At 65.7% G+C, this 41,932-nt stretch carries 33 protein-coding genes, 1 tRNA gene and 2 pseudogenes; 13 read left to right on the plus strand and 23 right to left on the minus strand.

The window, feature by feature from the left end; all coding sequences use genetic code 11:
- The first annotated feature begins 181 nt into the window (after positions 1 to 181).
- Both B4N44_RS02570 and B4N44_RS02575 read left to right on the plus strand, forming a co-directional pair.
- The gene (locus B4N44_RS02570; RefSeq protein WP_296696652.1) at positions 182 to 1,150 is read left to right on the plus strand and encodes a polyprenyl synthetase family protein; all 969 of its coding nucleotides are present in this window, start codon (positions 182 to 184) and stop codon (positions 1,148 to 1,150) included.
- Between the two features lie 9 nt (positions 1,151 to 1,159).
- Positions 1,160 to 1,236 (plus strand) — tRNA-Pro (locus B4N44_RS02575).
- A gap of 93 nt (positions 1,237 to 1,329) precedes the next feature.
- Here B4N44_RS02575 and B4N44_RS02580 read toward each other — a convergent pair.
- Positions 1,330 to 2,652 carry an MFS transporter gene (locus B4N44_RS02580; RefSeq protein ID WP_296696653.1) on the minus strand — a complete coding sequence of 441 codons (1,323 nt, stop codon included), beginning with the start codon at positions 2,650 to 2,652 and terminating at the stop codon, positions 1,330 to 1,332.
- Positions 2,653 to 2,905: 253 nt separating this feature from the next.
- Here B4N44_RS02580 and B4N44_RS02585 point away from each other — a divergent pair, with 253 nt between their 5' ends.
- Positions 2,906 to 5,731, plus strand: coding sequence for a bifunctional diguanylate cyclase/phosphodiesterase (locus B4N44_RS02585; protein ID WP_296696654.1), 2,826 nt, complete (start codon positions 2,906 to 2,908; stop codon positions 5,729 to 5,731).
- Between the two features lie 143 nt (positions 5,732 to 5,874).
- Here B4N44_RS02585 and serB read toward each other — a convergent pair whose 3' ends face one another.
- From serB to rlmH, 12 genes are all read right to left on the minus strand, one after another.
- Positions 5,875 to 7,143, minus strand: a complete 1,269-nt coding sequence (gene serB, locus B4N44_RS02590) for a phosphoserine phosphatase SerB (RefSeq protein WP_296696656.1) — start codon at positions 7,141 to 7,143, stop codon at positions 5,875 to 5,877.
- A gap of 128 nt (positions 7,144 to 7,271) precedes the next feature.
- A complete protein-coding gene (locus B4N44_RS02595; protein ID WP_296696659.1) occupies positions 7,272 to 8,498 on the minus strand; it encodes an SAM-dependent methyltransferase in 1,227 nt (408 codons plus the stop codon).
- Positions 8,498 to 9,265 carry a DUF1365 domain-containing protein gene (locus tag B4N44_RS02600; RefSeq protein ID WP_296696661.1) on the minus strand — a complete coding sequence of 256 codons (768 nt, stop codon included), beginning with the start codon at positions 9,263 to 9,265 and terminating at the stop codon, positions 8,498 to 8,500. Before B4N44_RS02600 ends, B4N44_RS02595 begins: the two co-directional genes overlap by 1 nt.
- Entirely contained in the window at positions 9,262 to 10,596 is a 1,335-nt protein-coding gene (locus tag B4N44_RS02605; RefSeq protein WP_296696663.1) for an NAD(P)/FAD-dependent oxidoreductase, read from the minus strand. Before B4N44_RS02605 ends, B4N44_RS02600 begins: the two co-directional genes overlap by 4 nt.
- Positions 10,597 to 10,747: 151 nt before the next feature.
- Complete coding sequence (locus B4N44_RS02610) at positions 10,748 to 11,032, minus strand: hypothetical protein (protein WP_296696665.1); 285 nt, start codon at positions 11,030 to 11,032, stop codon at positions 10,748 to 10,750.
- A 108-nt stretch (positions 11,033 to 11,140) separates the two neighbouring features.
- A complete protein-coding gene (gene pmbA, locus B4N44_RS02615) occupies positions 11,141 to 12,490 on the minus strand; it encodes a metalloprotease PmbA (RefSeq protein WP_296696667.1) in 1,350 nt (449 codons plus the stop codon).
- A 75-nt stretch (positions 12,491 to 12,565) separates the two neighbouring features.
- Positions 12,566 to 14,008, minus strand: a complete 1,443-nt coding sequence (gene tldD, locus B4N44_RS02620) for a metalloprotease TldD (RefSeq protein WP_296696712.1) — start codon at positions 14,006 to 14,008, stop codon at positions 12,566 to 12,568.
- A gap of 87 nt (positions 14,009 to 14,095) precedes the next feature.
- Entirely contained in the window at positions 14,096 to 14,926 is an 831-nt protein-coding gene (locus tag B4N44_RS02625; RefSeq protein ID WP_296696669.1) for a carbon-nitrogen hydrolase family protein, read from the minus strand.
- Between the two features lie 407 nt (positions 14,927 to 15,333).
- Positions 15,334 to 19,389, minus strand: coding sequence for a YhdP family protein (locus B4N44_RS02630; protein ID WP_296696671.1), 4,056 nt, complete (start codon positions 19,387 to 19,389; stop codon positions 15,334 to 15,336).
- 22 nt (positions 19,390 to 19,411) lie between these two features.
- Positions 19,412 to 20,866 carry a ribonuclease G gene (gene rng, locus B4N44_RS02635; RefSeq protein ID WP_093032695.1) on the minus strand — a complete coding sequence of 485 codons (1,455 nt, stop codon included), beginning with the start codon at positions 20,864 to 20,866 and terminating at the stop codon, positions 19,412 to 19,414.
- A gap of 81 nt (positions 20,867 to 20,947) precedes the next feature.
- On the minus strand, positions 20,948 to 21,589 hold the full coding sequence (locus B4N44_RS02640) for a Maf family protein (protein ID WP_296696675.1): 642 nt from the start codon (positions 21,587 to 21,589) through the stop codon (positions 20,948 to 20,950).
- Positions 21,590 to 21,724: 135 nt separating this feature from the next.
- Positions 21,725 to 22,198 carry a 23S rRNA (pseudouridine(1915)-N(3))-methyltransferase RlmH gene (gene rlmH / locus B4N44_RS02645; RefSeq protein ID WP_296696677.1) on the minus strand — a complete coding sequence of 158 codons (474 nt, stop codon included), beginning with the start codon at positions 22,196 to 22,198 and terminating at the stop codon, positions 21,725 to 21,727.
- A gap of 76 nt (positions 22,199 to 22,274) precedes the next feature.
- Here rlmH and B4N44_RS02650 point away from each other — a divergent pair.
- Positions 22,275 to 23,321 (plus strand): annotated as a pseudogene (locus B4N44_RS02650) (homocysteine S-methyltransferase family protein); the annotation flags it as partial.
- A gap of 2 nt (positions 23,322 to 23,323) precedes the next feature.
- Complete coding sequence (locus tag B4N44_RS02655; RefSeq protein ID WP_296696679.1) at positions 23,324 to 24,220, plus strand: sulfurtransferase; 897 nt, start codon at positions 23,324 to 23,326, stop codon at positions 24,218 to 24,220.
- Between the two features lie 100 nt (positions 24,221 to 24,320).
- On the opposite strand, the gene B4N44_RS02660 is transcribed toward B4N44_RS02655, so the two are convergent.
- The 3 genes from B4N44_RS02660 to B4N44_RS02670 form a co-directional block, all read right to left on the minus strand.
- On the minus strand, positions 24,321 to 24,974 hold the full coding sequence (locus B4N44_RS02660) for a peroxiredoxin (RefSeq protein ID WP_296696680.1): 654 nt from the start codon (positions 24,972 to 24,974) through the stop codon (positions 24,321 to 24,323).
- Between the two features lie 446 nt (positions 24,975 to 25,420).
- A complete protein-coding gene (locus tag B4N44_RS02665) occupies positions 25,421 to 25,555 on the minus strand; it encodes a hypothetical protein (RefSeq protein WP_296696682.1) in 135 nt (44 codons plus the stop codon).
- Positions 25,552 to 25,725, minus strand: coding sequence for a hypothetical protein (locus tag B4N44_RS02670; RefSeq protein WP_296696683.1), 174 nt, complete (start codon positions 25,723 to 25,725; stop codon positions 25,552 to 25,554). Before B4N44_RS02670 ends, B4N44_RS02665 begins: the two co-directional genes overlap by 4 nt.
- Positions 25,726 to 26,194: 469 nt before the next feature.
- Between B4N44_RS02670 and B4N44_RS02675 the strand changes: the two genes are divergently transcribed.
- Complete coding sequence (locus tag B4N44_RS02675) at positions 26,195 to 26,854, plus strand: DUF1826 domain-containing protein (protein WP_296696685.1); 660 nt, start codon at positions 26,195 to 26,197, stop codon at positions 26,852 to 26,854.
- A gap of 27 nt (positions 26,855 to 26,881) precedes the next feature.
- Here B4N44_RS02675 and B4N44_RS02680 read toward each other — a convergent pair whose 3' ends face one another.
- Positions 26,882 to 27,706: a M48 family metallopeptidase gene (locus B4N44_RS02680; protein ID WP_296696686.1), complete on the minus strand. Its 825-nt coding sequence runs from the start codon at positions 27,704 to 27,706 to the stop codon at positions 26,882 to 26,884.
- 248 nt (positions 27,707 to 27,954) lie between these two features.
- Here B4N44_RS02680 and B4N44_RS02685 point away from each other — a divergent pair, with 248 nt between their 5' ends.
- The 3 genes from B4N44_RS02685 to B4N44_RS02695 are packed head-to-tail and all read left to right on the plus strand — an operon-like array spanning position 27,955 to position 28,760.
- A complete protein-coding gene (locus tag B4N44_RS02685) occupies positions 27,955 to 28,122 on the plus strand; it encodes a DUF2237 family protein (protein WP_296696688.1) in 168 nt (55 codons plus the stop codon).
- Positions 28,122 to 28,514, plus strand: coding sequence for a VanZ family protein (locus B4N44_RS02690; RefSeq protein ID WP_296696690.1), 393 nt, complete (start codon positions 28,122 to 28,124; stop codon positions 28,512 to 28,514). The genes B4N44_RS02685 and B4N44_RS02690 overlap by 1 nt, the downstream gene beginning before the upstream one ends.
- 30 nt (positions 28,515 to 28,544) lie before the next feature.
- Positions 28,545 to 28,760 (plus strand): hypothetical protein, encoded by a 216-nt coding sequence (locus tag B4N44_RS02695; protein ID WP_296696692.1) that lies wholly within the window; start codon positions 28,545 to 28,547, stop codon positions 28,758 to 28,760.
- A 90-nt stretch (positions 28,761 to 28,850) separates the two neighbouring features.
- Here the strand turns inward: B4N44_RS02695 and B4N44_RS02700 are convergent, their stop codons facing one another.
- From B4N44_RS02700 to blaOXA, 3 genes and pseudogenes are all read right to left on the minus strand, one after another.
- Positions 28,851 to 29,135 (minus strand): DUF427 domain-containing protein, encoded by a 285-nt coding sequence (locus B4N44_RS02700; RefSeq protein WP_296696693.1) that lies wholly within the window; start codon positions 29,133 to 29,135, stop codon positions 28,851 to 28,853.
- Between the two features lie 136 nt (positions 29,136 to 29,271).
- Positions 29,272 to 29,868 (minus strand): SAM-dependent methyltransferase, encoded by a 597-nt coding sequence (locus B4N44_RS02705; protein ID WP_296696695.1) that lies wholly within the window; start codon positions 29,866 to 29,868, stop codon positions 29,272 to 29,274.
- 118 nt (positions 29,869 to 29,986) lie between these two features.
- Positions 29,987 to 30,751, minus strand: a pseudogene (blaOXA, locus tag B4N44_RS02710) (class D beta-lactamase); the annotation flags it as partial.
- Between the two features lie 691 nt (positions 30,752 to 31,442).
- Here blaOXA and B4N44_RS02715 point away from each other — a divergent pair.
- A complete protein-coding gene (locus B4N44_RS02715; RefSeq protein WP_296696699.1) occupies positions 31,443 to 32,435 on the plus strand; it encodes an ABC transporter substrate-binding protein in 993 nt (330 codons plus the stop codon).
- Complete coding sequence (locus B4N44_RS02720) at positions 32,432 to 37,411, plus strand: response regulator (RefSeq protein ID WP_296696701.1); 4,980 nt, start codon at positions 32,432 to 32,434, stop codon at positions 37,409 to 37,411. The genes B4N44_RS02715 and B4N44_RS02720 overlap by 4 nt, the downstream gene beginning before the upstream one ends.
- 125 nt (positions 37,412 to 37,536) lie before the next feature.
- Here the strand turns inward: B4N44_RS02720 and B4N44_RS02725 are convergent, their stop codons facing one another.
- On the minus strand, positions 37,537 to 37,938 hold the full coding sequence (locus B4N44_RS02725) for a hypothetical protein (RefSeq protein WP_296696703.1): 402 nt from the start codon (positions 37,936 to 37,938) through the stop codon (positions 37,537 to 37,539).
- Between the two features lie 341 nt (positions 37,939 to 38,279).
- Here B4N44_RS02725 and B4N44_RS02730 point away from each other — a divergent pair, with 341 nt between their 5' ends.
- Positions 38,280 to 39,440, plus strand: coding sequence for a hypothetical protein (locus tag B4N44_RS02730; protein WP_296696705.1), 1,161 nt, complete (start codon positions 38,280 to 38,282; stop codon positions 39,438 to 39,440).
- Between the two features lie 348 nt (positions 39,441 to 39,788).
- Positions 39,789 to 40,214, plus strand: coding sequence for a rhodanese-like domain-containing protein (locus tag B4N44_RS02735; protein ID WP_296696707.1), 426 nt, complete (start codon positions 39,789 to 39,791; stop codon positions 40,212 to 40,214).
- 60 nt (positions 40,215 to 40,274) lie between these two features.
- On the opposite strand, the gene B4N44_RS02740 is transcribed toward B4N44_RS02735, so the two are convergent.
- Together B4N44_RS02740 and B4N44_RS02745 are read right to left on the minus strand one after the other, a co-directional pair.
- Positions 40,275 to 40,559 (minus strand): hypothetical protein, encoded by a 285-nt coding sequence (locus B4N44_RS02740; protein WP_296696709.1) that lies wholly within the window; start codon positions 40,557 to 40,559, stop codon positions 40,275 to 40,277.
- Positions 40,556 to 41,905 carry a GGDEF domain-containing response regulator gene (locus tag B4N44_RS02745; protein WP_296696711.1) on the minus strand — a complete coding sequence of 450 codons (1,350 nt, stop codon included), beginning with the start codon at positions 41,903 to 41,905 and terminating at the stop codon, positions 40,556 to 40,558. Before B4N44_RS02745 ends, B4N44_RS02740 begins: the two co-directional genes overlap by 4 nt.
- Between the last annotated feature and the right edge of the window lie 27 nt (positions 41,906 to 41,932).

Below are 41,932 nucleotides of genomic sequence, written 5' to 3' on the forward strand. Positions count from 1 at the left end.
TCAGTTTCGGTCACACCCGGCGCAGGCGGGTGCGAAGAGCGACGCCGGGCCGTGTCCCCCGGCGGGCAAACCCCGCTAGACAGCCTGGTATACAGGGACCTCGCAGCCCGCCTCCGACTTGACAGACCCCCATCCCACACCTAGCATCCGCGGCCACGATCAGACAGTCCATCGACACCTCATGGATATTACCGCGCTCCGACAACCCGTCGCCGAAGACGTTAAGGCCGTTGACGCCTTGATCCTGCGTCGACTCCGGTCAGACGTGGCGCTCATCAACCAAATCGGCAGCTACATCGTCAACAGCGGCGGCAAGCGCTTAAGACCGCTCTCGGTACTCCTCGCATCCCGGGCTTGCGGATACACCGGCGACCGTCACATCGATCTTGCTGCGGTTGTCGAGTTTATCCATACGGCGACGCTGCTGCATGATGACGTCGTGGATGCCTCGGAACTCAGACGCAACCGCGAGACGGCCAACGTCGTCTGGGGCAACGACGCCAGCGTGCTGGTCGGCGATTTCCTCTACTCCCGCGCCTTCGAGATGATGGTCGATGTCGGGAGTATGCGGGTCATGGACATCCTCTCGCACGCGACCAACCGGATCGCCGAAGGCGAGGTGCTCCAGCTCCTGAATACGCACGACCCGGACACGGATCAGACCCGATACATGGAGGTCATCACGCGCAAGACAGCGACGCTGTTCGAAGCGGGCGTGCGCCTTGGCGCCGTGCTCGCCGAATCGAGCCCCGCCGTCGAAGAGGCCGCCGCGAGCTATGGCCTCAACCTCGGGATTGCCTTCCAGCTCATCGACGACGCCTTGGATTACAGCCCGGCAAACGCCGAGCTTGGCAAAAACGTCGGCGATGACCTCGATGAGGGCAAACCGACCCTGCCGGTGATTCGGGCGATGGAGGTCGGAACAGCCGAGCAAAAAGCGCTGCTGCGCAAGGCCATCCAAGAGGGTGGTCGCAAGTACATGGAATCCGTCGTCGAGGTGATTGCGTCGACCGACGCCATTACCTATACTACGCGGCTTGCGGAAGACTACGCGAATAGGGCAAAACGCGCGCTGAGCGCCTTACCGCCATCTTCGGCCACGGACGCCTTGGCGACACTGGCAGATTTTTCGGTCGACCGTAAGCATTGATGACCGTTTCGGGGTGTAGCTCAGCTTGGTAGAGCGCTGTCTTCGGGAGGCAGAAGTCGCTGGTTCGAATCCAGTCACCCCGACCAAAATTCCCGTTAAAAATCAGCCGGCGACAGCCGGCTTTTTTGTGACGTTTATTTTTTGTCCGACGCGGGATGCAGATCAATGCCCAAGGGTTACTAGGCTTGCTCGGAAGCGGATCCGCCAGCCGATTCCGGCGAGTGCCTCATCCGAACATAGATGCTCGCAAAGACCAGCAGGACATTGATCACGCCCACCACGATGAAGGGTGCGCGTGGATCGACCCGATCGAACAGATATCCGCCAACCGGCGTAATCAAGAGAATTCCGATCGCGCCGGCGACGTTGAATGCACCGAGCACCGATCCACGCTGCCCGGCCGGCGCCTCCTGACCGATCAAGGATTGACCGCCGAGGTAGACACTGATCTGACCGATCCCCAGCAGGATAAAGAAGATCGGACCATAGGAGGAGAGCGGGTCCTCGAGCGCCAAGAGGCTCAGATTGCCCAGGGCCGCCAACGCCATGCAGATCGCAAGCCCGGTGACCCTATCGATCCGGTCGAGCAGCGGGCCGAGGACGGGCGCCCAGACGAGTGCCGAGACCTGCGCCATCACGAAGATCAGGGTTCCGCTCATCACCGCCGACGCGGACTCCATGCCGGTCGCCTTGGCCGCCAGGGTGCCCCAGAGGACGAGGAAGATCGCGTTGACCGATTGGTCGCCGCGTGCGATGAATGCAGACGAATAGGCCAAGAGGATGCGCGGATTGCGCCCGTGCGCAAAACCGCCGACCATAAGCTCGCGCACGCTCGGACGATCTTGGAGACTCACGGGCAGGCCCGGCTTGAGTCCCCAGAGGAGCAGCAGGGCGACCGCGACCGCAAGACCCGCGACAATAAAATGGGTCAACCTGCCCGCGGTGACGCCGTCGAAGCCCACGCCGGTAAAGACCTTAGGCATGGCGCCGAGGCCCTGACTGATGAGCACGACACCCAAGCCGCTCATGACGCCGACGATGGCCACCAACTTGCCGCGAGAGCGTTCTGCCGGATAATCGGCAAGGACGGTGGACAACCCGCCCGCGACCGCGACCACGCCGATCGCGTAAAGAACCCGATAGAAATAAAGCGCCTCGACCGATTCCGCGAGCGGATAGAGGACATAGGTGAGGGCGAGGATCAGAAACCCCGCCGCGTAGACCCCGCGACGACCGATCCGGTCCATGAGGACGCCGGCCGGCAGAAACAGCAACAGGGTGACGATCTCGGTCAGGAAGACAAGCTGGCCGCTGATCGCACCCTGCGTCGACTCCGGAACCCCGAGATGCTCGTTGAGGATGTAAGTCTGACCGATCGAGATGAAGATCATCAGCCCGATCGAGAAAAACGCGGCGACCAAAAAGGTCCAGCCATTCCGAGGCAGGACGGACGGCGCCAAGTGGATCGGGCCGATCCGGTAGGTCCGGTCGAGGTCGGGCATCTGCGGATCTCCGGCAATAGGCCATTGCGGTGTTGACGGTCGGGCCGGCATTATCCCATCAGGCGACGGATGCGGATACTCCGGTTGCCGGTCAAGCCTGCAAGGATTCATGAAGCCGGCACGGAGCGGGCTCGAGGACACTGCGACCCGTTCGGGAATCACGCCCCGACAACCACATTCAACCTTAGATGCCCGAATGGACATGAGGCCAAAACCAACGATCGCTTCGCCCCCGTCGACTCGATGGGTATGGTTGCCGCTCTTCTGGATCCCGACGCTGGTCACCGCAGCCGAGCCCGCGGTGTCCTGGTCCGCTTCCGTCGGCGCAGGCACCGGCATCGGTGCAGGCACGGCCGGCGCGCTGGCCCTTTTGGCTGCAGTCGCCGCCGGTGCGGCTTGGCGTGAACGCCAGCTCCGACACGACATCGCCGCACAGGCGCAAGCAGCGCACGCCGGCCTCGAGGGTCGCTTGGCTCGGAGCGAGCGCCTCGTCGAAGAGACACAGCGGCTGGGGCATCTCGGAACCTGGGAGTGGGATGCCGAGAACAACCGGCTCGAGTGCTCTGCCGAGGTCTATCGCATCTTCGCCGTGCCGCCCGAAAGCTTCCCGGGCACCTACAAAGGCTTCCTCGACTTCGTTCACCCGGAAGACCGCACACGCGTCGAGCACTCGGTTCGGGCGGCCATCGCAGGGACCAGGAATTACAACTGCGAGCACAGGATCCTGCTTCCCGACGGCCAGGTGCGCTACCTCCACGAGCGCGCGACGCTGACCCGCGAGCAGGGCCGTCCGGTGTCTATGACCGGCACCGTGCGCGATGTCACCGAGACCCGACGTGCCTGGATGCTCCAGGAAAGCCGCATTCGCATCATGGAGTTGATCGCGGACGGCGCTCCCGTGCAGGAGGCGCTCGACGCGATCGCCGCATCGATCGAGGCGCTCGACCAAAGCCTCATGTGCTCGATTATGCTCATGGACAGCACGACACATCGCCTGCGTGTCGGCACCGCCCCGAGCCTCCCGGATCGACTCGTCGAGGCGATCGACCGCCTGACGGGCGACCCGGCCAAGGGGGCGACTCCGCACCCGATCGGCGAGCCCCTCGTGATCGCCGATGTCCTCTATCATCCCTATTGGCAGTCGCTGGCAGGGATCACGGAGGAGACCGGTGTCCGCGGTTTCTGGTCCGAGCCGATTCGCGATGCCGGCGGGGATATCTTAGGGACCTTCGATATCTATTCGCGAGTCCCCGGCAAACCCGGCGCGGAGCAGCTGATCTATATCGCACAAGGCGCGGCACTGGTGGCCGTCGCCTTGCAGCAAGCGCGTGATCGCACGGCACGCATCGCCGCCGAGGAACGCGCACGGCTCCTTCTCGAGTCGACCAGCGAGGGGGTATTCGGGCTCGACCCGGACGGTCTCACCACCTTCATCAATCCCACGGGCGCACGCCTGTTGGGATACGACCCGGCCGATCTAGTCGGCAAACCCTGCCCGGCCGTCACCCATAACGAACCCGAGGAAGGCGACCGCGATGCAGCCGCCTGTCGCATGCTCTCGGTGATGCATACCGGCAAAGACATCGTGGTCAGCGACGAGGTCCTGCAGCGACGCGACGGCTCGGCGTTTCCCGTGGAGTATCGCGCAACACCGATCCGCGTCGGCAACTCCGCAATGGGTGTCGTCGTCACCTTCCACGACATCACCGAGCGCAAACGCAACGAGGAGCACATCCTTCGGCTCGCCTACTACGACAGCCTCACAGGCCTTCCCAATCGCGCCCTGTTCAAGAGTCAGCTCGCCAAGCGACTGACTTCGGTCCGGAGCGCCGATCGGGGCTTTGCGCTGCATTTTCTCGATCTCGACCGCTTCAAAGAGGTCAACGACACCCTAGGACATCCGATGGGCGATCTGCTTTTGAAGGAGGTTGCCCAGCGCCTGTCGACCCTCGTCCGCGATATGGACACGGTCGCGCGATTCGGCGGCGACGAGTTCGCCGTGATCCAACCCGATGCTCGGAGCAGCTCCGATGCTGCAACCTTGGCCGCAAAGATCGTCGAGCACCTGTCTCGACCCTATTCGATCGACGGCCACGCCATCAACGGCGGGGCGAGCGTCGGTGTCGTCTTCGTCGCCAAGCCGGATATCGACCTGGAAACCCTCCTCGGCCGTGCTGATGTCGCCCTCTACAAGGCCAAGAACAACGGACGCGGCGGCTACGCATTCCATACCGATGCCATGACACGGCAGGTCCACCGCGATGCAGCCCTCACGGATCGGATCGACGAGGCCGTGCGCAGCGGCGAGCTCTTCCTGCACTATCAGCCGCAGGTCGAGCTCGCGAACGGGCAGATCACGGCGGTCGAGGCCCTGGTGCGCTGGCGCCATCCGGTGGAGGGGATCCTGCCGCCGGGAGATTTCGTGCATCTCGCCGAGCGCCGCGGGCTGTTTCATATCCTCGGCAGCTGGGTCCTGGCAACGGCCGCACGCGAGGCGCGCGGCTGGCATAAGCGAGGACTCACCTTCGGTCGGGTCAGCATCAATGTCTCGCCCCAGCAGGTCCGTGCAGGCTGTCTTGCCGATGACGTGCTCGCGACGGCACAGGAGACGGGTCTCGACCCTGCCCTACTCGAGCTTGAGCTCACAGAGACCGCGATGATGGAGTACGGCGAGCATCACCGGACACAGATCGCCATGCTCCGGGATCTCGGGGTTCGACTCGTTCTCGACGACTTCGGCACCGGCTTTTCCTCCTTGACGTATCTGCGTCGCTCCAGGGTCAGCACGCTCAAGATCGATCGCCAATTCGTCCATGCGCTCGACGACGATGCGGAGGCCGTTCGAACCGTCCAGGCCTTGCTTGCCGTCGCCCATGCACTCAATCTCGATACGGTAGCCGAGGGCGTAGAGACCCGCGAGCAGGCCGAACGATTGGCTGTGATGGGCTGTCGGTGCGGGCAGGGCGTGTGGTTCGCGCCTCCGATGGAATCCGAGACAATCGAGCGGTATCTGGTCGCCGGGTTCATTCGGCCCGACTCGGAGGCGCTCGAATCCGACGACGATCGGCTGCCGACTTAAGCCGCGCCCATCGCGGTATGCGATGTTTTTGGATGGGATCGGCCCCGGCAGACGTGACGGCCGCTGGAGCCGGCGAAGCTTAAAATATTAAAAAACATATCATTTTTGATTCGCAACGCCGCGAGGGGATCTCAGGCAGCCAGCTATACGGAAGCGCCCCGGAGCGCCTCGTCGGCCGGAGGCTGCGCCCCTCTGGCGAGCCGCTCGAGGTCGCGGTCGCGCATCCCGAGCAGATAGAGGATCCCGTCGAGCCCGACGTTCGCGATGGCGTGACGCGCCTGCTTGGTGACGATCGGCTTGGCGTGAAAGGCGATCCCGAGGCCCGCAATCGCAAGCATCGGCAGATCGTTCGCGCCGTCGCCTACGGCGATGACCTGCTCCAGACGAATCCCCTCGCGCGCCGCAATCTCGCGCAGAAGCTCGGCCTTGCGTGCCCCGTCGATGATCTCGCTCGAAACCGTACCGGTCAGCTTGCCGTCGCGAAACTCCAGTGTATTGGCATAGACGTCGTCGATCCCGAAACGACGTTTCAGATGCTCGGCAAAATAGGTAAAGCCGCCCGAGAGAATAGCGATGCGATAGCCGAGCTGTTTGAGGCTCGCGATCAGCCGATCGGCGCCCTCGGTGATGGGCAGGCGCTCCGCGATCTCGCCGAGCACCGACTCGTCGAGCCCTTCGAGCAGCGCGATACGACGCCGGAAACTCTCCTTGAAGTCGAGCTCGCCGCGCATCGCGGCCTCGGTGATGGCAGCAACCTCGGATCCGACACCGGCTGCCGCGGCGAGCTCGTCGATCACCTCGGTTTGGATCAAGGTCGAGTCCATATCGAAACAGACCAGACGCCGGTTGCGCCGGAAGATGTCGTCCTCCTGCACCGCGACGTCCACATCCAGGATCTGTCCGAGCGCAAGCAAACCCGCATGCAGCTCGGAGAGATCCGCCACTGCGCCGCGGACCGAAAGCTCGACACAGGCGAGCGGATGGCGCTCCGGCACACGCCGCGATAGACGTCCTGTCAACCGCGAGATCCGATCGACGTTCAGACCGTATTCGGCGACCACGGCGGACACCCGCGCGATGTGCTCCGAATCGATCTCGCGCCCCAGCAGGGTGAGGATATGCCGCGGCTGCCCCTGCTCGGCCACCCAGTCCTCGTAGGCGTCGGGATCGATCGGCGTAAATCGAAGATCCAGCCCCATACCGTGGGCGGTAAACAGCAGATCGCGAAACACCGGGCAGGATGCGCTGTCGGCCGGCAGCTCGACCAGAAGACCCAGCGCCAAGGCGTTGTGAATGGTCGACTGGCCGATATCCAGTATCGGCACCCGATACCGTGCCAGGATTGCGGTCAGGGTCGCGGTGATGCCCGGTCGATCCTCGCCCGAGACGTTGATGAGGACGATCTCGCTCATGCGGTTTCCATTGCGCGTCGATTCTACGGAAGGTTCGGATGGAGTCGCCCGGCGCAGTCCGACGCCGCGCCTCAGGCAAGGGCGCGGGACTCGCTCGACGGCACGCCCGCTGCGCTAAGCTAACGGCCTCAGCTGCGTTGCGGGACCTCGAGGATGGTTTGGGTCAGATCGATGCAGCCCGTCTTGAAGCCGGTCTCGCAATAGGCCAGATAGTAGTCCCACATCCGGCGGAAACGCGCATCGTATCCGAGCCGAGCCACCTCGCGGTCCACCGCGTGGAAGGCCAGGCGCCAACGTCGCAGGGTTTCGGCATAGTCGAGGCCGAACCACGCGGTCTCGCGAATCAGCAGATCCGCATCCTGCGCCTCGTGTGTCATGCGCTCGGGTGTTGGCAGCATCCCGCCCGGGAAGATGTAGAGCTGCACGAAATCCGGTTGCTTGCGATAGACCGGGAAATCGTCCTCGTTGATGGTGATGACCTGCAGGGCGATTCGACCGCCGGGTCGCACCAGCCGCCGCAACGCCCGGTAGTAGGTCGGCCAGAAGGCCTCGCCCACCGCCTCCATCATCTCGATCGAGATCGCGTGGTCGAAGCGACCCTCGACGTCGCGATAATCCTGAAGCCGCAGGTCGACTCGATCGGCAAGACCGGCGGCCTCGAGGCGCTCGCGCGCAAAGGCGAGCTGCTCGCGCGAGAGGGTCACGCCCGTCACGCGCAGGCCACGCCGTGCGGCCAGCTCCGCGAAACCGCCCCATCCGCAGCCGATCTCCAGGATATGCTCGCCGGGCTTGGCGTCCAGCGCATCGAGCAAGCGCAGATATTTACGCTCCTGGGCCGATTCCAGACTGTCTCGCGCCGGGTCGGCAAAAAGCGCCGACGAGTAGGTCATACTCGGATCGAGCCAACGCCTGTAGAAGTCGTTGCCCAGATCGTAGTGGTGGGCAATGTTGCGACGACTGTTGATGGGGTGATTCTCGCGCAGCCGATGGCTCAATCGATCCCACAGCCGCGACCACCGCATCCCGCGCGGCCCCACGCCGAGATGTTCCATGTTGTCGTAGAGGACCTCGAGCAACGCGGCAAGATCGGGCGTCGTCCAATGCCCTTCCACGTAGGATTCGCCGAACCCCACCTCGCCGCGGGTGAGCAGCCGACCCGCCATCTTGAGCGGCGACTGTACCTCCATGACACCGCTCGCGCCCGGGAACCGGCCGCGGTGCAGGGTCGCGCTTCCGTCGGGAAAACGCACCAGAAGCTGGCCGAATGCGAGATGCCGGCAAAACCCGCCGATCAGGCGGCTCGACCAACTCGATCGGCGGGACAGGGGTTCTTGGATCAACTCCTCTGCGGACATCAGGACACCTCTTCTAGGGGCGGAGCCGGCTTGGAATGGTAGCGCCCGCCTTTGAGCCAGATCTTCAAAGCCTGCCAATGGATCATGAGGACGACCTTCAGCGTCAGGAAGGGATAGGCGAAGGCGGCACGCAACAGCTTGGCGTCCGTGATCCTCTCCGCGATCCCCTGCTGGACGGCCACCAACATCAAGGACGCGTCCTGATATTCGCGGATCACGATCGCGTGTCGATTGCCTTGCCGGGTAAATCGGAAGTGATAGTCGGCGTTCATGTCGACAAAGGGCGAGACGTGAAAGTCCTTGCGATGCGCGTGACGGATCGGCCAGTCCATCGGCGCGCCCTTCTCGTGCAACAGATAGCTGTGGGCCTCCCCGAAGGTGTTGTTGACCTCGCACAGCACCGCAACCGGCCTGTCCGAGCGATCGAAACAGGTCCAGACACTCAGCGGATTGAAGACGAATCCGAGCACCCGCGGGAAACACTGCAGCTCGATACGAGCGATCTGCATCTCCTGCCCGCAGGCGCGCAGTTGCTCGAGCAGCCAGGGCTTGAGCCCACGACCGTCGCGCGGACCATGGTCGCGATCGTGGAACGAGAAGAGGTTGAAGCGGTTGTGCGAGAACCAGCGGCAATCGCGCGCGATCTCGCCGACCCGCTCGACATCCAGCAACATGCTGAAAACCCGATAGACGAAGCGATAGCGCACCGGAAAGAGCCGCCGATGCATCACATCGCCGAAGATAATTCGACCGGCTAGGCTACTCACGAGGGCACCGCCAACATGCCGGCAAGCTCACCGGTGCTCGACGCGGTCGAGGGCGCAGCCGTCTCCCAGGGCGGACGGACATCGAGCCCGCGCGCCACGTCCACCGCGGCACGCAGGCCGTCCTCGTGGAATCCGTATCCCAGATAAGCCCCACTGAACCAAATCCGATCGCAGCCTTGGATCTCGCCGATACGGTGCTGGGCCTCGGTGGCGCTCGCGTCGAACATGGGGTGCTCGTAGGTCATCTCGGCCAGGATCGACTCGCTGCGCGGCGCCACGCGCGGGTTCAGACTGACGAAGACATCGCGCTCGGGCGGCAGATCCTGGAGGCTGTTCATCCAGTAGGTCACCGTCACCGGACGATCGGCGCCCTCGCCCGGTTGCTGGATATAGTTCCAAGACGACCAGACCCGGCGGCGTTTCGGCATCAGTGCGGTGTCGGTGTGCAGAAAGACCTGGTTGGTCTGATACCGGAAGTCGCCCAGGATGTCGCGCTCGACCGGCGTCGGGGACTCGATCAACGAGAGCGCCTCGTCGGCATGGCACCCCATCACGACCGCATCGAAGTGCAACCGCTCGCCGTCCGCGGTCTCCACCTCGACACCCCGCTCAAGACGCCGCACCCGTTTGACCGGGGTATCGGCCAGAGCGCGCCCCCGCAAGCGCGCCAGGATCGCCTGCACATAGGCACGACTGCCGCCGCGCACCGTCTCCCAATCCGGACGATCAACCAGATCGAGCAGACCGTGGTTGGCGAAGAATCGGGCAAAGCTCAGGAAGGGAAAGTCCCGCATGTCTTCGGTGGGACAGGACCAGATGGCCGCCGCCATGGGGAGCAAGTAGTGATTGGCGAAGCGTTCCGAGTAACGACCACGCTGCAGGAAATCCCCGACCGTCAGGGTATCGCCGGGGTTGGAGTTGATGAAGTTCTTCGCCGCTGCGTTGAACTGCAGAATCTCCTTGATCATCCACAAAAAGCGCCAATCGAGCAGATTCGAGCGCGCCCCGAACAGCGTATTCAGACTGTCCCCGCCGTACTCGATACGCCCGCCCTCCAGACTGGCCGCGAACGACATACTGGTCGGATAGGTCGCAACACCGAGATGCTTGAACATTGCGGTCAACAACGGATAGTTGCGCCGGTTGAAGACCATGAATCCGGTGTCGACCGGAAAGGCCCCGCGCGGGTCCGTGACCTCGAGCGTGTTGCTGTGACCGCCGATATAGGCGTTGCGCTCGAGCAGGGTCACCTCGTAACGCGAATCCAGCAGCCAGGCCGCGCCCAGTCCACCAATACCGCCACCGACGATCCCGATTGTTTTGACTGACATCCGAATTGATCCTTCCGTTTGATCCCGAGTACAGGGCCAACAACAGCGCGAAGGCTGTTCATGTTTCGTCCAATATTGAAGCGCTGCTCGAACAGGTCAAGAGCCCGATCGACCGGGAGACGAAAACGCTGAATGGCTGGAGCCGCCGAGCTCAGACCGCACGTCGCGGCGTTCCGCGGATCAGGTCGTCCATCTGCGACTTTGCGTCGGTCCAGCGCTGCGTACCGACCTCGCCCGCTGCCAAGAGCTCCATCAGTCCGTAGGCCAGCGGGCGATGATCCCCGGGCAGATCGAAGAGCTTGGTCAGCTTGAACAAACAGCCGGCCTTTTGGTGCTCAAGGGTGCAGGCAAGGGCATAGAGCGTGAGGGCGGAGGCGGACTCGGGCGCCGACGCAATCAGCGCCAAGGTGTCGTCGAGCGGGTCGGGTGTAGCCATCGTACAGGTGTGATCGTTGGCGCGGCGGTCGTTCGAATCCTCGGGATGCCGCCGCGATCGGCGCACCGATTGCCGCGGCAGGGGCGACGAGCCCCTGCACGCGGCGTCCTATTCACCTGCAATCGTCATCTTATCGATCAGCCAAGAGCCAGTACGGGTGCTGCCTGAATAATCGCAATCGTTGCCGACCGCCAGCAGGCCGGCGTACATACGCTTGAGGTTGCCTGCGATGGTGACCTCCTCGACCGGATGTCGAATCTCGCCACCCTCCACCCAGAAGCCCGCGGCACCGCGCGAGTAGTCGCCCGTGACGGGATTGACACCGTGCCCCATCAGCTCGGTGACCATCAGCCCGGTGCCCATCTCACGCAGCAGGGCGGCGCGATCCAGATCACCCATGACGATGCGCAGGTTGCGTACGCCGCCGGCGTTGCCCGTCGTGTGCATGCCCAGCCGACAGCCGGAATAGGCATCCAAAAGATAGGTCTGCAGAACCCCGTCGGTGATCAGATCCTTGGCGCGTGTCGCAACACCATCCCCGTCGAACGGCGCGCTCGAGAGTCCCCGCGGGAGATGCGGCTCTTCGTGGATCCGCACAAACTCCGGGAAGATGCGCTCGCCGAGATGGTCGAGCAGGAAGCTGGTGCGTCGGTAGATACTGCCGCCCTGGATCGCCGACACCAGGCTGCGGATCAGGCCCGTCGCCACCTCGGCACGGAACAGAACCGGGACCTGACAGGTCGGGATGCGGCGCGAGCCGAGCCGCGCGACGGTCCGCTCGGCCGCACGCTCCCCGACCATGCGCGCCGAATCCAGATCGGCCGCTGCCCGAGCACTGGTCCACCAGTGATCGCGTTGCAGGCTCTCGCCCTCCTGACCGATCACGGCGCAGCTCAGCCCGTGCCGACTGGTCGGGTAGCCGGCGACGAATCCGTGGCTGTTGCCGTAGACCTGGATCCCGGTGTGCGTGGAGAGGCTTGCACCCTCCGAGTTGACGATCCGCGGATCGAAGCCGCGGGCCGAATCCTCGCAGGCCGCCGCGATCTCGATCGCGTCCTCGACCCCCAGATGCCAGGGGTGATAGAGATCCAGGTCCGGGATCTCGGCGGCCATCAGGGCCGCGTCGGCAAGATGCGCGCAGGGATCTTCCTGGGTGTGCTCGGCGATGGCACAGGCCGCCTTCACCGCATCGCGCAGCGCGCCGGTACTCAGGTCGGACGTGCTCGCCGAACCCTTGCGGTTGCCGAAATAGACGGTGATCCCGAGGCCGTTGTCGCGTGTGTGCTCGACCGTCTCGACCTCGCCGAGCCGGACCGACACCTCGAGTCCGGCACTGCTGCCGACCGATGCCTCGGCGGCCGTCGCGCCGCGTCGTTTTGCCTCTTTGAGGAGATCCTCGATCGTCTGTTTCAAGCGCGCGAGGCGTTCCGCGGTGTCTTCGGTGGCGGCAATCGACATGGAAAATCCTTGGGTGAGAGAGGTTCCGGGCACGGCGTCGGTGGTCTGGTCGTGTCGAGAGAGCGGACCTCTCCGTCAGGCGTTTGTCCCGCCGACAGTCAGGCCATCGATCCGCAAGGTCGGTTGACCGACCCCGACCGGAACGCTCTGACCCTCCTTTCCGCAGGTCCCGACACCTTGGTCGAGTCGCAGATCGTTGCCGATCATGCTCACGCGGGTCAGGACATCCGGCCCGTTGCCGATGAGGGTCGCACCCTTCACGGGACGTCCGACCTTGCCGTTCTCGATCAGATAGGCCTCGCTTGCGGAGAAGACGAACTTGCCCGAGGTGATGTCCACCTGTCCACCGCCGAAATTGACCGCGTACAAGCCTTTGTCCACCGAGGCGATGATCTCCTCGGGATCACGCTCGCCGGCGAGCATGTAGGTATTGGTCATGCGCGGCATCGGCAGGTGTGCGTAGGATTCGCGGCGACCGTTGCCCGTGGAGTGCGTCCCGGTCAGACGCGCGTTGAGCTTGTCCTGCATGTAGGCACAGAGGATACCGTCTTCGATCAGGACCGTGTTTTGGGTCATGGTCCCTTCGTCGTCGATGTTCAGCGACCCGCGCCGGCCCGGCAAGGTGCCATCGTCCACGACCGTCACACCGGGTGCGGCCACCCGCTCGCCGATCCGACCGGCGAAGGCCGAGCTGCCCTTGCGGTTGAAGTCGCCCTCGAGCCCGTGTCCGATCGCCTCGTGCAGCAGCACGCCCGGCCAGCCGGATCCGAGCACGACCGTCATGGTCCCTGCAGGCGCATCGCCGGCTTCGAGGTTGGTGATGGCCAGACGCACGGCTTCGCGCGCGAAGGACATCGCTCGATCTTCGAGGAGAAAATAATCCAGATCGGCACGGGCACCGCCGCCGCTCGATCCCTGCTCACGACGCCCGCCGTCCTCGGCGACGACGCTTACGTTGAGCCTCACCAATGGACGCACATCGGCGGACAAGGCACCGTCATCCCCCAGCACCAAGACCGTGTCCTGCACGGCAACGACACTGGCGACCACCTCGCGCACACGCGGGTCTGCGCGCCGTGCCTCGGCATCGACCCGTTGCAGCAGCGCGATCTTGTCCGGATCGGGCAGGCTGGCGATCGGATTGGTGGGATCGTAGAGGTTGCGCTTGTTCGCTACCTCGCCGATGCGTACCTGCTCGCCTTGGCCGATCCGCGCGATGGCTCGGGCGGCCTCGGCCGCCTGTGCCAAGGCCGGGAAGCGCAGCTCGTCGGAGTAGGCGAAGCCGGTCTTTTCCCCGCTGATCGCCCTCAGCCCGGCACCTTGCTCGATGCTGAAGTTGCCGTCCTTGATGATCCCGTCCTCGAGCACCCAGGACTCGAGCCGACTGGACTGAAAATAGATATCCGCGGCATCCACCGCTGAGCCGGCCAGAAGACCGAGCAGACGGTCGAGGTCCTGCTCGGTCAATCCCGCGGGCTCGAGAATGCTCGTGCGTGCAATCGCAATCGGGTCGGTCATCATCGGGTGTTGTCGGGCTCCGTCAAGGAGATAGGGTCGTGCGCCTTTGCACACGACGCCCTATCGGAATGCGTCGAAGCTGCGGTCTCAGGCGCGGCATTTCAAACGACGATGATCGATCGTCGGGAAGTTGCGTCTGACCGAATCCTGATAGTCGTCGTCCAGGGCACAGCAGATGAAGCCCGATCCTCTCGGCACCTGCGCAAGCACCGTGCCCCAGGGATCGACGATCATGCTGTGACCGTGCGTCTCGCGGCCGTTGATGTGGAAGCCGCCTTGCGCGGCCGCGATCACGTAGGCCAGATTCTCGATGGCCCGAGCGCGCACTAGGGTTTCCCAATGGGCCTTCCCGGTGATGGCGGTAAAGGACGAGGGGATCGCCAGGATCTCCATGCCGCCGTCGAGCATGCGACGAAACATCTCCGGAAAACGCAGGTCGTAGCAGACCGCGACACCCATGCGGCCGAACGGCGTGTCCAGGACGAGAGTCTCGCCCCCCGGCTCGATCGTTGTCGACTCCTGGTAACGCTCTCCGCCCTCGGGCAAACAGACGTCGAACAGATGGACCTTGTCGTAACGGCCCACCCGCTCGCCGCGATCGTCGAACACCAGACAGGCGGCGCGCACCTTGCCTGCATCGTGGGCGGCCAACGGGATGGTGCCGCCGACGAGCCAGACGCCCTGCTGCTTGGCCACCCGCGCCAGAAACGCCTGCAAGGGGCCGTCGCCGTCCTCTTCGCGCAGCGCCAGTTGATCCTGATCGCGTTTACCCATGAAGGCGAAGTTCTCGGGAAGCACGACGAGACTCGCACCCTTGTCTTTCGCCGCCTTGATCAGGCGTTCCGCCTCGAAGAGGTTGGCATTTACGTTTGGACCGGTCGCCATCTGCACCGCTCCGACCTTCGGTTTTGTCTTCATGGTCTCTACCGCAATCACTGCTGCCCCGGCAGGCGAAGGGGCGGGCCAATCCGATTCGGCCTGCGACGCGATCCGATCGGCGACTCGGGGGAAAGGGTCATGGACGCGATATCAGCTCTTGTATGCCCGAGCGACCCAAGGCGCCGCGCCGTCACCCTATCGATTCGGAACGATACCACCCCTGCCGGTCGGCCGAAACAATCCCGCTCGATCGGGCTTAAACCGCGCCCAGTGCGGTCTGCGATGTTTTCGGATGAGATCGGCCCCGGCGGATTTGACGACCGCTGGAGACGGCGCGGTTTAAGAGATTAAAAATGATAAAATTTTAAACCGCATCTCCGCTAAGGGCCGTGGATGCACCAAACGTCGACCTCGCTCGAAAGTCAGCATCTCGCTCCGGACGCGGTTTAATCCAGGAAGTGATTCGGCGACGTCGGCACATCGACGGGCGTAGACGTGGGCGTGGCCGAGGACTCCGCACCGACCGCCGGATCCCACCCAACGCGGCTCACATCCGGATCACTCCAGGCCCCGGTGACCCGGTACCCATAACGGCCCAGACGATCGATGGCATTGCCGGCAATCCGATCAACCAAATAGACGGCAGCGCCCACGACGGGCCCGCCCGCGACCGCGCTGGCCAGTGCGACACTCGAGCCGATCCTCGGCTCCACGACGACACTCTGGTCGAAACGCTGATTCACCAGATCACTCGAGCCGCTGACCATGACCTTGCCGGCCGGGCCCTCGATGGTAAAGGAATCGAGGGTCGCCTTGCCCTCGGCGAGTCGGATCCCACCCCGCATCTCCTCGAATGAGAAGCCCTCGCCATAGAGATCGGTGAAATCCATCGACAAGCGCCGCTTCAAGGCGCTCAGATTCAGGAACCCCAGCACCCGACCGACACCGGGCTCCACGTCCAGCAGTCGACCCGGGCCCACCTCGACATCCACGAAACCGCGCGCGCGCGCCAGCTTGAAATCACCGAATCCGCCCGACCAGTCGAGCATAATCTGTGCCTGCATCGGTGCGTTCTCGAGCCGGTTCTGCGAATCCATCGCCACGAGCAAGCCCCCCGAATCCCGTGACTCGACGCGCATCGAGAGTTCGCTGCGATCGCCGCTTTCGGATCGTCTCCAAGCCGCCTCGCCCTCGGCGGAGACCAAACCGTCGCCGAGCAACCGGATGCTCGGCAGGCGAAGACCCAGCAGGTCCGGACGCAGGTCGAGCTGCAGCGTTCCCAGCAGGGCATCGCCCCAGCTCAAGCGCGCGATCCGTACGTCCATCGGGGGAAGGCCGCGGAACGGCTCCTCGACAGGCAAGGCCGAAGGTTCGGAGACAACATTGTCGGGCGTATCCTGAAAGGCGAGCAGGTCCAGTCGCTCCAGTGCAACACGCACGGGCACCCCGTCCGCTGTCGGGATCTCGATTTCGCCTGCGAGTTCATTCGCTCGCACAGCAACCTGCCAGCCCTTGCCCGAGGACCCGCCCTCGATCGGCGTGAGGCGCAGATCGACAGCGGTCAGCCGAGGTCCGCCCAACACGAGCCGATCCACCTGTAGATCGGCACCGCGGAACCAGGCGACGGCGCCGGGCACGCGTGGCGATGCGCCTGCCTGTTCGGCGGTCGAGAACGCCTCCAGGCGCACCAGCCAAGCGACCAGGTCGAGATCGGCCAAGCGCCCGTCCAGAAACACCCCTTCGCCCTCGGGAGACGGCACGGACTCGCCCCCGAGACGCACATGGGCGCGCATCGCGGGCAGGGGCGAAGCCCCGAGATCGAGCATCAGATCGCCGGCCACCTCGCCGAGACGACCGGCGACACGCAGAGAGCTGCCCGGCACCAGCGCACCGACGAGCTCGAGGTCACGCGTCGCCGACGCATTCTTGCCCAGTGGCGCAGGCAGATCGATCGCAAGCCCGTTCAGACGCGAGATCAGGCGATACTCGAGCGGCAGCACGGCCGCACGGACGTCGCGATTGCGGAGGGTCACCTTGAGATCCCAGTCAATCTCGCCGCTCACGAGCCCCCAGGCCGAGCTCGGAAAGCGCCGCCCGAGCTCCGTCACCGGGGTGCGTGCCCGCGCCTTGATCAGCGTGGCCGAGTCGTCCGCAACACCCGGTTTCAGGGTGGCGATCGAGAGGCTCAGCGGCCGGTCCCAGAGCACCCCTTCGAGCACCTCCGAGGCAAGGCTTTTCTCGGTGAAGGTCACCTCGCCGCCGAGGCGCGAAAGCTCGACCGGGGTACCTCGAATCGCCAGGGTCGCCGGCTTCGGCCAGGACAGACGACCGGCAATGCCCAGTTGCCACTGCTTGGTGAAGGGCAGGTCGATTTCGAGCCGGAGCCGCGAGTCCCCGGTCACCTCCAGACTCCCGGCGAGCCGACCCAGATCCTTCGCCAAGGGGGTCTCGGTCAAGGTGCGCAGACCGTCGGAGAAGGGACCCTCGGTCTCGCCGACGATCCTCATGCCTGGCGCACCCCAGAGCTCGGGGATCTCCCCGCGCGCCCCCACCAGTCGACTGTCGAGGATACGGCCACGGTCCAGCTCGATGGTCAGAGACTGGTCGAGGAAGCGAAGCCGCCCGGCCGCCTCGCGGATCGCGGGCCAGTCGGGGAGATAATCGAGGAGCGTATCCTCGAGCTCGAGCAGCAGCTCGAAACGCCCTTCGTGCCCGCGAAACGGATAGGCTGCGAGCGGTCCGCGGAAGATCAGATCGGCCTGCGGGATGCGCCCGGCAACGATGGCGCGCTCCAGCCAGCGCACCAGATCACGGTGCATGATCCCGACCGGGAGATAGGGGCGCACGCGTGAGCCGTCGCCGTCGTAAAAGCTTGCGCGCAGATCCATCAGTGGGCTGGAACCATCCGCCGGGAGGTCCAGCGCAAGCCTTGCCCGGCCGGCCAGATCTGCATTCTCGAAGGTCAGATTACGCGCCGAGATCCGAGTCGCGCCGGTCGCGTCGACCCGCCAATCGAGCCGCGTGGACAGGCGGTCGAGCCCAAGCGGCTCGCTGAAGAGCGGACGCAGATCCAGCCCGAGTCCGGCCGAACCGACGCGGGCCTCGCCCCCCTCGCGGTCGGCGCGCAACCGCACGGCAAGTCCGTCGACCCCCGGCAGCGCTCCCGTGCGATCCCAGCCGAGACCTTCCCCGTCGGCGCGGACCGCCCAATGCACCGGCTGCCCCGCAAACCAGTCGACCTGCAACTTCGGATCCTCGACACGGCCGCGCGGCTTGGCCGCGATCAATTCGCCGAGCGACTCGGGCAAGGGCCAAGGGGAGGCGGAAAGCACCGAGGCCAAGGCGGCCAGGTCGAGCGGATCGCTCCTCACCCGAAGGCGCTTCGGCCGCCCCTCCGAGGTCAAGCGCAGATCCAGGTCGAGACGGGGTAGATCCGCGTCGGCGATGCGCCCGGCGAGGTCTCCGATCTGCAGATGCCAGCCCGCCGCACGCGGCCTGACCCTGGCGATCGCAGCCAAATGCTCGACCTGGAGCGGCAAGGCGGACGCACGATCCGACGGACTGCGCGATCCTTGCGCAGGCCCCACCCGCAGGCCGGTCAGATCGACTCGAATCAGCGCGTCCTCCGGATGCCCGGCGCCGATCCGCGACCAACCCTCGAGTCGGATGCGGCCGCTGCGCACGGAAACCGCCGACAACCCGTTGCCGCGGAGGATCTCGTCGAGATCGCCGGCATCCAGACCGGCGTAAACGCGGCCGCCCCAAGAAGCCGGTGCGGTCGACGGGCCGTCGAGATCGGCGATCAGGCTCAGCCGGTTCGGTCCGGAATCCCGGCGTGTCGATGCCGTTGCATCACCGATCGGGTGAAGTGCCGCGGTTGCGGCCAAGGTGTGGCGATCGCCGTCGTTGAGGAGACGCAGGTGCAGGTCCGTCAGACGCAACCCGGCCCGTTCCGGGGCCGGTCGATCGTCGCGCATCAGCAACTCGCCCACCACCAGCTCGACACGGGCCTGCGTGAGCAGAAATTCGAGCGCCCTCGGGTCGCGCCCGCTCAGCGCCTCCAGACCATCGAGCTGGAGACGACCCTCCGCGTCGATGCGCGCCGCAAGTCGCGATCCGACCAAGGTCAGCGCCGTGATCTTCGGCACACCCGCCCGCAGAGACGCCAGCGGATCGATCGCGATCTCGACGGCATCCAGCGCGAGGACGTCCTTGGGCCGTTCGGGGTTCGGGCCGGGATCGGACAGGCGCAGGTCGCGCACGACGAGACGCGGGCCGCGCCCGTCGAGGTGCAGCGAGGCCGAGCCCAGACGCACCCGGTAACCGAGCCGCTCGCCGAGCATGTCGGCGACCCAGCGGTTGTCGACCTCGGTCAGCGGGAGCGCAAAGCGTGCAGCCGTCACGACGACTGCAGCCAGCACCAACCCGGTCGTCGCGACCACGACGGCGACCGAGACGAGACGTCGCATGAAGCGGGTTATGCGGGTGTGCGAGAAAGACATGCCGGACCGTCGAGGGTGAACCTCAGATCAGAACCACGTCATACTGTTCTTGGGTGTAGAGCGCCTCGGCCTGGAGGCGAATGGGACGCCCGATGAAGGCCTCGAGCTCGGCGAGGTGGGCCGATTCTTCGTCGAGAAGCCGATCGATGACCTCCTGCGAGGCCAGCACCAGCAAGGTTTCGACATCGAACTGGCGCGACTCGCGCAGGATCTCGCGAAAGATCTCGTAGCAGGTCGTCTGAGCGGTCTTCACCGAGCCGCGACCGCCGCAGTAGGGACAAGGCTCGGAGAGCACGTGCTCGAGCGACTCGCGGGTGCGCTTGCGGGTCATCTCCACCAGGCCCAGCGAGGAGACCTCGGTGATGTGGGTCTTGGCGTGATCGCGCGCGAGACACTTCTCCAAGGCTCTGAGCACCTGGCGCTTGTGCTCGTCCTCGGACATGTCGATGAAATCGATGATGATGATGCCGCCGAGGTTGCGCAGCCTCAACTGACGACAGATCGCCTGGGCCGCCTCCAGGTTGGTCTTGAAGATGGTCTCTTCGAGGTTGCGGTGGCCGACGAATGCACCCGTGTTGATGTCGATGGTGGTCATGGCCTCGGTCTGGTCGATCACCAGATGACCGCCGGACTTGAGCTGAACCTTGCGCTGCAGCGCCTTGCGGATCTCCTCTTCCACCCCGTAGAGATCGAACAGCGGGCGCTCGCCTTGGTAGTAGTCGATACGCTCCTTGATCTCGGGGATGTACTTGGTCGCGAAGGCCATGGCCTTGTCGACCATCGCCCGGGAGTCGATGCGCACCCGCTCCACCTCGGGCGTCACCAGGTCGCGCAGCGCACGCATGGCCAGCGGCAGATCGTCGTGGACCAGACCGATCTCGGTCGCCGCCGCACAGCGCTCGCGGATCCCGCGCCAGAGCTTGGCCAGAAAGGCCATATCGCGAAACAGCGACTCCTCGGACACGCCGTCAGCCGCGGTGCGCGCGATGAAGCCGCCCTCGCCCTCGTGCGCATCGACATAGCGCTGCAGGATGTCGCGCAGACGGCGCCGCTCGTCCTCGTCCTCGATCTTCTGCGAGACCCCGGTGCTCGCCAGGGCCGGCATGCAGACCAGATAACGCGAGGCCACCGAGATGTTGGTCGTCAGCCGCGCACCCTTGGAGCCCAGCGGATCCTTCACGACCTGCACCACGAGCCGATCGCCCTCGTGCACCAGCTCGTGGATCTGATCGCTGCGCGGCTCGCCTTGAGGGCCCATGATGTCGGAGGCGTGGAGGAAGGCGGCTCGATCCAGGCCGATGTCCACGAACGCCGCCTGCATCCCGGGCAGGACCCGACAGACCCGACCCTTATAGATGTTTCCGACCAGACCGCAGCGCTCGGCGCGCTCGATGATGATCTCCTGCACCACGCCGTTCTCGACCACGGCGACCCGGGTTTCCGGCGGCGTGACATTGATCAGGATCTCTTCGCTCACGGGAACATCGCTCGTTGGCCTGTTTGAATATCGTTTTGAGCCTACCCGCGTTCGTCCCGGAAAGACAGGCGGCAGTGGTTTTCAGACGCGGGGCGAGACTGCGCCCGACGCTGAACCGATCACCTGGATCCCCGCAGCACCAAGCAGGCGACCCGTTTCGAACAGCGGCAACCCCATCACCCCCGAATAGCTGCCCTGCAGCTCGGAGATGAAGAGCGCGCCGATACCCTGAATGGCATAGGCACCGGCCTTGTCGCACGGCTCGCCAGTGTCCCAATAGCTCAGAATCTCGGACTCCTGCAAGGCGCGAAAGGTCACCAGACTGTCGCTCAGGTCGGTCAGCTCGCGCTCGCCCACGATCAGTGCAATCGCGGTCAGGACCCGGTGCGAGCGCCCGGACAAGGTGCCCAACATACGCGCGGCAGACGCCCGATCGGCGGGCTTACCGAGTGTCATGTCTCCGAGGACGACCGCCGTGTCCGCAGCCAGCACCGGCCGCAGCTCGCCCTCGGACACCGCGGCACGGCCCGCACGCGCCTTCTCCAAGGCCACCCGCCGGACATAGGTCTCGGGCGACTCGCCCGGCCGTCGTGTCTCGTCGGTCTCGGCCTCGACCAGGGCCACGCGCATACCGATCTGCTCCAGGAGAGCGAGCCGCCGCGGCGAGCGCGAGGCGAGATAGAGGTGGTGATCGGTTTCGTCGTCGGCTCGGGGTTGGGGCATGGTGGTTGAGCTCAAAGGTTTCGATTGGCGTCCTGCCTCCTGCCTCCTGCCTCCCGCTTCCTGCTTCCTGCCTCCTGCCATCAACCAAACCGAAGCTGGAGGCTGGAGGCTGGCGCCTGGTGGCGCCTGGCGGCTTCAGTCGCCGCGATGGTACGGATGCCCCTGCACCAGCGTCCAGGCGCGGTAGAGCTGCTCGGCGACGATGACCCGCACCAGCGGGTGCGGAAAGGTCAGCCGCGACAGGGACCAGCGCTGATCGGCCCGCGCCAGGCAGGGCTCGGCCAAACCGTCCGGGCCGCCGACCAGCAAGGCCAGATCGCGACCGCCGGCCAGCCAGGCCCGCAGCTGCTCGGCCAGGGTCTCGGTGCTCCAAGACTCACCCGCGCCGTCGAGCGCCACGACACGCGCGCCTTTCGGGATCGCTTTCAGCATGCGGGCGCCTTCATCCGCGCGTGCACGCTCCGCGCCGCTGCCCTTGCCGCGCAGGCCCGGCTCGATCTCGACCACGGAGAGCGCGCACTCGGAGGGGAGTCGCTTGGCATACTCCACGTAACCGGACTCCACCCAGGCGGGCATGCGCCGCCCGACCGCGATCAGTCGAACGCGCATCGGCTCGCGACCGCTCGGACTGACCCGCTATACTCGAACGCCATCTTCATCGATCCTCGCCATCGCCATCGCCATCATGCCAGACACACGCAGCCGAATCACCGACCTCGCGAACCGACGCATCCTCATCCTCGACGGCGCCATGGGAACCATGATCCAACGCTGTCAACTCGAAGAGGCCGACTACCGCGGCGAGCAGTTCAAGGATTGGCCTTCGGACCTCAAGGGCAACAACGATCTGCTGTCGCTGACCAAGCCCGAGGTCATCCGCGCAATCCACGAGCAGTACCTGGAGGCCGGCGCCGACATCCTGGAGACCAACACCTTCAACGGCAACCGACTCTCACAGGCCGACTACGGTCTGCAGGACTATACCGCGGAGATCGTCACCGCCGCGGCCCGGCTGGCCCGCGAGGTGGCCGACGTCTGGACCGCCAAGACCCCCGACAAGCCGCGCTTCGTCGCCGGTGTCTTGGGCCCGACCAGCAAGACCGCCAGCATCTCGCCGGATGTCAACGACCCGGGCGCACGCAACACGAATTTCGACGAGCTGGTCGAGGTCTATGCCGAGGCGACCCGAGCACTCATCGCCGCGGACGTCGACATCATCCTGATCGAGACCATCTTCGACACGCTCAACGCCAAAGCAGCGGCCTTTGCGGTCGATCAGGTCTTCGAGGAAGACGGCATCATCCTGCCCGTCATGATCTCGGGCACCATTACGGACGCCTCCGGGCGCACCCTCTCCGGCCAAACCGTCGAAGCCTTCTACAACAGCCTTCGCCACGTCAAACCCTTCGCCATCGGGCTCAACTGCGCCTTGGGTCCGGATCTGCTCAGACCGCACGTGGAGGATATGGCCCGCATCGCCGAGTCCTACACCACCTTTCATCCGAACGCCGGACTGCCCAACGAGATGGGCGGCTACGACATGACGCCGGCTCAGATGGCCGAGCAGATCGAGGAGTGGGCGCAGTCGGGTTTCCTCAACATCATCGGCGGCTGCTGCGGGAGCACGCCCGATCATATCCGCGCCATCGCCCATGCCGTGGAGGGTAAAACGCCGCGCCGACCGGTCGAAGGGAATCACCGGATGCGTCTGTCCGGGCTCGAGGCATTCAACGCTTGAACGGCGTCCGAGAGAACCTCGTCGACGCGCCGACCTTGCTCGCCGGGATCGAGGATCCGGACCTGCGACTGTTCGACTGTCGCTTCTCGCTGGCCGACCCCGAGGCGGGACGTCGAGCCTATGCGGAGGGCCATCCTCCCGGAGCCTATTACGCCGATCTCGACACGCATCTGTCCTCCCCGATCGGTCCGACGAACGGGCGCCATCCCTTGCCCGATCCAGCGCGCCTCGCCGCCTGGCTCGGCGACTGCGGCGTTTCGCCGCGGACGCGGGTGGTCGTCTACGATGATGTAGGCGGCGGATTCGCGGCGAGGCTCTGGTGGCTGCTGCGTTGGATCGGGCACGATCGGGTCGCCCTGCTCGACGGAGGGCTTCAAGCCTGGATCGCCGCAGGCGGCGCACTGACGGGCGAGGACCCTCGTCACGAGCCAGGGGAGCTGACCGCAAGGCCCGACGACACCCGATGGATCACCACCGAGGCGCTGGCCGCCGAGCTGTCCGCGGGCCGGCCGACCCTGATCGACGCACGCGCACCCGAGCGCTTTCGAGGTGACCAAGAGCCCATCGATCCGGTGGCGGGCCACATCCCGGGCGCCATCAATCTGCCGCTGACGGATAACCTGGATGCGGACGGGCGGTTTCTCTGCGCGGAGCGTCTGCACAAACGCTTCACCCGAGCGATCGGCCCGGCTCCCCCGTCATCCGTCGTGCACAGCTGCGGCTCGGGCGTGAACGCCTGCCACAACCTCTTGGCGATGGAGATCGCCGGACTGCATGGCTCGCGACTCTATGCCGGATCTTGGAGTGAATGGATCCGCTCACCCGAGCGACCGGTGGCGACGGGGTCGGACGAAGGTGATCTCGGGATAGGAACGACCACGGGGCGACTTTAGTCGCCCGACAACACTGACATGCCTTGATGGACACTTCACCGCAAAAAGCCCCGACCTTTCGGCCGGGGCTGTGTACGTCATTCAATCCGGATGCGCAGGCTCAGAGCGATTTCTTGCAGAAGTACCAGTCCACGCACTCGTACTCGCCGCTCGCCACCCGTGCGTTCGCCTCCTCCACGCTGCCCGGCGGGGGGACGATGACCTTCTCGCCCGGCTGCCAGTTCTCGGGGGTGGCGACCTTGTAGGCGTCGGAGGTCTGCATGGCCTTCACCAGACGCAGGATCTCGTCGATGGAGCGGCCGTTGCTCATCGGATAGTAGAGCATGGCCCGCAGCACGCCTTGCGGGTCGATCACGAAGGTGGCGCGCACCGCCGAGGTATCGCTCGCGCCGGGCTGGATCATGCCGTAGGCCTTGGCGACCTGCATGGAGAGGTCGGCGATGATCGGGAAACCGATCTCCACGTCGAACTTCTCCTTGATGTTGCGCACCCAGGCGACGTGGCTGTAGTGGCTGTCGATGGAGAGGCCGAGCAGATCGCAGTCGATCGCCTGGAAATCGGCATGACGGCGGGCGAAGCCCATGAACTCGGTGGTGCACACCGGCGTGAAGTCGGCCGGGTGGGAGAAGAGGACCAGCCACTTGCCGCGATAGTCTTCCAGGGTCTTGCGACCGTGGGTGGTCGGCGCATCGAAGGCCGGTGCCGGCTCGTTCAGGCGCGGCATGGCGGGGGCTGAAGTGGTCTCGTTGGTCATGGTTCAAGCTCCAGGTCTGCAGTGGTTGTTGCGTCGTCCCTCGTTCGAGGTTGATGCTAGGTTAGCGATTGCTGATGGGTGCATAAATTCGTTTGATCCGATGCCAATCATCGTCAAGGACGATTGCGTTATATCAATCGATTCCCGTGAACGATCGAGTCAGGGATGAGGGGAAGCTCTTGAACTCGGGGCCGGTGCAGCGTCTGCGATGGATCCGGATCATCTCCGGCATCGGGGTTCCAGCCGCTCGCGGGCGGTCTTGGACATTCGGAGGTCCGATACGGGCGCGAAGAGGTTATTTCGCTTGGTAGCCTCGGATCGGCGACCGCGCACCCGCCGTGGTCTCGGCCAGGTTCCACAATGCCGATGCCTCGGAGGGGACGTGCCGACCGCGACCCCTTCGGCCCGACGAGTTCGAGGTGACCGGCACCGGCGACACGCAGCCGTTACAGCCGACCGCGATGCAGGATGCGCAGCTCTCCGGCCGGGTCGAACCGCTCGGCGCTGTCAACGGCGTCTTGGGGGTCGGCGCCCGGCAGGGACCGATCTGGATGCTCGGCCCGCTCGAGTGCTGCGCTCATGAAGCGCTCTGCGCGGCGGTGGTCGGCAATCCGGCGGGATCGGCGTGCAGTGCGACGGGTGCGGGATGCAGCGCCGAGGAGGTCTCGGGCGGAGGTGTCGGGGTGTGGGTGCCCATCAAACCGAGCAGGAGGACACCTGTTGCAACCGTACTGATGAGAAGCTCGCGCATGCTGATGGCTCCAGGGTCGAGACGCCCTTGCCGGCGTGTCGACCCGATCGGGTGATCGGGAGGGCGGGGTCGGGCATGGGTGTCCGTCCTTAACACAAATGATAATCGTTCGCTAAGGGAATGCAAGGCCGATCGCTGCCGTCGGGTGAACGGGAGTCACGCAAGGTCGGATCGGCAACCGGCAAGGCGCCTCCGCAGTCCTGGACCCGGGGAGGTTGGACGCGACGCGGGACGCGGGCTGATCCGACGGGTGATGACGTCGATCGGCCGGTCGCAGGTGCGGGCGAGCGCCGACTAGCCGGTTCGCCGCGGGGTTTACGTCTCCAAATGCAACGCTATAACATCATGTGCAGTGCCGTAGCCGAGCCGGTGCGGTGGCCTCGCCCCGCGGTGCAAGAGCGAAGCCCCCCCCGCGCATCCTGTCCGAGTCGCCAAACGGGTCCGACCGTTCAGCCTGGAGGTGTCAGCCATGAGCGCACAGTCTGTGATCCCGAGCGCCGCGCCGCGCGGGCTCGGCGGCCCGAGCGACACGGTGCAGCGGGCCGATACCCTGGCGGACCTGACCCGGATCTTCATGCCCGAGACCCAGATCTGTATCCACTCGCCGCCCGGGTGCGCGAACCTGCTCGGCGCACTCGCGCGCATCCACGCGAGCGGCTGGTCCGGCCTGCGGGCGGTCGTCCCGCGCTGCGCCGACGGCGTTCCCGACATCGATGCCCTGCCGCTGCCGCCGGCGTTTGCGCAGCCGGCGCTTCGGCGCGAGCTTGCCTTCCTGCTGGAGCTCTACGGCGACCTGCTCGACTGCACGGCGATCGGCCTGCGCATCGAGCGCCTGGAGCGCGCCATGTGTCCCGGCTGGCATGTCGACCGCACCGGCATCCGGCTGCTCTGCACCTGGTGCGGTCCGGGGACTGAATGGCTCGATGCTCCCGGGATCGACCCGCGGGGTCTGCCCGGCAGCGCCGCGGGCGCCCCGGCAAGCGGGCAAGCCCGGCCGTTCGACATCCTGCTGCTCAAGGGCAGCGCCTGGCAGGGCAACGCGGCCGGCGGGGCGATCCACCGCTCCCCGCAGGTCGATCCGGGCTCGGGTGCGCGGATCCTCGTGGCCCTGGATGCCCTCTGGGACTAAGGCGGCGAGCGTCACCCGACGTCCGCCTCACGGCGGCGAGCACGCGGGCATACGCCCCGCGGCACGGGCCTGCCGATAGACCTCGACGGCCTGCTCCAGGCCCTCGTCCAGCTCCTCCATACGGTTGTCGTGGGAGGGATGGGTGGAGAGGAAGGCCGGCGGCTGGCTCCCGCCGGCGGCGGCCATGTTGCGCCAGAGCGCCACGCCGGCGCGCGGATCGAAGCCGGCCCGGGCCATCAGGTCGCGGCCGATGCGGTCGGCCTCGCGCTCGTGGGTGCGGCTGTAGGGGCGCAGCAGACCGTACTCGGCGCCGATGCCCAGCGCCCCGCGCAGCACCTCGTGCTGGAGACTCCCCGGCTCCTCGGCGAACAGATCCACCAGCATCAGCCCGCCCTGGACCGCGAGCTCTTGGGTCAAGCGCTCGTTGGAGTGGTCCGCCAGCACGTGCGCGATCTCGTGGGCGATGACGGCGGCAAGCTGATCGGGTGTGCGGGCGACCTGCAGCATGCCGGAATGCACGCCGATCTTTCCGCCGGGCAGTGCGAAGGCATTGGGCGTGGGGTCGTCGAAGACGGCGATGGACCAACGCCCGTGCGGCGGCGGCAGGGCGTCCACCAACGCCTCGGCGACGCAGCCGATGTAGGCGCGCATGTCGGGGTCGTCGTTCAACGGCAGGCTCTGCAGCAGCTCCGCAAAGCCTTGCTCGCCGAGCGCGGTCATCTGCGCCTCCGGCACCAGCGCGACCTGCTTGCGTCCGGTGGGGGACTCCTCGCACCCGGTGCCGAGCAGGGCGGCCGAGAGCAGGACCGGCACGAGGAGGAAGCAAAACGGTTGGGGGCGGCGGGTGGGCATGGCGTGACGTCGGCGCTATGAGGGGCGAGGGGAATGGTCGCAGATCGCGCGCCGCCGAGCGTATCCGTCGGATGGCTGCGCTTCTCGGCAGGGTCTCCACAGGACACGGAGAGTCGCGTATCGCTCGTCGATCCGTGAGGGTATCTTCCGGTTGCCCGGCCGAGTCCGCAGGTCTTGCGTCCGGCGGCGACTGTAGAGACCATCTGACGCGCAAGCAACACGACAACCACGCCAGCCGGAGCGCCTTCATGCCCGAAACCAACACTGTCCTCGCAGAGCCCCTGGAAACCTGTTCGCCGGAGTCGCCAGCCGGCTTCACCCGGTGCGGCACCTGCGAAACGGCGCTGCAGGCGATCGGTTCGCAGACCGTTTGCGACCGGGCGGGCCCGGCATGTCACCCGGTGGATCTCTTCTGATGTTGGTCTTCATGCCGGAGGGGGTGTTTCGGCGAGCCTTTCAGCTGGCGCTCTGGGGTTGCGTCCTGGTGGTGGCCTGGCTTGCGTTCGCGCCGCTCATGGAGCCCGCGGGCTTCTCGTGGGACAAGGCCAACCACGTGCTGGCCTTCTGCCTCATGGCTGCACTGGCCGACGCCGGCTATCCGGGGCGCGACCGGGAGTGGCCGCGTTGGGGACTGCTGCTCGGCTACGGGCTCGTCATCGAGTTGGTGCAGTGGCCACTGCCGTATCGCGAGCTCTCGTGGCTCGACCTCGTCGCCAACCTCGTCGGCGTCCTGCTCTATATCGGCCTGCGCGCGTGGGTCGTCCGGCGCCTGCGGCACCCGCGCGCGCCGAGCCACAGCCGGCCATGAGGCCGGGGCTGAGCGTCACCGGGCAGGTGGATGTTCAGCGCTCCGCCGGGTCTCGTGAACAATAGCAACCCCGAGGTCGTCATGCGTCTCGCCCACCGTCTGCTTCTTGCCCTGCTGATCGTCGTCGTGGACACCGCGGCCTTCATGCTCCCGCTGGCCGCACTGCTGCTCGCGTACGTCCTGCTCGCGCGACCCGCCTGGTTCCGGGACGGGGTGGAACGACTGTATCGCGGGGCTGCGCGTTAGGCGGCGGGTCGTCGCGTGCTGCCGGGGCCAGGCGGCGAACAGCGCCGCACCCTCCGCGTCGGCCACGAACCCGCTCGGTCGCGGGGCCGCTCAGCGCTCCACCGTGACCCCGCGCCAGAAGGCGATGTGCGCGGCGATGCGCGCGGCCGCGGGTTTCGGGTCCGGATAGCACCAGGCGGCGTCGACGTTGCAGTCGTTGCCGACCAGGATGTGGAAGTAGCGGGCCTCGCCCTTCTTCGGACACACCGAGCGCCGCTCGCTGGGCTCGAGCAGATCCTCTCGGACCGACGCGATCGGGAAATAGACATAGCCATCCATCTCCTGGACCTGCTCGCTCTCGGCGATCAGGCCATCCTTCCAAACGGCTTTGACCATGGTGCATGTCCTCCGGGGTGGGTGGCGGCTGCGGGGTGACCCGGTCGCGGGTCGTTAGATGCGCCGTGCCGAGCGGCAACGCCGGTGTGCATGGCGAGTCGGCATCCATCGGCGACGTGCGGCTGGATGGTTCCGATCAATCCTCTGCCGGCTTGCGCCCGAGGATCTGCACGACATGACCGCGCCCCCGATGGTAGCGCCCTTCGAACACCTCGCGCTCGTGCTCGCGCGCGAGCTCGAAGACCAGGCCGGCGAGCTCGGCCTCCAGGGTGGCGAGGTCCATGGTCAGCTCGGCCACGGGTGGGCCGCCGGTGCCCAAACGCAGCTGCTCGGGGGTGTAGGCTTCCAGGATCAGGACCCCGCCCGGTCGCAGCCCCGCCACGACGCGCCGGTGCACCGCCCGGCGCAGGTCCGGCGGCACATGGGCGACGTTCGAGACGATCCCCGACCAGGTGTCGGGCGCGATCTCGAAGTGCGCAAGGTCGCTGCAACGGGTCTCGATCCGCACCCCGCGCTCGGCGGCCAGACGCCGGGCCTTCTCCAGACCGACGCTCGAGGCGTCCATCGCGGTCACCGCATGGCCGCGCGCGGCCAACCAGACCGCGTTGCGCCCTTCACCCTCGGCCAAGCACAGCACCGGACCGTCCGGCAGCCGATCCGCCTGCTCGATCAGGAAGTCGTTCGGCGCGGTGCCGTAGGCATAGTCGTCCTCGGCGTAGCGTTCATTCCACACGTGCGCGATGCTCCTCTTGCGTTGTCGTCGCGGACTTTGCGGCAGCCGGATCATGCGTCTTGCCCCCGTCGTCGCGGTTGATGGCGGACGCTGCCGTGGGCGGCTCGATGATCCGCTTCGCCTGCAATCCGGCGCGCACGAGATCCCGACGCAAGGACAGGTCGGCGGCACCCCGGATGTCCATGTTCAAGGCGAAGATCCAGGTCGCCTCGGGCGTCTCGGTCTCGACATACCCGACATACCAGCCGATCTGCGGCGTGGCACGTGCGGCCCAACCGGTCTTCGCGAACAGACGGTGCTGCTCGGTCGTTTCGGCGAGCATGACCCGGCGCAGGCCCGCGTAGGCAGAGTCACGATACGGCAGGGTGCGCAGAATCACCCGGCGCAGGAACTCAACCTGCTCCAAGGCACTGATGGTGAGGGCGCCGTCGAGCCAGAAGGCCACGGGATCGAACGGCTCCGCCAGCTCGCCGTAGCCCGCGCGCGCGAGGTGGCTGCGGTAGCGCTCGGCGCCGATCTGTCGAGCCAGGCTCTGATAGCACCAGACGCACGAGGTCGCAAAGGCACTGGCGAGGGTGTGATCGCGATTCCAGTCGGGCATGTCATGCACGCGACCGTCCCACGGGATCAGAGCATCGGGTCCGGCAACGACGCCCTCCTCCAGTGCGATGAGGGTGTTCAAGATCTTGAAGGTCGAGGCCGTCGGGAACCGTTGCGCGGCCCGCGAGGCGTTGTGCACATGCACCGAGTCGCCGTCGAGGTCGGCGATGACGAGGGTGCCCTCGACGCCGGCCGCGGCGAACAGCGCGGCGAGGTCGGCGTCCTCGGCGTGAGCGGGTGCGGCGATGACGAGCGCCGCGAGCAAGAGAAGAAGCCGTGGCATCGGGAGATCCGGGTTCGGGTGAGCAACGGCGCGAGCTTACACCGGGTGGTCGGCATGCAGGCGGGTCATGATGCCTCGGAAATCGCCCGGGATCGAATCCCGTCCACGCCAAATCCTCGACGACCTGCTCGCAGGATGCCGTGCTTCTAGGCTATGGTTGAAGTCCATTTGCTGCATCGCGAGAGCATCGTTATAGACGAGACCGACATGTCGAACATCGAGACCGAAAAGACCCGGCGCCATGCCAGCGCGGAGCATCCGACCGGTGCTCCTGCACCGAACGCCAAACCATTGCATGACAAGACCCCCTCGCCCGCGGCGTGACGCAGCACGATTTCGAGTGCATCCTTGCCAACTCACGCGGCTCGAGCCTGCAGACCAACCCCATCGAGCCGAGCGACAGCGAGATCCAACGGATCCTGCAGGAACGCTGCTGACCCCGGTCGACCCGGGGGATAGAGAACCATGCACGTCGCGTGCGGCCTCAACCCCTCGGGAGGGACCGGTTTCGCGAACACGTCCAAGCGACGCGGCGAAACCCTGTGCTATATTTTTTGCACCGGTCACGCAGTCAACGAACCTGTCGGGCGCGGCGACGCCAGACCAAGCCCGACTTCCCGGAGCGATTAAGAGCAACGTCACCTGATTCATTCCCCCTGCCGCGCGTTTCCTATTAAGGAGTATCAGCGCCTTGAATGCGGTTGATATCCGTCGATTGATCAGTCGGCGCAGCCTGTTGCGACTGGGGGTACAGGGTGTTGCGTTCGCCGCAGTCGGCGCTCTTGCCGGTTGTGCGCGCTCGCCGCTGCGGGTTGCGGTCTCGCCTTGGGCGGGCTATCAGTTTATCGCGCTGGCCGAGCAGGAGGGCTGGTACGCACCCGATCAGGTGCAGCTTGTGAAGACCGCGACGCTCGGCGAATCGGCCAAGGCATTGGCTGAAGCGCGGGTTGATGGTGCAGCGCTAACCCTGGATGAGGTGCTGACCCTGCGTGCCGACGGGGTGCCTGTGGAGGCCATCCTCATCATCAATGTCTCGGCCGGCGGGGATGCGCTGCTGACCCGACCGGGTCTGGGCAGCTTGGCTGATCTCGCCGAAAAACGCATCGCCGTTGAGGACTCGAGTCTCGGTGCGGTGATGCTTCACCACGCCCTGCAGGCCGCCGGACTCGCCCCGGATGACGTGATCATCGAGTCGATGCAATTCGATCATGTCGCGGCCTGGGAGCAGCTTGCCCCCGATGCCATCTTGACCTACGAACCGGCGTTGACCCGTCTGGAGGCGCAGGGACTGGTCCGGCTCTTCGACAGCCGCGAGATCCCAATGCGGATCCTGGACGTCCTGGTCGTGCGCACCGGGACGTTGCAGCGCCAGGGCGGCGCAGTCCGCGAACTGATCGCCGGCCACTTCAGGGCGCTGGATCTGTGGCACAGCAATCCCCTCGACACCGGCTATCGTCTGGCGCATCTACTGGGCGTTCAGGTCGAAGACGTCAAACGCATCTTCGGCGGTCTGGATCTGCCCGACGCCCTCTATAACCGTCAATATCTGTCGCCGCCGGCCATTGAGCTGACCCGAGCGGCGCGCGAGATCGCCGAGATCATGACGGAGGCCGACCTGCTGCAGCGGATGCCGCCTCTGGATGGATTGTTTCGGCCCGATGGCTTGCCGGTGGAGCCGGCATGATCCAGCGACTGGCCAATTGGGCGCTGCTTGTTCTGTTCCTCGGCGGGTCGGCGGCTTCGGCCGAGCCGGCCCGAACACTCCGTGTCGGGATCCTAGCGGCCGGCCCGGTCGTTGAGGAGCAGGCGCGCTGGGCGCCATTGGCCGAGCGCCTGGAGCAGCAGCTCGGCGACGTCAGCGTCACGGCCCGGGTGCTCGGATACGCGGAGCTCAACCAGGCCATTGTCGCGCGTCAGGTGGATCTGCTCATCACCAATGCAGTCGATTACCTGGCACTCAATCATCGCATCGGCCTCTCTGCGCCTTTAGCGAGCCTGGTCGAGCTTGCCGATGGCAAGCCGCAGCGTGGCTATGGCGGCGCCATCCTGGTCCGCAGCGAGCGCACCGACCTGCAGCGTCTGGATGATCTGGCAGGCAAGCGGATTGCGGCCATCGATTCGCATCTGTTGACCGGTTTCACCGCGCAGGTCTACGAGCTGTTCAAGGCCGGTGTTCGCGTTCCGGAAGATATCGAATCGCTAAGCATTGATGTATCGCCCGACACCGGGCTTATCGCCTTGCAGACTGGGCAGGTGGATGCCCTGTTTGTGCGCGGAGGTGTACTCGAGCACTGGGAACGCGACGGCCGGGTCTTGCCCGGCACGCTTCGAGTGCTCGCGCGGCGAGATCCGCCAGGTTATCCCCATGCCTTGTCGACACCGCTTTACCCCGCGCGACCCGTGCTTGCCATGCCCCAGCTTGACGAGGATCTGGCCAAACGGGTCACTGCCGCGCTGCTGACAATGCCGAGCGGCAGTGTGCCGGATCTGCACGGCTTTACCTTGCCTTACGAGTACGAATCCGTTCGAGCCCTCCTGCGTGCGCTCCGGCTGCCGCCCTATGACACCGAATCGGTGCTGACCTGGGCATGGGTTTGGGACGAGCATCGCACCGGCCTGATCGCCGCCATGGTCGGCGCTGCGACGATCCTGGCCCTCCTGTTGGTTCTGACCATCTATGCCGCGCGGCTACGCACTGCGCGCGCGCAGAGCGAACGGCATGCGCTGGCGTTGGATGAGGAGCGCAGCCGCCTGGGTGTCCTGCTCCGAACATTGCCTGATTTGGTGTGGCTCAAGGACAGCGACGGCATCTTCCGATTCTGCAATCCGAACGTCGAGGCACTGCTGGGTGCCGGTGAGAACACCATTGTCGGCAAGCGCGTGGTCGACTTCTTCGACCCGGATCTCGCCGAGCGCCTGCGCGTGAAGGATGACGCGGTTCGCCTGACCGGTGTGACCGACTCCAGCGAGGAATGGCTGCCGCACCGCGGGCGCGGCGACACCCGCCTGTATGAGACCACGCGCACCCTGGTCACGGATTCGCATGGCCACACCGTCGGGGTGCTGGGCGTCGCCCATGACATCACCGAGATGCGCGCCACCCAGATTGCCTTACGCGAACGGCTCAAAGAGCAGGAGTGTCTCCAGGCCGTCCTGCGCGCGACCGAGTCGATGGAGACGCCGCAAGAGGAGATGCTGCGCGCGGTTGCCGCGCTGTTGCCCGGCGCATGGCTTCACTCGGACGTCGCCGCCGCGGCGATCCACTGGGACGGCGAGTCCTTCGCCACGGCGGGTTTCACGACCGCAGCGCCCGCGCGCCTGATGGCGCCGATACGGATCGGGGATGCCGTCCGGGGACATGTCGGCGTGGTGTATCTGCAGCCCTGTACGGAGCAGGACGAGGGGCCTTTCCTCACGGGCGAGCGCGCTCTGATCGACGCCGTTGCGGCGCGTCTGATCAGTGTCCTGGAACGTCGCATCGCGGCTGCCGCCGCGCTGGAGCGCGAGGCGATCCAACGTGTTGTCGTTGCGCGTGCCGAAGCGAGTCTACGCGCGAGCGAGGAGCGCTTTCGTCGGCTTTTCGAGGACACCAAGGAGGCTGTTGTCCTCATCGAGGACGGGCGCTATGCGCATCCGAATCGGGCGACGCTCGAGATGCTGCGGATGGATCATGCGGAACAACTCGAAGGGCTCACCCCCGCCGAGCTGTCTCCCGAGTATCAGCCCGATGGCCAGCGCTCCGCTGTGAAGGCCGAGGCCCTGATCCAGAGAGTTTTCGACGAGGGGGCGCTGCAGTTCGAGTGGGAGCACGTGCGTGCCGATGGCGAACCGGTCCTCGTGGAGGTACTGCTGACGCATATCCGACAGCCCGAGAAGAGGCTGCTGCACGTGGTGTGGCGTGACATCACCGAGAAAAAACGCGTTGAGCAGGAGCTCGACAACTACCGCCATCATCTGGAAACCCTAGTCGTCGAGCGCACCAGGGCACTCGACGCATTGAACGCTCAACTCAAGCAGAGCGAGGAACGCTACGCCTTCGCATTGGAGGCGAGCAACGACGGTCTCTGGGACTGGGATATCCGCACCGATCGCACCTATTACAGCCCCGCCTATTTCGGGATGTTGGGGTACCAGCCCGGCGAGCTCGACGACGAACGGCCTGATCTGTTGTCGGAACTCGTACACCCGGATGATCGCGCCCCGGTCCTTGAGGCCGTTCAAAACAGGTTGATGGTCGAGGGTGGCTATGAGATCGAGTTTCGCATGCGTGCCAGGGATGGAGAGTACAAATGGATCCTCGACCGCGGTAAGGTCGTTGCTCGCGACGAGGCCGGCAAACCGATCCGCGCGGTCGGCACCCACACCGATCTGAGCGCACGCAAACAGATCGAAATCCAGTTGCGCGAGGCCAAGGAGCAGGCCGAGTCCGCCAGTCGGGCCAAGAGCGCGTTCCTGGCGAACATGAGCCATGAGATCCGCACACCGATGAACGCCATCATCGGTATGTCGCATCTGGCACTCAAGACCGACCTGACAACCGGGCAGCGCGGCTATGTGCGCAAAATTCTCGGTTCCAGCCAGCACTTGCTGGGCATCCTCAACGATATCCTCGATTTCTCCAAGATCGAAGCCGGCAAGCTCACGGTCGAACAGCACGAATTCGAGCTCGAAGGCCTCTTCGATACCTTCGCCAACCAGCTCAACGAGCAGATCGGTCGAAAGGGCCTGGAGATGGTCATCGACATTGGCCCCGAGGTGCCGCGCTGGCTGATCGGCGATGCCCTGCGACTCGGCCAGGTGCTGATCAATCTGGGAAGCAACGCAGTGAAGTTCACCGAGCAGGGTGAGATCGACATCGTCGTCCGGGTCGCGCGGCGCACATCCGACGAGGTGTTGTTGCGCTTCGAGGTTCGCGACACCGGTATCGGTTTAACCGATGACCAGCGCGCCCTGCTGTTTCGCAGCTTCCAGCAGGCCGACAGCTCCACAACCCGCCGATACGGCGGCACCGGACTGGGTCTGGCGATCTGCAGGCGTCTCGTCGAGTTGATGGGTGGAGAGATCCATGTCGACAGCACGCCGGGCGAGGGCAGTACCTTCTGGTTCACTGTTGCGCTCGGGATCGGCCGCACCGAAGCGCGCCTGCTGGTGCCGCGTCCCGATCTCACCCACTGTCCGGCACTCATCGTCGACGATCACGACTACGCCCGGGCAATCCTGCGCGACATGCTCGCGAGCATGACGTTCGAGGTGACCGAGGCGGATTCCGGTCCGGCCGCGATCGATGCGGTCGACCGTGCCGCTCGGGAAGGTCGGCCTTTCGCCTTGGTCTATCTCGACTGGCGGATGCCGGGTATGGACGGACTGGAGGTTGCTCGGCGAATCCATGCGCTGCGGCTCGATCCGGAGCCGAAACTGGTGATGGTGACCGCCCACGGCAAAGAGGAGCTGATCGCGGACGCCCGAGCGGCCGGGGTCGCCGATGTTCTGATCAAGCCGGTCCACGCCTCGATCCTGTTCGACACCACGATGGATATCCTCGGCGGGGAGGTCCGCAGTTCGCGCGACCCCACCCCCGGAACGCACCCGGAGCTGGCGCAGCTCAAAGGCATCCGCGGGGCGCGCCTGCTGGTCGTCGAGGACAACGAGCTGAACCAAGAGGTGGCGATGGAGCTGCTGACCGGCGCAGGCCTGCTGGTGGACCTCGCCGAGAATGGGGCGATCGCGCTCGAGAAGGTACAGCAGACTCAGTACGATCTAGTGTTCATGGATATGCAGATGCCGATCATGGACGGCATCGAGGCCACGCAGGCGATTCGCAAGCTCCCTCAATTCGCCGTTCTCCCGATCGTCGCCATGACCGCCAATGCCATGGCCGGGGATCGTGAGCGTTGTTTGCAGGCCGGTATGAATGATCACCTGTCCAAGCCGATTGACCCCGAAGCGCTTTGGGCCATGCTGTTACGCTGGATCAAGGCAGGTGAAGGTGACGGCGCCGTCGGATCCGCTTCCGATAGACAAATTCAGATGCCGCACGCGGCCGGCCCGGTGCTTGAGCGTTTTGCCGGGATCGATGGACTCGACACGGCGACGGGGTTGCGCCAGGCACTGGGTCGGTCGGCCCTTTATCTCTCGCTGCTGCGCAAATTTATCGCAGGACAGCAGGATTTCGCGGTGCGATTCGACAGCGCTCTTGCTGTCGGCGACCGGTCCAGCGCGCAGCGCGACGCGCACACGCTTCGGGGCGTCGCAGCGCAGCTCGGTGCCATGAGGCTGGCCGAGCTGGCCGGACAACTTGAGCAGAGCGTTCGTGAGGATGCACCCGCCGCCTTGCTCGATGCGCCGCGGGCCGAAATCAAACAATGCCTGGGCGAGCTGATCGCGGCCATCGCCGCACGGTTGCCGGAGCATGACGTCGAACCACTGCCCCAGACGGCGGTGGATCCGGCCGAGATGCGTGCGAGCTGCAAAGCGTTGGCCCGTCTGCTGGCCGACGACGACTTTGCAAGTGCCGGGTTGCTCGAGAAGAATACCACCGCGCTGCGTGCGGCCTTGGGCAGTCAGTTCCCGGCGATCGCTCAGGCCATTGATCACTATGACTTTGCCGCCGCACTCACCATCCTGACTCAAGCCATTCCCGAGCTGGATACGTTGGACTGACGCTGAACTCGCGATCGCGAAGCATCCCTTCGACGGGCTCAAGCGCCATTGCGGGGAAACCGGGGACTGACCTGGAGGTGCCGAGCGGCGCGAGGGTCGCCGCTCGGCACAGGTGCACGGGAGGTTCAGCGACCGCGAGGCACGACATCGACAACACGCACCCAATCAGTGCCGACGAACGGCTCGCCGTCGCAGGTGACCCCGGTCAGCATCAAGGCATTCTCGCCACCGATGATCAGGCCATCCAACGACTTGACGGCGTTGATGCCGAATTTCGCGACGAAGTTGCCTTGATCGTCGGCCTTCCAGCTCGCGATCGGCACCGAGTTGAGGAACACCGAGTGGACATCGACCGACGCATAGGGGAGATCGGTGTGCACCGTGACGACGTTGCCCTGGCTGCCGATATTCAAGACATTGGGCGAGACCTGAATCATGGTCTCGAGCCCTTGGGCCTGCCAAGCCAACGCGGTGAGGACGAGACCTGCCAGTAAAGAGGCGATACGGATGATTCGCGACGTGGACATGATGACGCTCCAGTGATTGTAAACACGCGGGTTCGTCGCTCGGTTATCGTCCGCCGTCTCGAGTGTGCAATGCGGCTCCTATTCCTTTTGCGCTCGCCTCATCCCGGGATAACCATGCGGCGCGGTTTCTCCAACTCCTTGTTTAAATATAGTTCATTCGGCCCTGGAATACGACCGAGGCCGGAAAACCGTGAGCGCGCGAGAGTCTGCCCTCGGGGGTGGCGAGCTGCTCCGGGTCGCAGCGACGCCGTGGCGTGCATGGGCTGACTAGACTCAAGGTGGGTCGTCGCCCGCCAAGCGTCGGGCAGCGTTTTCTGCTTGTTCCATCGAGGAATGCGGCCATGCGAGCCGGTGAGTCATCCCATGCCATCGCGGACCGGGCTGCGCACCGGGCGCGTGTCCTCATCGGTGGCGTCCTCGCCCTGACCCTGCTGATGGGCTGCGCGGTGGCGGTGTCACCGAGCCGATCCGCCGCGACCGAAGCGGACGCCGGTTCGATCACCACCCCGCCGCCCGGCAGTCGGGAGCGGCGCGCGATCCTGGATGCACTGCGCGCTGAGCTGTCCCACCTGACCGGGCCGGATCTGGTGTTCGTGGTTGCGCTGCTGCGGGTGCGGGCGGATTGGGCCTGGGTCGAGGCCGAGCCACAGTCGTCCGACGGCTCGAACCGCCACGAGACGGTCACCGCGCTGTTGCAGCAACAGGACGGACGCTGGGTGGTGCGGGTGCTCGGCCCCTGTGATACGGAGGACGACCCGACCTGCGCCGAGCACGACGACCCCGCGCGGCTGGCGGCGCGCTTCCCCACGCTGCCGCCGGAGCTGGTGCCGCGCGCGAGCGACGACCCGGAGGAGGCGGGCGCGACGACGGATGGCTGCCGCCCCCCGCGTCTGGTGCGCTCCCCCGCCGATTGGGCCGAGGTCTTCGCCACGCTCGAGTGGTCCTCGCCGCGCGTCTCGCCCCCGTGGTGGAGCGCGCCCTCGGATGATCTGCGCATCGTGGGCCGGGTGGTGCTCGACAGTGCCCGGATCCCGCGCGATCCAGCCTGTCGGGAGGGCGACGACTGCCGACCGCGAGCGGTCCTGGCGATGCCTCCCGCCGCTCTGCCGGGGGTGCGCTGCACGCGGCCACTGAAGCTTGAGATCGAGACCTTCTGCGAGCGGCTGGAGCTGCACGACACCCTGGTGCGGTGGCGCGCCTTCCGCTGGAGCCTGCCGCCCTGGTTCTCCGGGACGATCCCGGTGGTGCAGATCATCCCGGCCTGCGCGACGCCCTGCCCGCCGGGGCAGGTCCGCTGTGCGCGGGATCAGACCTGCTGGCCCTCGATCGAGGCGCATTGCCTGGCCTGTCTGCGCAACCCGCCCGTCGTCTGCGCCTGCCGGGACGCATCGGGTGTACGACCCGACAGGGCCGCTTGTACCTATATGATCAGCAATGATCAGATGGGGAGCGGGCAGTGCCAGCAAGGGCGCTGTGTGAACGATGATCCCAGATGGCGCTGAGCCTGTGGTCGGGGCCAGGGACGGCCCCGTGGACGCCGCAGGCAGGTGGCCGGCGCGGGATGCGCTCCACCCCTCGGGGGGTGCTCGACGTTGGGGGGATCGAAGCGAGGTCGTGGCCCGCCGGTGTTGGGCATCGTGTGCCGATCACCGGCGGGGCACGTGATAGGGCCATACCGCAGCAGTGCCGGGCGTCGAGTCGAAGCGCGGGCGGGTTGGATACCCCAAGTGCGCGTGTCAAGGATGATCAGGGCCTGTCGCCGAGCTGCAATCAGTGGCTGTCGCGAATCCTCAATGCGCTGGCGCGGCGAAGCTGCTGCAATATCTCGTTTCACTGCCGAGAGAGGCGAGATGTATAACCTTCCGACCCCTGAAACCCCGTTGACCCTCATGGACTTCGTGACCGCGGCAAAGGCCTGCATCACCGAGCTGTCCCCCCAAGAGCTGCGGCAGATGCAGCACACCGCGGACGATCTGCTCATCGTCGATGTGCGGGAGTCCTCGGAGCATGAGCAGGGTCACCTCGAGCAGGCCATGTTGGTGCCGCGCGGCATCCTCGAGGCCGCGGCAGACCCGACCTATGAGAAGCATCTGCCGCAGCTTGCCGCTGCTCGCGAGCGTCCCGTGGTGCTCTACTGCGCCACCGGCGGACGCTCGGCGATGGGTGCGGCGGTCCTGCGGATGATGGGCTTCAAATCCGTCTACAGCCTTGCCGGTGGCTTTGGCGGCTGGGAAGCCGAGGGCTTGCCAGTCAGACGCGAAGCCCGCTACGTTTAGCTCCCTGGCTGCCGTCGGCCGCATCGACCACCGAGCCCGTGCCGCAGCAGCGCAGCCGGATCAGGCGTCGTGTGCCTGTTCAGGCGCAGCGCGCAGGCGCGGGCGGACTCTCGGTCGGCGATGTGGGTCGGGTCGGGGTACGCCCTCGCGACCCTGGTGCGCTCTCAGGATCGCGCGGACCTCGCCGCCAGCCACCATCCGAATCCGCAGCTCGGCCGCCGGGTCCGCCAGGGCCGCATCGCAGGCGCGCAGCGCCGCCGGAAAATCGAGCGCGGCCAGCGACGTGGCGATGGCTTGAGTCGTGGCGGGTCCATCGTGACCATGAGCGCTCGTCTCATTCATCATGTTTGCTCGGGATGACTGCCGGTGCCTGCTTGCGAGTCGCCCGGGAAGAGCCTCACCCCGTCTCCCCCGGCCTGTTTGGCCAGATACATGCTTTCATCGGCATGCCGGGCCAGGGTGATGGCGTCCTGGGCATGATCGGGAAAGAGGGCGACGCCGATACTGGCCGAGATGTTCAGGGTCAGGCCAGCGAGTGTGAAGGGCTGGCTCAAGCTGTGACGGAGCGCATCGGCGACCCGGGTCGCGTCGTCCGCGCCCGCGACCTCGTTCAGAAGGATGACGAACTCGTCTCCGCCGATTCGCCCCACCGTATCCGAGGTGCGGACCCGCGTGGTCAGACGCTCGGCGACCGCTTGCAGGAGCTGATCACCGACGGCATGTCCCCGGGTATCATTGATCGGCTTGAACTTGTCCAGATCGACGAACAGCAGCGCCAGAAGGGTGCCGTGACGGCGCGCCGAGGCCAGGGCTTGGTCGAGCCGCTCGAAGAAGAGGACCCGGTTGGGCAGATTGGTCAGCACGTCGTGATTGGCCATGTAGGCCAGCCGCTCATGGGCCTCCCTGCGCTCGGTGATATTGAGCTTCACGGCGACATAGTGCGTGATCTCGCCGCGCGCACCCCTCACCGGCGCGATATGGGCCTCCTCCCAATAGACCTCGCCGTTCTTGCGCCGATTGATGAGCTCGCCGACCCAAGCCTGGCCGCGTGCGAGACGCTCCCAGAGTCCTCTGAACAGGACTGGATCGGTCAGCCCTGACTGGAGGATCCGCGGATTCTGGCCCAGGATCTCCTCGGCCGAGTAACCGGTCTCCTGCGTGAAATAGGGATTCACGTATTGGGTCTTGCAATCACGATCAGTGATGATGATGGAGGTCGGGCTCTGCTCGACGGCTTGCCACAGCACCTGCAACTGCGCATGGGCCTGGGCGATCTCGGCCAGGCGCCCTTGCAGCTCCCGGGTCTGGCGGCACAACTCCAGTTGCAACCGCACCCGCGCCCGGACCACCGCCGCGTTGACGGGCTTGTGGATGAAATCGACCCCGCCGGACGTCAGGGCGCGGGTCTCGCTGTCGGCGTCGGTGCGGCCCGTGACGAAGATCACCGCGATGTCGCGTGTGGCCGGATCCGCCTTGATCCGTTCGCAGACCTGATAGCCGTCCAGGCCGGGCATCAAGACATCCAGGAGGATCAGCTCCGGCAGCGCGCCCTGCTGGAGGAATTCCAGGGCCTGGTCACCGGAGGACGCGATGCTCACGTCATAGTCCTGGTCCAGGATCTCGAGCAGGACCTCGAGGTTGGTCGGGGTGTCATCGACAATGAGGATGTGGGCGGGATGATCGGTGTGCATCGACGGCCTTGATCATCGGTTGGTCCA

This window comes from Thiocapsa sp. UBA6158, from assembly GCF_002423035.1.
Lineage (GTDB): Bacteria > Pseudomonadota > Gammaproteobacteria > Chromatiales > Chromatiaceae > Thiocapsa.

What these genes read in the sequence shown, in the direction of transcription:
- B4N44_RS02570 (WP_296696652.1), top strand. Translation starts at nt 182, where the DNA reads ATGGATATTACCGCGCTCCGACAACCCGTCGCCGAAGACGTTAAGGCC.
- B4N44_RS02580 (WP_296696653.1), bottom strand. Translation starts at nt 2,652, where the DNA reads ATGCCCGACCTCGACCGGACCTACCGGATCGGCCCGATCCACTTGGCG.
- serB (WP_296696656.1), bottom strand. Translation starts at nt 7,143, where the DNA reads ATGAGCGAGATCGTCCTCATCAACGTCTCGGGCGAGGATCGACCGGGC.
- B4N44_RS02595 (WP_296696659.1), bottom strand. Translation starts at nt 8,498, where the DNA reads ATGTCCGCAGAGGAGTTGATCCAAGAACCCCTGTCCCGCCGATCGAGT.
- B4N44_RS02605 (WP_296696663.1), bottom strand. Translation starts at nt 10,596, where the DNA reads ATGTCAGTCAAAACAATCGGGATCGTCGGTGGCGGTATTGGTGGACTG.
- B4N44_RS02610 (WP_296696665.1), bottom strand. Translation starts at nt 11,032, where the DNA reads ATGGCTACACCCGACCCGCTCGACGACACCTTGGCGCTGATTGCGTCG.
- pmbA (WP_296696667.1), bottom strand. Translation starts at nt 12,490, where the DNA reads ATGTCGATTGCCGCCACCGAAGACACCGCGGAACGCCTCGCGCGCTTG.
- tldD (WP_296696712.1), bottom strand. Translation starts at nt 14,008, where the DNA reads ATGACCGACCCGATTGCGATTGCACGCACGAGCATTCTCGAGCCCGCG.
- B4N44_RS02625 (WP_296696669.1), bottom strand. Translation starts at nt 14,926, where the DNA reads ATGAAGACAAAACCGAAGGTCGGAGCGGTGCAGATGGCGACCGGTCCA.
- B4N44_RS02630 (WP_296696671.1), bottom strand. Translation starts at nt 19,389, where the DNA reads ATGTCTTTCTCGCACACCCGCATAACCCGCTTCATGCGACGTCTCGTC.
- B4N44_RS02640 (WP_296696675.1), bottom strand. Translation starts at nt 21,589, where the DNA reads ATGCCCCAACCCCGAGCCGACGACGAAACCGATCACCACCTCTATCTC.
- rlmH (WP_296696677.1), bottom strand. Translation starts at nt 22,198, where the DNA reads ATGCGCGTTCGACTGATCGCGGTCGGGCGGCGCATGCCCGCCTGGGTG.
- B4N44_RS02660 (WP_296696680.1), bottom strand. Translation starts at nt 24,974, where the DNA reads ATGACCAACGAGACCACTTCAGCCCCCGCCATGCCGCGCCTGAACGAG.
- B4N44_RS02665 (WP_296696682.1), bottom strand. Translation starts at nt 25,555, where the DNA reads ATGAGCGCAGCACTCGAGCGGGCCGAGCATCCAGATCGGTCCCTGCCG.
- B4N44_RS02670 (WP_296696683.1), bottom strand. Translation starts at nt 25,725, where the DNA reads ATGCGCGAGCTTCTCATCAGTACGGTTGCAACAGGTGTCCTCCTGCTC.
- B4N44_RS02675 (WP_296696685.1), top strand. Translation starts at nt 26,195, where the DNA reads ATGAGCGCACAGTCTGTGATCCCGAGCGCCGCGCCGCGCGGGCTCGGC.
- B4N44_RS02680 (WP_296696686.1), bottom strand. Translation starts at nt 27,706, where the DNA reads ATGCCCACCCGCCGCCCCCAACCGTTTTGCTTCCTCCTCGTGCCGGTC.
- B4N44_RS02685 (WP_296696688.1), top strand. Translation starts at nt 27,955, where the DNA reads ATGCCCGAAACCAACACTGTCCTCGCAGAGCCCCTGGAAACCTGTTCG.
- B4N44_RS02690 (WP_296696690.1), top strand. Translation starts at nt 28,122, where the DNA reads ATGTTGGTCTTCATGCCGGAGGGGGTGTTTCGGCGAGCCTTTCAGCTG.
- B4N44_RS02695 (WP_296696692.1), top strand. Translation starts at nt 28,545, where the DNA reads ATGTTCAGCGCTCCGCCGGGTCTCGTGAACAATAGCAACCCCGAGGTC.
- B4N44_RS02700 (WP_296696693.1), bottom strand. Translation starts at nt 29,135, where the DNA reads ATGGTCAAAGCCGTTTGGAAGGATGGCCTGATCGCCGAGAGCGAGCAG.
- B4N44_RS02720 (WP_296696701.1), top strand. Translation starts at nt 32,432, where the DNA reads ATGATCCAGCGACTGGCCAATTGGGCGCTGCTTGTTCTGTTCCTCGGC.
- B4N44_RS02725 (WP_296696703.1), bottom strand. Translation starts at nt 37,938, where the DNA reads ATGTCCACGTCGCGAATCATCCGTATCGCCTCTTTACTGGCAGGTCTC.
- B4N44_RS02730 (WP_296696705.1), top strand. Translation starts at nt 38,280, where the DNA reads ATGCGAGCCGGTGAGTCATCCCATGCCATCGCGGACCGGGCTGCGCAC.
- B4N44_RS02735 (WP_296696707.1), top strand. Translation starts at nt 39,789, where the DNA reads ATGTATAACCTTCCGACCCCTGAAACCCCGTTGACCCTCATGGACTTC.
- B4N44_RS02740 (WP_296696709.1), bottom strand. Translation starts at nt 40,559, where the DNA reads ATGATGAATGAGACGAGCGCTCATGGTCACGATGGACCCGCCACGACT.
- B4N44_RS02745 (WP_296696711.1), bottom strand. Translation starts at nt 41,905, where the DNA reads ATGCACACCGATCATCCCGCCCACATCCTCATTGTCGATGACACCCCG.